Origin of the sequence: Amycolatopsis sp. cmx-11-12, from assembly GCF_046269425.1 — a bacterium.
In the GTDB taxonomy this organism is placed as follows: Bacteria; Actinomycetota; Actinomycetes; order Mycobacteriales; family Pseudonocardiaceae; genus Amycolatopsis.
Window position 1 is genome coordinate 1 of the sequence record NZ_JADNQM010000016.1, and the last position, 55990, is coordinate 55990.

54 protein-coding genes (1 of these 54 cut by a window edge) are annotated in these 55990 nt (G+C 68.0%); 29 read left to right on the forward strand and 25 right to left on the reverse strand.

The genetic code is table 11. The annotated features are described in order from the left end of the window. The first annotated feature begins 307 nt into the window (after positions 1-307). Genes ACLARN_RS22040 through ACLARN_RS22060 form a run of 5 tightly spaced genes read left to right on the forward strand, consistent with a single transcriptional unit; the run spans position 308 to position 6278 of the window. Positions 308-1915, forward strand: coding sequence for an ABC transporter substrate-binding protein (locus ACLARN_RS22040; RefSeq protein ID WP_409493336.1), 1608 nt, complete (start codon positions 308-310; stop codon positions 1913-1915). Continuing rightward, positions 1912-2862, forward strand: a complete 951-nt coding sequence (locus ACLARN_RS22045; RefSeq protein ID WP_409493337.1) for an ABC transporter permease — start codon at positions 1912-1914, stop codon at positions 2860-2862. The genes ACLARN_RS22040 and ACLARN_RS22045 overlap by 4 nt, the downstream gene beginning before the upstream one ends. After that, entirely contained in the window at positions 2855-3670 is an 816-nt protein-coding gene (locus ACLARN_RS22050) for an ABC transporter permease (protein ID WP_409493338.1), read from the forward strand. Before ACLARN_RS22045 ends, ACLARN_RS22050 begins: the two co-directional genes overlap by 8 nt. Beyond that, a complete protein-coding gene (locus tag ACLARN_RS22055; protein ID WP_409493339.1) occupies positions 3667-5244 on the forward strand; it encodes a dipeptide ABC transporter ATP-binding protein in 1578 nt (525 codons plus the stop codon). The genes ACLARN_RS22050 and ACLARN_RS22055 overlap by 4 nt, the downstream gene beginning before the upstream one ends. Further along, positions 5241-6278 (forward strand): LLM class flavin-dependent oxidoreductase, encoded by a 1038-nt coding sequence (locus ACLARN_RS22060; RefSeq protein WP_409493340.1) that lies wholly within the window; start codon positions 5241-5243, stop codon positions 6276-6278. The genes ACLARN_RS22055 and ACLARN_RS22060 overlap by 4 nt, the downstream gene beginning before the upstream one ends. A gap of 22 nt (positions 6279-6300) precedes the next feature. On the opposite strand, the gene ACLARN_RS22065 is transcribed toward ACLARN_RS22060, so the two are convergent. Next, positions 6301-8190: an FAD/NAD(P)-binding protein gene (locus ACLARN_RS22065; RefSeq protein WP_409493341.1), complete on the reverse strand. Its 1890-nt coding sequence runs from the start codon at positions 8188-8190 to the stop codon at positions 6301-6303. Between the two features lie 122 nt (positions 8191-8312). Between ACLARN_RS22065 and ACLARN_RS22070 the strand changes: the two genes are divergently transcribed. The 3 genes from ACLARN_RS22070 to ACLARN_RS22080 all read left to right on the forward strand — a co-directional run bounded on the left by ACLARN_RS22070 (position 8313) and on the right by ACLARN_RS22080 (position 12621). Beyond that, positions 8313-9434: an LLM class flavin-dependent oxidoreductase gene (locus tag ACLARN_RS22070; protein ID WP_409493342.1), complete on the forward strand. Its 1122-nt coding sequence runs from the start codon at positions 8313-8315 to the stop codon at positions 9432-9434. 410 nt (positions 9435-9844) lie between these two features. Then, positions 9845-11098, forward strand: coding sequence for an MFS transporter (locus ACLARN_RS22075; RefSeq protein WP_409493343.1), 1254 nt, complete (start codon positions 9845-9847; stop codon positions 11096-11098). A 203-nt stretch (positions 11099-11301) separates the two neighbouring features. Beyond that, positions 11302-12621 carry a GGDEF domain-containing protein gene (locus ACLARN_RS22080; protein WP_409493344.1) on the forward strand — a complete coding sequence of 440 codons (1320 nt, stop codon included), beginning with the start codon at positions 11302-11304 and terminating at the stop codon, positions 12619-12621. Here ACLARN_RS22080 and ACLARN_RS22085 read toward each other — a convergent pair. Beyond that, a complete protein-coding gene (locus tag ACLARN_RS22085; protein ID WP_409493492.1) occupies positions 12618-13199 on the reverse strand; it encodes a TetR/AcrR family transcriptional regulator in 582 nt (193 codons plus the stop codon). The genes ACLARN_RS22080 and ACLARN_RS22085 overlap by 4 nt on opposite strands. A gap of 133 nt (positions 13200-13332) precedes the next feature. Between ACLARN_RS22085 and ACLARN_RS22090 the strand changes: the two genes are divergently transcribed. Continuing rightward, positions 13333-14559, forward strand: a complete 1227-nt coding sequence (locus tag ACLARN_RS22090; protein ID WP_409493345.1) for a lipase family protein — start codon at positions 13333-13335, stop codon at positions 14557-14559. A gap of 72 nt (positions 14560-14631) precedes the next feature. On the opposite strand, the gene ACLARN_RS22095 is transcribed toward ACLARN_RS22090, so the two are convergent. Then, positions 14632-15039: a DUF3151 domain-containing protein gene (locus ACLARN_RS22095; protein ID WP_076156306.1), complete on the reverse strand. Its 408-nt coding sequence runs from the start codon at positions 15037-15039 to the stop codon at positions 14632-14634. A 232-nt stretch (positions 15040-15271) separates the two neighbouring features. Between ACLARN_RS22095 and ACLARN_RS22100 the strand changes: the two genes are divergently transcribed. Continuing rightward, the gene (locus ACLARN_RS22100) at positions 15272-16489 is read left to right on the forward strand and encodes a hypothetical protein (protein ID WP_409493346.1); all 1218 of its coding nucleotides are present in this window, start codon (positions 15272-15274) and stop codon (positions 16487-16489) included. A gap of 3 nt (positions 16490-16492) precedes the next feature. Here ACLARN_RS22100 and ACLARN_RS22105 read toward each other — a convergent pair whose 3' ends face one another. The 3 genes from ACLARN_RS22105 to ACLARN_RS22115 all read right to left on the reverse strand — a co-directional run bounded on the left by ACLARN_RS22105 (position 16493) and on the right by ACLARN_RS22115 (position 19915). Then, positions 16493-17767 carry an ATP-binding protein gene (locus ACLARN_RS22105; RefSeq protein WP_409493347.1) on the reverse strand — a complete coding sequence of 425 codons (1275 nt, stop codon included), beginning with the start codon at positions 17765-17767 and terminating at the stop codon, positions 16493-16495. Positions 17768-17978: 211 nt separating this feature from the next. Next, on the reverse strand, positions 17979-19010 hold the full coding sequence (gene fbaA, locus ACLARN_RS22110) for a class II fructose-bisphosphate aldolase (RefSeq protein ID WP_076156309.1): 1032 nt from the start codon (positions 19008-19010) through the stop codon (positions 17979-17981). 83 nt (positions 19011-19093) lie between these two features. Beyond that, the gene (locus ACLARN_RS22115) at positions 19094-19915 is read right to left on the reverse strand and encodes an LLM class F420-dependent oxidoreductase (protein WP_409493348.1); all 822 of its coding nucleotides are present in this window, start codon (positions 19913-19915) and stop codon (positions 19094-19096) included. Between the two features lie 50 nt (positions 19916-19965). Here ACLARN_RS22115 and ACLARN_RS22120 point away from each other — a divergent pair, with 50 nt between their 5' ends. From ACLARN_RS22120 to ACLARN_RS22145, 6 genes are all read left to right on the forward strand, one after another. Next, positions 19966-20877: an aldo/keto reductase gene (locus ACLARN_RS22120; RefSeq protein ID WP_409493349.1), complete on the forward strand. Its 912-nt coding sequence runs from the start codon at positions 19966-19968 to the stop codon at positions 20875-20877. A 106-nt stretch (positions 20878-20983) separates the two neighbouring features. Beyond that, entirely contained in the window at positions 20984-21874 is an 891-nt protein-coding gene (locus ACLARN_RS22125; protein WP_409493350.1) for an SDR family oxidoreductase, read from the forward strand. Between the two features lie 4 nt (positions 21875-21878). Continuing rightward, complete coding sequence (locus ACLARN_RS22130) at positions 21879-22352, forward strand: pyridoxamine 5'-phosphate oxidase family protein (RefSeq protein ID WP_409493351.1); 474 nt, start codon at positions 21879-21881, stop codon at positions 22350-22352. Between the two features lie 79 nt (positions 22353-22431). After that, positions 22432-23904, forward strand: a complete 1473-nt coding sequence (locus ACLARN_RS22135; RefSeq protein WP_409493352.1) for a flavin-containing monooxygenase — start codon at positions 22432-22434, stop codon at positions 23902-23904. Continuing rightward, positions 23901-24767 carry a metal-dependent hydrolase gene (locus tag ACLARN_RS22140; RefSeq protein ID WP_409493353.1) on the forward strand — a complete coding sequence of 289 codons (867 nt, stop codon included), beginning with the start codon at positions 23901-23903 and terminating at the stop codon, positions 24765-24767. Before ACLARN_RS22135 ends, ACLARN_RS22140 begins: the two co-directional genes overlap by 4 nt. Beyond that, positions 24764-25759 carry an oxidoreductase gene (locus ACLARN_RS22145; protein WP_409493354.1) on the forward strand — a complete coding sequence of 332 codons (996 nt, stop codon included), beginning with the start codon at positions 24764-24766 and terminating at the stop codon, positions 25757-25759. Before ACLARN_RS22140 ends, ACLARN_RS22145 begins: the two co-directional genes overlap by 4 nt. A gap of 4 nt (positions 25760-25763) precedes the next feature. On the opposite strand, the gene ACLARN_RS22150 is transcribed toward ACLARN_RS22145, so the two are convergent. Next, positions 25764-26048, reverse strand: coding sequence for a YciI family protein (locus ACLARN_RS22150; RefSeq protein WP_409493355.1), 285 nt, complete (start codon positions 26046-26048; stop codon positions 25764-25766). A gap of 161 nt (positions 26049-26209) precedes the next feature. Between ACLARN_RS22150 and ACLARN_RS22155 the strand changes: the two genes are divergently transcribed. From ACLARN_RS22155 to ACLARN_RS22170, 4 genes are all read left to right on the forward strand, one after another. After that, positions 26210-26785 carry a SigE family RNA polymerase sigma factor gene (locus tag ACLARN_RS22155; protein WP_409493356.1) on the forward strand — a complete coding sequence of 192 codons (576 nt, stop codon included), beginning with the start codon at positions 26210-26212 and terminating at the stop codon, positions 26783-26785. Positions 26786-26876: 91 nt separating this feature from the next. Then, on the forward strand, positions 26877-28079 hold the full coding sequence (nagA, locus tag ACLARN_RS22160) for an N-acetylglucosamine-6-phosphate deacetylase (protein ID WP_409493493.1): 1203 nt from the start codon (positions 26877-26879) through the stop codon (positions 28077-28079). A 16-nt stretch (positions 28080-28095) separates the two neighbouring features. Beyond that, positions 28096-28479, forward strand: coding sequence for a hypothetical protein (locus ACLARN_RS22165; RefSeq protein ID WP_409493357.1), 384 nt, complete (start codon positions 28096-28098; stop codon positions 28477-28479). A gap of 216 nt (positions 28480-28695) precedes the next feature. Continuing rightward, positions 28696-29409, forward strand: coding sequence for a DedA family protein (locus tag ACLARN_RS22170; protein WP_409493358.1), 714 nt, complete (start codon positions 28696-28698; stop codon positions 29407-29409). Positions 29410-29476: 67 nt separating this feature from the next. On the opposite strand, the gene ACLARN_RS22175 is transcribed toward ACLARN_RS22170, so the two are convergent. Together ACLARN_RS22175 and ACLARN_RS22180 are read right to left on the reverse strand one after the other, a co-directional pair. Beyond that, a complete protein-coding gene (locus tag ACLARN_RS22175; protein ID WP_409493359.1) occupies positions 29477-30865 on the reverse strand; it encodes an FAD-binding oxidoreductase in 1389 nt (462 codons plus the stop codon). 19 nt (positions 30866-30884) lie between these two features. After that, positions 30885-32369: an MFS transporter gene (locus ACLARN_RS22180; RefSeq protein WP_409493360.1), complete on the reverse strand. Its 1485-nt coding sequence runs from the start codon at positions 32367-32369 to the stop codon at positions 30885-30887. A gap of 91 nt (positions 32370-32460) precedes the next feature. On the opposite strand from ACLARN_RS22180, the gene ACLARN_RS22185 reads away from it, so the two are divergent. Then, on the forward strand, positions 32461-32988 hold the full coding sequence (locus tag ACLARN_RS22185) for a TetR/AcrR family transcriptional regulator (RefSeq protein WP_409493361.1): 528 nt from the start codon (positions 32461-32463) through the stop codon (positions 32986-32988). A gap of 213 nt (positions 32989-33201) precedes the next feature. Here ACLARN_RS22185 and ACLARN_RS22190 read toward each other — a convergent pair whose 3' ends face one another. Beyond that, positions 33202-33627 carry a PPOX class F420-dependent oxidoreductase gene (locus ACLARN_RS22190; protein ID WP_409493362.1) on the reverse strand — a complete coding sequence of 142 codons (426 nt, stop codon included), beginning with the start codon at positions 33625-33627 and terminating at the stop codon, positions 33202-33204. A gap of 234 nt (positions 33628-33861) precedes the next feature. Between ACLARN_RS22190 and ACLARN_RS22195 the strand changes: the two genes are divergently transcribed. The 3 genes from ACLARN_RS22195 to ACLARN_RS22205 all read left to right on the forward strand — a co-directional run bounded on the left by ACLARN_RS22195 (position 33862) and on the right by ACLARN_RS22205 (position 37492). Next, complete coding sequence (locus ACLARN_RS22195; protein ID WP_409493363.1) at positions 33862-34380, forward strand: MarR family winged helix-turn-helix transcriptional regulator; 519 nt, start codon at positions 33862-33864, stop codon at positions 34378-34380. A 7-nt stretch (positions 34381-34387) separates the two neighbouring features. Further along, positions 34388-36673: an MFS transporter gene (locus ACLARN_RS22200; RefSeq protein ID WP_409493364.1), complete on the forward strand. Its 2286-nt coding sequence runs from the start codon at positions 34388-34390 to the stop codon at positions 36671-36673. Between the two features lie 150 nt (positions 36674-36823). After that, positions 36824-37492, forward strand: coding sequence for a DedA family protein (locus ACLARN_RS22205; protein ID WP_409493365.1), 669 nt, complete (start codon positions 36824-36826; stop codon positions 37490-37492). Here the strand turns inward: ACLARN_RS22205 and ACLARN_RS22210 are convergent. The 7 genes from ACLARN_RS22210 to ACLARN_RS22240 all read right to left on the reverse strand — a co-directional run bounded on the left by ACLARN_RS22210 (position 37489) and on the right by ACLARN_RS22240 (position 43145). Then, positions 37489-37896: a VOC family protein gene (locus ACLARN_RS22210; RefSeq protein WP_409493366.1), complete on the reverse strand. Its 408-nt coding sequence runs from the start codon at positions 37894-37896 to the stop codon at positions 37489-37491. The two genes, ACLARN_RS22205 and ACLARN_RS22210, sit on opposite strands and share 4 nt — an antisense overlap. Positions 37897-38080: 184 nt before the next feature. After that, positions 38081-38827, reverse strand: a complete 747-nt coding sequence (locus ACLARN_RS22215) for an SDR family oxidoreductase (protein ID WP_409493367.1) — start codon at positions 38825-38827, stop codon at positions 38081-38083. Beyond that, the gene (locus tag ACLARN_RS22220) at positions 38824-39471 is read right to left on the reverse strand and encodes a nucleoside/nucleotide kinase family protein (RefSeq protein ID WP_076156365.1); all 648 of its coding nucleotides are present in this window, start codon (positions 39469-39471) and stop codon (positions 38824-38826) included. The genes ACLARN_RS22215 and ACLARN_RS22220 overlap by 4 nt, the downstream gene beginning before the upstream one ends. After that, positions 39468-40331, reverse strand: coding sequence for a PfkB family carbohydrate kinase (locus ACLARN_RS22225; protein WP_409493494.1), 864 nt, complete (start codon positions 40329-40331; stop codon positions 39468-39470). Before ACLARN_RS22225 ends, ACLARN_RS22220 begins: the two co-directional genes overlap by 4 nt. A gap of 5 nt (positions 40332-40336) precedes the next feature. After that, positions 40337-41143, reverse strand: coding sequence for an ATP-binding cassette domain-containing protein (locus ACLARN_RS22230; protein WP_409493368.1), 807 nt, complete (start codon positions 41141-41143; stop codon positions 40337-40339). Next, a complete protein-coding gene (locus ACLARN_RS22235) occupies positions 41140-42129 on the reverse strand; it encodes an ABC transporter permease (protein ID WP_360095007.1) in 990 nt (329 codons plus the stop codon). Before ACLARN_RS22235 ends, ACLARN_RS22230 begins: the two co-directional genes overlap by 4 nt. After that, a complete protein-coding gene (locus ACLARN_RS22240; RefSeq protein ID WP_409493369.1) occupies positions 42126-43145 on the reverse strand; it encodes a substrate-binding domain-containing protein in 1020 nt (339 codons plus the stop codon). Before ACLARN_RS22240 ends, ACLARN_RS22235 begins: the two co-directional genes overlap by 4 nt. 114 nt (positions 43146-43259) lie before the next feature. Here ACLARN_RS22240 and ACLARN_RS22245 point away from each other — a divergent pair, with 114 nt between their 5' ends. The 3 genes from ACLARN_RS22245 (at position 43260) to ACLARN_RS22255 (ending at position 45833) form a co-directional block, all read left to right on the forward strand. After that, positions 43260-44294 (forward strand): LacI family DNA-binding transcriptional regulator, encoded by a 1035-nt coding sequence (locus ACLARN_RS22245; RefSeq protein ID WP_409493370.1) that lies wholly within the window; start codon positions 43260-43262, stop codon positions 44292-44294. A gap of 88 nt (positions 44295-44382) precedes the next feature. After that, the gene (locus tag ACLARN_RS22250; RefSeq protein ID WP_409493371.1) at positions 44383-45252 is read left to right on the forward strand and encodes a LacI family DNA-binding transcriptional regulator; all 870 of its coding nucleotides are present in this window, start codon (positions 44383-44385) and stop codon (positions 45250-45252) included. A gap of 47 nt (positions 45253-45299) precedes the next feature. Then, positions 45300-45833: a GNAT family N-acetyltransferase gene (locus tag ACLARN_RS22255; protein ID WP_409493372.1), complete on the forward strand. Its 534-nt coding sequence runs from the start codon at positions 45300-45302 to the stop codon at positions 45831-45833. Positions 45834-45923: 90 nt separating this feature from the next. Here ACLARN_RS22255 and ACLARN_RS22260 read toward each other — a convergent pair whose 3' ends face one another. Beyond that, positions 45924-46931: a glycoside hydrolase family 76 protein gene (locus ACLARN_RS22260; protein ID WP_409493373.1), complete on the reverse strand. Its 1008-nt coding sequence runs from the start codon at positions 46929-46931 to the stop codon at positions 45924-45926. Positions 46932-47004: 73 nt separating this feature from the next. Here ACLARN_RS22260 and ACLARN_RS22265 point away from each other — a divergent pair, with 73 nt between their 5' ends. After that, the gene (locus ACLARN_RS22265) at positions 47005-49140 is read left to right on the forward strand and encodes a molybdopterin oxidoreductase family protein (protein ID WP_409493374.1); all 2136 of its coding nucleotides are present in this window, start codon (positions 47005-47007) and stop codon (positions 49138-49140) included. A 35-nt stretch (positions 49141-49175) separates the two neighbouring features. On the opposite strand, the gene ACLARN_RS22270 is transcribed toward ACLARN_RS22265, so the two are convergent. The 7 genes from ACLARN_RS22270 to ACLARN_RS22300 all read right to left on the reverse strand — a co-directional run bounded on the left by ACLARN_RS22270 (position 49176) and on the right by ACLARN_RS22300 (position 55667). After that, a complete protein-coding gene (locus tag ACLARN_RS22270) occupies positions 49176-49829 on the reverse strand; it encodes a TrmH family RNA methyltransferase (protein WP_409493375.1) in 654 nt (217 codons plus the stop codon). Between the two features lie 14 nt (positions 49830-49843). Then, on the reverse strand, positions 49844-50236 hold the full coding sequence (locus ACLARN_RS22275; protein ID WP_409493376.1) for a DUF2784 domain-containing protein: 393 nt from the start codon (positions 50234-50236) through the stop codon (positions 49844-49846). A gap of 118 nt (positions 50237-50354) precedes the next feature. Further along, complete coding sequence (pyrE, locus tag ACLARN_RS22280; protein ID WP_076156393.1) at positions 50355-50918, reverse strand: orotate phosphoribosyltransferase; 564 nt, start codon at positions 50916-50918, stop codon at positions 50355-50357. Between the two features lie 58 nt (positions 50919-50976). Next, the gene (locus ACLARN_RS22285; protein WP_409493377.1) at positions 50977-53511 is read right to left on the reverse strand and encodes an ABC transporter permease; all 2535 of its coding nucleotides are present in this window, start codon (positions 53509-53511) and stop codon (positions 50977-50979) included. Next, a complete protein-coding gene (locus ACLARN_RS22290) occupies positions 53511-54269 on the reverse strand; it encodes an ABC transporter ATP-binding protein (protein ID WP_409493378.1) in 759 nt (252 codons plus the stop codon). Before ACLARN_RS22290 ends, ACLARN_RS22285 begins: the two co-directional genes overlap by 1 nt. An 84-nt stretch (positions 54270-54353) precedes the next feature. Continuing rightward, positions 54354-54845, reverse strand: coding sequence for a PepSY domain-containing protein (locus ACLARN_RS22295; protein ID WP_409493379.1), 492 nt, complete (start codon positions 54843-54845; stop codon positions 54354-54356). Between the two features lie 54 nt (positions 54846-54899). Next, positions 54900-55667 carry an SDR family NAD(P)-dependent oxidoreductase gene (locus ACLARN_RS22300; RefSeq protein WP_409493380.1) on the reverse strand — a complete coding sequence of 256 codons (768 nt, stop codon included), beginning with the start codon at positions 55665-55667 and terminating at the stop codon, positions 54900-54902. A 220-nt stretch (positions 55668-55887) separates the two neighbouring features. Here ACLARN_RS22300 and ACLARN_RS22305 point away from each other — a divergent pair, with 220 nt between their 5' ends. Next, on the forward strand, positions 55888-55990 hold the 5' end (the start) of the coding sequence (locus tag ACLARN_RS22305) for a hypothetical protein (RefSeq protein WP_409493381.1). Its footprint extends 104 nt past the window's final position; the window shows 103 of its 207 coding nt (coding positions 1-103); the start codon lies at positions 55888-55890; the stop codon falls past the right edge of the window.

Below are 55990 nucleotides of genomic sequence, written 5' to 3' on the forward strand. Positions count from 1 at the left end.
TCGCCGCCCAACTCAACCGCCGCCCACGCAAAACACTCGACTGGGACACCCCAGCCGAGCGCCTCGCTAAACTCCTCACCAAAACCAGTTGATCACCCGTGTTGCAACGACCCCTGAAATCCACCCCTTGCGCCTAGGTACAGGAAGGGGGCCTTCATGTACTTTCGGGGCTGTCAAGCGGAATCGTGCGAGGTTTCGTTGGCTGGGAGCCCAACTCAGTATGTGGGCGAGCCTCAAGGTCCGTGATTAGCGTGAATCGGGTCGGCGCAAGCAAAAGCGCGCCCCGTTCCCCGCTGGAGGCCACCCGGTGTCCCGTACCGCCGCCACATCCCTTCTGGCCTTGTCGGCCCTCGTGCTCACCGCGTGCTCCGCCGCGGGCGGCACGACGGACGCCGACGCCGGGCCACCCAAACCCGGGGGCACCCTGCGCCTCGGGATCTCGTCGAGCCCCGACTGTGCCGACCCGCAGCAGGTCGGCACGAACGCGTCGCTCAACGTCGGCCGTCAACTGGTCGACTCGCTGACCGACCAGGACCCGTCCACCGGTGAGATCAAGCCGTGGCTGGCCGAGAAATGGGAGAGCAACGCGGATTCGACCGCGTTCACCTTCCACCTGCGCGACGGCGCGACGTTCTCCGACGGCAGCCCCGTCGACGCCGCCGCGGTCAAGACGAGCTTCGACGGGATCAAAGCGCTCGGCACGAAATCCCAGCTCGGCTCCGGCTATCTGGCCGTCTACAAAGCAACGACGGTCGTCGACCCGAAGACGGTGAAGATCGAGTTCTCCGTTCCCAGCGCCCAATTCCTGCAAGCCAGCTCGACGATGTCGCTCGGTGTCCTCGCGCCGGCCGCGTACCAGAAGACGGCGGACCAGCGGTGCCAAGGTGACGGCTTGATCGGTTCGGGCCCGTTCGTCTTCGAGAGCCTGAAGCAGAACCAGGAAATCGTGCTCGCCAAGCGCAAGGGTTACAACTGGGGCTCGTCGCTGTTCAAGCACCAGGGCGAGGCGTACCTCGACAAGATCGCGTACAAGATCGTGCCGGAGCCCGGTGTCCGCACCGGAAGTCTCGCTTCCGGGCAGCTCGACGCCATCACCGACGTCCAGCCCGTCGACGAGCCGCAGTTCACCGGAAACGGTTTCACCGAACCGGTCCGCCCGAACCCCGGCATCGTGTTCAACCTGCACGCCAACGTCGCCAAGGGCGTGCTCACCGACGAGAAGGTCCGCCAGGCGGTGGTCAAGGGCATCAACCGGCCCGAGGTCACGAACACCGTGCTGACGCCGAACTACAAGCCCGCCACCAGCATCCTCGGCTCGGCAACGCCGTTCTACACCGACCTTTCCCCGCTCCTCGCCTACGATCCGGCCGGGGCGACGTCCTTGCTGGAGAGCTCCGGCTGGCTGCCCGGCCCGGACGGGATCCGCGTCAAGAACGGTCAGCGACTGACCGCGAAGGTCGTCTTTTCCCTGGTGTTCAACCAGAACAAGAGCGTCCTCGAACTCGTGCAGCAGCAGCTGCGCAAGATCGGCTTCGATCTCCAGATCGAGCAACGCACCATCGCCGACACCGTGCAGGTCACGCAAAGCGGTAACTACGAATACCTCTGGTACAACACCACGCGCGCGGATCCGGACATCCTGCGGAACCTGTTCTCCACCAAGGCGAACAACCGCAGTAAGCTTTCCGCCGGAAACCCGGTCGACGGGCCGCTGGACGCACAGTCGTCCACTGTGGACCCGGTGAAGCGGAAGCCCGCGGCCGAGCAGGCGCAGCGCGCGATCATCGAAAACGGTTACTCGGCACCGGTGTTCGAGCTGACCCAGGTGCTGGCGTACGGGCCGAACGCGCACGGCGTCGGCTTCGAGGCATCGTCCCGGTTGCAGCTGTTCGACGCCTGGGTGTCCGGCTCGTGACGCGGTATCTGCTCCGGCGGATCCTCCAGGCGGTCTTCGTCCTGTGGGCCGCGTTCACCCTGTCCTTCGTGATCCTCTACCTCCTGCCGGGCGACGCGATCAGCGCGAAGCTCGGCGGGGGCGAGGCCGGGATTTCGGTGACACCCGAGCAACTGGCCGCGGCGAAGGCGGAGTACGGGCTCGACGATGCGTTGCCGGTGCAGTACGGGAAACGGCTGCTCGCCGCGCTACAGGGCGACTTCGGCCGCTCGATCGCCACCGGGGACGACGCGACGGACATGGTCGTCTCGGCGCTGCCACCGACGCTCGCGGTCACCGGATTCGCACTGGTGCTCGCGATCCTGTTCGGCGGCGGGGTCGCGATCGCCGGGACCTGCACCCGGCATCGCTGGCTGGGCAACGCCTTGCTCGCGCTGCCGCCGCTGGGGATCTCGCTACCGCCGTTCTGGGTCGGGTTGCTGCTCATCCAGTTCTTCTCGTTCCAGCTCAGGTTGTTGCCCGCGCTGGGGTCGAACGGCTTCGAGTCGCTGATCCTGCCCGCGATCACTCTCGCCATCCCGACCGGCGCGATCATCGGGCAGGTGCTGGCGAAGAGCCTCCGCACCCAACTGGCCGAGCCCTACGCCGAGATCGCGCTGGCGAAAGGAGCGAGCCGCTTGAGAGTCCACTTCGGACACCTCCTGCGCAACGCGGCGGTCCCCACGCTGACCATCGCCGGGGTGGTCGCGGGAAACCTGATCGCGGGTTCGGTGATCACCGAGACGGTGTTCTCCCGCGACGGCCTCGGACGGGTGACGTCGTCGGCGGTCACCGCGCAGGACATCCCGGTGGTACAGGCGGTGATCGTGCTGGCGGCGCTGGTGTTCGTCGTCATCAACCTCGCCGTCGACCTCGTTTATCCGCTGCTGGACCCGCGGATCCGACACCGGGAGACGGCCGATGCCTGACGTTCTCACCCGCACCCGGCGGCAGCCAGGGCTGGTGGTCGCGGTCGCGATCCTCGCCTTCGCCCTGCTCGCCGCGCTCGTCCCGGACCTGTTCACCGGACAGGACCCGCTTGCAGGCGTCCCCGCCGAGAAGATGCAGGGTCCGTCACTCGCGCATCTCTTCGGCACCGACGAGACCGGGCGTGACATCTTCGCGCGGGTAGTACACGGCGCCGCGCTTTCGTTGCAGGCGACCGTGATCGCCGTCCTCGTCGCGCTCGTGGCCGGTTCCGCGCTCGGCCTGCTCGCCGGGTTCCGGGGCGGTGCCCTCGATTCGGCGATCATGCGCTGCGTCGACGTCCTGCTGGCGATCCCGTCCATCCTGCTGTCCCTCGCGCTGGTCACCGCGCTCGGCTTCGGTACGACCAACATCGCGGTCGCGGTCGGTGTCGCGAACCTCGCGCAGTTCGCCCGGTTGATGCGCGCCGAGGTGCTGCGTGTCCGCAGCGGCGTGTTCGTCGAGGCCGCCCGCGCGGGCGGCGTGCGCTGGACCGGGGTGCTCGGACGGCACGTGCTGCCCAACGCACTCGGGCCCGTCCTCGCGCTGGCGACGCTCACCTTCGGCACTGCTGTGCTGGAGGTGTCCGCGCTGAGCTTCCTCGGTTACGGCGCCACTCCGCCGACACCGGAGTGGGGCTCGCTCGTGGCGGGCGGCCGCGGCTTCCTGGCCACCGCGTGGTGGATGACGACCTTCCCCGGGCTGACCGTGGCGGCCGTGGTGCTGTCCGCGAACCGGCTGTCCAGAGCGATCGAAGGAGACGTGCGGTGAGCGAACTGCTGACCATCCGTGATCTCGCGGTTTCCTACCGGAACGTACCCGCTGTCGACGGTGTTGACCTGGAAGTCCACAAAGGACAGATTGTCGCGGTGGTCGGCGAGTCCGGCTCCGGCAAGAGCACGACGGCGCACGCGGCGATCGGGCTGCTGCCGCGTGGCGGCCGGATCGAACGCGGCGAGATCACCTTCGACGGCCGGGACCTCACGAAGCTCTCCGACCGCGCTTGGCGGTCCGTGCGCGGCCGCGAGATCGCCCTGGTCCCCCAGGATCCGACGGTCTCGCTCAATCCGGTGCACCGGATCGGTGATCAGGTCGCCGAAGTCCTGCTGATCCACGGTCTGGCGGACAAGCGCGGTGCCGGCGCCGAGGCGGTGAAGCTGTTGCGCAAGGCCGGGATCAGCGATCCGGAGGCGCGAGCACGGCAGTACCCGCACGAGCTGTCCGGCGGGCTCCGCCAGCGGGCGCTGATCGCCGCCGCGCTGGCCGGACGGCCGAAGCTCATCATCGCCGACGAGCCGACCAGCGCGCTCGACGTCACCGTGCAGCGGCAGATCCTCGACCACCTCGAAGAACTCGCCGCGGAAGCGGGCACCGCCGTCCTGCTGATCACCCACGATCTCGGGGTCGCCTCCGATCGGGCGTCGCGGATCGTCGTGCTGTCGCAGGGAACGGTGGTCGAGGAAGGCACGGCCGGCGAGATTCTTTCGGCCCCGGCGGAGAAGTACACCCGTGACCTGCTCGCCGCCGCGCCCAGCCTGTCCGATACTCCCTTGCGGGAGCCGAAGCCGCCGTCGTCCGACGTCCTGGTTTCGGTCCGCGACCTCGGCAAGACCTTCGGCGCGGTCCGGGCCGTCGACGGCGTTTCGTTCGACATCGCCCGTGGCCGGACGCTCGCGCTGGTGGGCGAATCCGGCTCGGGCAAATCGACGACGGCGCGGATGATCCTGCGCCTGGAGACCCCGACCGACGGTGTCGTGGAGTTCGACGGGCAGGACATAACGTCCCTACGCGGTGAGGAACTGCGTCTGCTGCGACGCCGGTTCCAACTGGTGTACCAGAACCCGTACGCCTCGCTGAACCCGAAGTTCAGCATCGAGGACGTCATCTCCGAGCCACTGCGGGCTTTCGGCGTCGGCACCAAGGCGGAACGCCGGGCGCGAGCGGCGGAGCTGGTCGATCAGGTCGCGCTGCCGTCCTCGGTGCTGAAACGCAAACCCGCCGAACTGTCCGGCGGGCAGCGGCAACGGGCGGCCATCGCACGGGCGCTGGCGCTGCGCCCGGACCTGATCGTCGCCGACGAACCCGTGTCCGCACTGGACGTTTCGGTGCAGGCGCAGATCCTGCGGCTGCTCGCCGACCTCCAGGAAGAACTCGGGCTGACCTACCTGTTCATCTCGCACGACCTCGCCGTGGTCCGTCAGATCGCGGACACCGTCGGCGTGCTGCGCGGCGGCGAACTCGTCGAGCTGGGCCCCGCGCAAGACGTCCTGGAGCGGCCGAGCGCGGAATACACCGGGGAACTGCTCGCCGCCATCCCCGGCCGGAAACCCTTGGAGACACGGTGAAATTCGGACTCTTCTCGCTCGTCGCGAACCATCCCGACCCGGTGACCGGGGTGACGCCGAGCCAGCACGAACGTCTGCGTCGAGTTGTCGACGAAGCGATTTTCGCCGAAGAACTCGGATTCGACGCGTACGGTGTCGGCGAACGGCACGGCGAGCCGTTCCTTTCCTCGGCACCGCCGGTGATCCTGGCCGCGGTCGCCGAACGCACCGAACGCGTCCGGCTGCTGACCACGCTGACCGTGATCAGCGTGCTGGACCCGGTCCGGGTCGCCGAGGACTACGCGACGCTGGACCAGCTTTCCGGCGGACGGCTGGACCTCATGATCGGGAAGGGCAACGATCCCCGGCATTTCCCGCTGTTCGGGCTCGAAGAGGAGCGGCAGTGGGAGTACCAGGCCGAGAAGTTCGCCCTGCTGCGCCGCCTTTTCCTGGAGGAGGGAGTGACCTGGGAGGGTGAGTTCCGCGCGCCGCTGACGGACGTCACAACGCAGCCCCGGCCGTTCCATCCGCGGCCGAGGATCTGGCATGGGAGCGCGTCGAGCACCGAGTCGACCGAACTGGCGGCGAAGTTCGGCGACCCGCTGTTCACCGCGAACGGCTTCCACCCCAAGAAGAAGTACGCCGACCTCATCGACCACTACCGGCGGCGATGGGTGGACCACGGCCACGATCCGGCGGACGCGCTCGTCGGCTCGGGCGCGGGTGGGCTGTATGTCGCCAAGACGTCACAGGCGGCGCTGGACGGCTACCGGCCGTACTTCGAGGCGCTGATGCGGACACCCGCGTACCAGCACAACAACTCGGAGTTCACCACGCTGGAGGACAAGATCGCCAATGGTTCCGCGCTGGTCGGGAGCCCGGAACAGGTGATCGACAAGATCGGCGACTACCACGCGTCCTTCGGGCACGAGGTCCAGGCTGTCTCGGTCGACGGGCTGACGTCCGAAGAGGCACGGGACGTCCTGGAACTTTTCGCCGCCGACGTCATCCCGATCGTGCGGAAAGAGCTGCCCTCCCGGGTGTGGGAAAGCTAGTAATCCCGCGGACGGTGGCGTGTCACGTCGACCTCAAGATCTCGCGCGCGACGATGTCGTTCTGCCGGAACGGAAGCGCGTTGGTCCGCGGCCGGGTGAACGCCCCGGCGGACCGCGCGGACGTATGCGGGCCGAGCGCGAACCGGCGCGGATGCGGGCGGCCGTCGCCGTCGAGCATCCGGCCGTCGGAGACGCGGGTGTGGATACGGCCGGCGAGCAGCCTGTCACCGGTGACCGTGTCGAGTACCGCTTCCTCGCCGAGCGCGCCGCTGTCACGCAACTGTCGCAAAAGGACGTCAGAGGCGCGGGCGATGCTCGGCTCGGGCAACCGTGCCTCGACGAGCGTTCGCGCCTCGGTCTCGCCAGGGAAGCTCGCACCGGACGCGACGAATACCCGGCGTTCCTCATCTGCTGAAACGCGCATTTCGGCGCCGAGGAAGGAAACGAGTCCGGCTTCCTGGAGCGCGAGCAGTTCTTCGAGCCGTCGCGGTGGCGGCCCGCTGGCGAAGTAAGAGAAGAATCCGAGGAACCATCCGTCCACATCGGACAGTTGAGACTCCGCGTCGAGCCGACCGGTCTGCACCAGCGCGGGAAGCTGGCCCATCACGGACAGCAGCGCCATGAACGCGCCCAGATCCGCGCTGTACTCGGCATCCGCACGGCGGCTCAAGTCCGCTTCGACGTACTCGCGCAGTTCCTTGCCGTACTCCTCGGCGGTGCCGAACACCGTGCCCGCCATCGGCCGGTCGAGCCGGTCCAGGTCGAGCCGATCGTCGGGGGCCGGTACCGCCCGCGCCACCAGCGCGCCGATTTCGCCGGGTGCCGCGTCCGCGAAGGCGTCGGCGAAGACGGCGAAGTCCATGCGCACCCGTTCAGGATGGGCGGTGAACAGTTCGCTGTAGTAGGCCCAGGCGAGCTCCTTCGAGATCAGCGGCCACACGTCACGACAGAAGTCGATCCGCCCCGGCACGGCACAGAGCTTTTCGATGGCGTACGCGTCGAAGAACCTGGGCAGTCGCAACGGCTTCCCGCGCAACCGGTAGCCGATCTTCGCGTGATACGGCACTCCGCGACGCGAACCGATGTGCAGAACGGGTTCGGCGCCGCTGGGGTGGTACTTCAACCCGCCGCACGCCTGTTCTTCGAAGCGGCCGCCGCGACCTTCGGTCAGCAGCAGCATCAAATCGACGAACGCGAGCCCGAATCCCCGCACCAGCACGGTTTCCCCGGGCGCGATCGCCGAATAGTCGACGTCGGCGGTGTACCCGGCGGGGTAGTAGGCGAGATCGTGGCGGGCGGCGAAGTCCGCGAGGCGCGCTTCCCGCTCGTCCGGTTCCGCGTCGAGATGGCCGACGGTGAACAGGACCGCGTCCACCTTCAGCGGTTCCGCGCGGTCCTCCAGCCAGAGCGACTGCGGCTCGCCGTCCTCCAGCCGCACCGCACGGGTCCGGTGCTCGACGACCTCGATCCCCGCCGGGAGTCCGGCCAGCACCTCGCGGTGGAACCACGCGAGGTACGCGCTCTGCAACCGTCGAGTGGGGAAGTGATCGCTTTGCAGGGCCTCGAGTTCGGCACGCAGACTGTCGTCGACCTCGGCATCGAGCGTGCCCGCGCGGACCAGCCTCGCCCACTCGATCAGCGAAGGACCGGGGCGGATCGGACCGTCGATCTTCACCGTGTCGTCGGTGAAGACCGTGACGTCCTCGGGCATGGAGTTCATCCGCAGCAACGGCGATTGTTCGTACCGCCAGACGCGCCCGGCACCGGCGGGAAAGGGATCGATGAGGTGCACGACGAGCCGCCGCTCGCCGAGCAGTTCGCCGGCGTTCGCACCGAGCCGTTCGAGCACGCCCACCCCGCGCGGGCCGGCGCCCACCACCGCCAGCACGTAGGGAAGGTCCGCGGTACTCACGAAGCCGAAGCTACGCCGCGATTCCGGGACGCGTGCGGGTTCTCACGGAGCGGAACTCGTTGCCACACCAAGGAATCACGCGTACTCGTCGTATCGGGGGACACGGACGAGAGGGACGGACGATGCCGGTCGAATTCCTGGGTATCGGAGGCACCAACGACGGTTCGGAGACGCGAACGAGGTCGGGCGGCGTCTTCGACAAGGACTACACGCTACGCCTCGCGCGGGCGCACGAGGAGTTCGGCTGGGATCGGGTGCTGTTCGCGTACGGTTCCAGCGGTCCGGACCCGGCGCAGGCGGCGGCCTACGTCGCGGCGAAGCTCGACAAGCTCCAAATCCTGCTGGCGCACCGGCCGAACGTCTCGTATCCGACCTTCGCGGCGAAGACGTTCGCCACGCTGGACCAACTTTCGGACGGAAAACTCACCGTTCACTTCATCACCGGCGGCAGCGACCACGAGCAGCAGCGCGAAGGCGACTACCTCACCAAGGACGAGCGCTACTCACGCACCCGCGAGTACATCCAGATCGTGAAGCAGGCCTGGACGTCCGAGGAGCCCTTCGACCACGAAGGCGAGCACTACCGCTTCGCCGACTTCGTCCTCGACGTCCGCCCTGTGCAGCAGCCACGTCCTGGCGTCTCCTTCGGCGGCTCGTCTCCGGCGGCGTACACGGCGGGTGGGGCCGAAGCGGACATCTTCTGCCTGTGGGGTGAGCCTCTCGCGCAGACCGCCGAGCAGATCGAGTCCGTCAAGGCCGCGGCGAAGGCCGCCGGACGGACCGACGTCCCGCGGATCCAGGTCGCGTTCCGCCCGATCATCGCGCCGACCGAGGAACTCGCCTGGGAGAAGGCGTACCGGACGGTCGACGCCATCAAGGCCCGCACCACCGGAGGCAAGCAGCTGACCCGGCGGCATTCGCTCACGAACCCGGAGAACACCGGCTCGCGGCGGCTCCTCGCGGTCGCCGCCGAGGGCGAGCGGTTCGACCGGGCACTGTGGACGCCCACCGCGGCCGCGACCGGCGGCGCCGGAAACTCCACCGCGCTGGTCGGCACGCCCGAAACCGTCGCGCAGGCTCTGCTCGACTACTACGACCTCGGCGTCGACATCCTCTCGGCGCGCGGGTACGACATGCTCGGCGACACGATCGACTTCGGCCGTCACGTCATCCCGATCGTGCGCGAAGAGGTCGCCAAGCGCGACGCGGCTTCGACCCGGGAAGTGCTCGCGGTCGACGGCTGATCATCCATTCGGCCTACTGTGTCAACGCGCTACGACGGTCGCACAGCGGAGTCGAAGCGCGTTCGGACACGGCCCCGCACACCGGCCGCGCGGCGCTCGCGCGACTCGTCGTCGCGCAGCCGGAATCCGAAGCCGAGCGATACGGCCACACCCTAATTCTTCCGGCGACAGGACCGAAAAAGCCGGAACCCGCTGGTCTGGACCTCGATACCGGCCACCGGGGCATCGGCGACTTCCGGCTGCTCTTCCGGGAAAAAGATCTCTGCCCCAGAAACCCGGCGAAAGAACCTAGCCAATCACCAACAGTCAGGAGACACTTACGTGAACGAATGACGCTTCGTGACGAGCTCGTGACCGCGTTACTCTCGGTCACGAGTTTGTCGCGTAATAAGGACCCTATTGGGGGCAACATGGCTTCGGCCGGACGGGTCACCTACCGCGAGGTGTTCGGTGTAGCCGAGTTCCGTTCGCTCTGGTTCGCCGAGCTGTTCTCGATCTTCGGCGACCAGCTCGCCAGAGTCGCTCTCTCGGTCCTCGTCTTCTCCGAAACCCGCTCCGCGACCCTGACCGGTCTCACCTACGCGCTGACCTACGCTCCTTCACTGCTCGGCGGCATCTTCCTCACCGGCTTCGCGGATCGCTTCCCTCGCCGGGCCGTGATGGTGACCGTGGACCTGCTGCGGGCCGCGCTGATCGCGCTGGTCGCCGTCCCGGTACTGCCGTTCTGGGTCCTGTGCGTCCTCGTCGGCGCCGTCTCGCTGCTGAACCCGCCGTTCAAGGCCGCCCAGCTCGCCCTGCTGCCGCAGATCCTCGAAGGCGACCGGTTCGTCGTCGGCATGGCGATCCGCAGCATGACCGTCCAATCGGCGCAGCTGGCCGGATTCGCCGGCGGCGGTCTCCTGCTGACCGCGCTCGAACCCCATCTCGCCCTCGCGCTGGACGCGGTCACGTTCCTGATCTCGGCGCTGTTCGTCCGGCTGGGTCTGGCCGCCCGCCCGGCCGCGGCGACGGGAGAGAAGCGCAAATCGTTCTTCGCGTCGATCGGCTCGGGCGGGAAAATCGTCTTCGCCAGCTCGGGGCTGCGCGCGTTGCTGCTGTTCACCTGGCTGATGGGCCTGCTGCCGGTGTACGAGGGCATCGCGGCGCCCTACGTCGCCTCGTCGGGCGGCGGCCCCGAAGTCATCGGCCTGTTGCTGGCCGCCGACCCGATCGGCAGCGTGATCGGCGCGTTCATCTACTCGCGCTGGGTGCCGGCGCACGTCAGACCGAAGCTGATCGGGCCGCTTTCGGCGCTGACGGCGGTCCCGCTGCTGTTCTGCTTCCTGCAACCGGGTCCGTTGTCGTCGATCGTGTTGTTCGTGGTCTGCGGCGGCTTCGGCACGGTGGCACTGATGCAGGCGACGGCGTCACTGACGCTGGCCGTGCCGGACGAGAACCGGGCGCAGGTGATGGGGCTGTCGAACACCGGCCTGACCACGACGATGGGCGTGAGTCCGCTGATCGGCGGCATCCTGGCGGATCAGGTTGGCCCTCAGACGACGGTCGGCATCTTCGGGCTCGTGGGGTTGGTGCTGACGATCCCGCTCGCGCTGAGCTGGTGGCGGAACCTCAACGGTGATCCGGAACGGTGGCAGGAAAAAGACGCCGCACGCGCGGAACATTGAGGTGTTCCACGCGCCGGCCCGATCGCGCGGCCAACTGGCGCACGCCTCAGTTTCACTGATCCCTACCGGCCATCGCTGGCACCTTTCCCTCGACCTCTCAGAGAAAAGTACACACCTAGGGAGCTTGTCGACAGCCCGCAAGTCGGTAGAAGCTGTCCGTAAGTAGGGGGTTTCGGAGAATGACGCAAGAGTCAGGGGGAAAGATGATCACATCGGAGGAACGCGCTGGACATCGTTCGGCTCTCACGGTAGCGACGTGGGAGCTGTGGAAGAGGCCTAAGCACTGGATCGCCTACACCGGGCTGTCCGTGGCGTCGATGCTGGCACTGACGGGGGTCTTCGCCACATCCATCGCCATCACGTTTTCGCAGGTCTTGCTGTGTTTCCTGCTCGCGGGGCTCGCCATCGCGCATACCGAGGCGACCCGCCGGATCGAGCGGCAGAGGCGCAGTATGAGCGTCACCCCGCATATCAACATGACCTCGGTCTGGGTGCTGCCCGGTGCGATTCTGCTGCCGCCGCAGTTGACCGCGCTTCTCGTCACCGTGATTTATCTTCACCTCGGATACCGCAGTTGGGCAGGTCTTCGCACGGTCAACCCCCATCGAACTGTGGCGAACGCCACATCGATGACGCTGACCGCGTTCGCCGCCTGGGCGGCCGTTCAGGTCGTCGGCGCCGAAGTGGAGTCGGTGACTTCGATCTGCGCCGCGAGCCTCGCCTTCTTCTTGATGAACGCCGTCTTCACCGGCACCGGTCTGTACTTCGCGGCGCCGAAGAAGGCGACGATCCAGACTCTCCTCGGCTCGTGGGACGACAACATCCTCGAAGCGTCGACGGTCTGCATCGGCGCGCTGGTGCTCGCCGTGCTGCCCCACCAGCCGGTGCTCGTGCTGCTCGTCTTCCTGCCGCTGTACCTGTTGCAGCGTTCGGTGCTGATCAAGCAGCTCGAAGAACTCGCCACCACCGACCAGAAGACCCAGCTGCTCAACGCCACCACCTGGCAGCAGGGCGCCGTCCGTGAGGTCGCCCGCGCCGAGCGCGACAACGGCCAGTTCGGCGCGCTGATGATCGACCTCGACCACTTCAAGAGCATCAACGACACGTTCGGCCACCTGGCGGGCGACGACGTGCTCAAGGGGGTCGCGGCGCTGGTCAAGGCCGAAACCCGGGCGCAGGACCTCGCCGGCCGCTTCGGCGGCGAGGAGTTCGTCGTACTCCTGACCTCGTCTTCGAAGCAGGAGTCCGTCGCGGTCGCCGAGCGCATCCGGCAGCGGATCAGCGAGATGGTCATCAGGACGCAGGACAACGCGGGCAACAACGTCGTCATCGAGCAGCGGACGGCGTCGGTCGGCGTCGCGACGTTCCCGCTCGACGGCCGGACGATCGACGAGGTCATGGCCTCGGCCGACGCGTCCGTCTACGCGGCCAAACGCAACGGGCGCAACCGCGTCGTGTCCTCGCCGGACCTGGCGGCGGTCGCCGAAGAGGCTGGAAAGTCTCTGGAGGCCGTCGCGGCTTAACGCAACCGTTCCATCACGTCGGCGGCCTCGGTCCGAAGCCGGACCACGCCGCCGACGGTGAATTCGGTGAGCAGGTCGATGAGCGCGTCCGCGTCGGGCGGCTCGCCGTCCCAGCTCGCCTGGACGAGTGCTTCGGTCATCGCGAAGAACAAGGTGACCAGCGCCTTGTCCGCGCGGCCCGAGTCGACGCCGTGGCGTGCCCAGCGCTGACGGCTCGCCTCGGTGTAGACCTCCGCGAGCCGCTCCCGCAGCCGGGTGAGGGCCGGATCGCCCATGCGCTCCGCCTCGCGCAGCACCGGGAACGCGTCGGGGTTCGCCGCGACGAAGGCGAACATGTTGGCGTAGTTGCCGCGCGCCCAAGACCGGAGTTCGGGCTGCGAAAGGTCGAGGGCGGGCGCGCCGATCGCCTCGAAGGCGCGCTCCTCGATATCCGCCACGACCTGGGCGAACAGTGTCACGCGGTCGCCGAACTGTTCGTAGACGGCTTGGCGGGACACTCCCGCGCGCCGGGCGATCTGCTCGATCGTCGCGGCCTGCGCGCCGTGCGCGGCGAAGACACCGGCCGCCGAAGCCAGCACCCGAGCGCGTTGCTCATCGAGGGGGAGTTTGCGCGGTCTCCCTCTCGGCGCCGGACTTGACATTGTGCGCCACCTCACCGACTCTTTTTCGACATCCCTGTCGGAAAATGTTTCTGCTCAACGAGGAGCAAGCATGCGTCCAGGATCCCGGCGCGGTGTGTCCGCCGCCGTCTCAGCGGCCACCATCGCGGCCCTGCTGACCTTCGGGGCACAGCAGGCCGTCGCCGCCCCGTCCTTCTACGACCCCCCGTCGCCACTGCCCGCGGGTGCTCCCGGCGACATCATCCGGCACGAACCGTCCACGTTCTACGTCGATCCCGTGAAACTCATCAAGGCCGACGCGGACGTCCAGCGGATCATGTACCGCAGCACCGACACCCACGGCAGGCCGAACGCCGTGACCGGCACCGTCCTCACCCCGAAGAAGGCGTGGAACGGGCCCGGCGAGCGGCCGGTCATCGGCTACGCGGCCGGGACACAGGGCGTCGGCGACCAGTGCGCGCCGTCGAAGGCCCTCTCCGCAGGCATGGAGTACGAAGGGCCCTTCATCGCCGGGTTGCTGCTTCGCGGCTACGGCATCGTCGTCACCGACTACGAAGGCCTCGGCACTCCCGGCGTCCACACGTACGTCAACCGCGTCGCCGAGGGCAACGCCGTCCTCGACTCGATCCGCGCGGCGCAGCGCCTGCCCGAAGCGAACCTGCCGGACAGCGGCCCGGTCGCGACCGCCGGCTACTCCCAGGGCGGCGGGGCATCGGCGTCGGCCGCCGAACTCCAGCCGTCGTACGCGCCCGAACTCAGGCTGAAAGGCTCGTACGCGGGCGCCGTCCCGGCGAACCTGGCCGAGGTCGGCAAGAACATCGACGGGCACTACGCCTTCGGTTTCCTCGGATTCACGCTGGTCAGCATGGACGCGGCGTATCCGGAACTGAAGATCCCGGCCCTGCTCAACGCGAAGGGCGTCGAGGCGTTCGAGAAGGTCAAGCAGGAGTGCACAGTGGACGCGATCTTCGCGCACGCGTTCACCCAGTCGAAGAACCTGACCAAGGACGGCAGGCCGCTGACCGCGTACCTCGGCGAAGAGCCGTTCAAGACGCGTGTCGACCAGCAGCTCATCGGGGCGCGGAAGCCGGGAGCGCCGACGCTGGTCGTCCACAGTGCGCTCGACGACATCGTGCCCTACGCGCAGGGACGGACCATGGCGCGCTCGTGGTGCGCGAAGGGCGCGAAGGTGCAGTTCTCGACTTCGCTGGTTCCGACGCACGTCGGCGGGGCGATCCGGGCTTTCCCGGAGGCGTTCGCCTGGCTTGAGGGTCGCTTCGCGGGGCTGCCCGCCTTCGGCAACTGCGGCCTCTTCTAGGGGGTCACGATTGTTATAAACGGTCCGTTCATAACAAATCCTGTTATGAACGGACCGTTCATAACACCTGGCTCACTTGAGGCCGGTCGCCTCCGCGGCGGCGGGGTCCGAGTCGCTGAGGAAGGTCCGGCAGCGGTCGTACTCCTCGGTCTCGCCGATCTTGCCGGCGGCCTTGCCGAGGACGGCGAGGGAACGCAGGAAGCCCTGGTTCGGACGGTGCGCCCACGGCACCGGCCCGTGTCCCTTCCAGCCCGCGCGGCGGAGCTGGTCGAGGCCGCGGTGGTAACCGGTGCGGGCGTACGCGTAGGCGGCGACGGTCTCGCCGGCGTCGAACGCCTTCTCGGCGAGCGAAGCCCAGGCCTCGCTGTAGTCGGGGTGCTCGGCGGCGACGGCGGCCGGGTCGCTCCCGGCGTCCAGCGCCGCCTGCGCGGCGGTGTGCTCGGGAAGGTGCGTCGGCTGGGGGCCGAGGAGGTTCGTCATGCGGCCCATTGTCCCCGTGCCCTGTGACTAGAAGAACAGGCTCCCGAGAATGCCCCCACCGGCCAGCACCAGAGCGGCGACGAGGATCGCCGCGACAAGTCGTTTCGGCATCATGGCGGCACACCTTGCCCTGCTTCGCACGCCGACCGCAAATCCGCCACCCCTACGGGTGAACCCCGATTTTCCACCCCAAATGCCCATCCCGTGATCTGGAGCAGGGAAGATGTCCGGCATGACAAAGGCGACAGAAGTGACCGGGGACCTCTCGCCGGGTGTCATTCCCCGCAGTCCGATCGCGAAGACGAAGCTGTTCTTCAAGCTGCACTGGCATCGCGGCGCGCCAGGACAGGCGACGCCGGGTTGGGTGCTGAACTTCTGCTACGGCATGTGGCTCGCCGCGTTCGCCTTCAAACTGGTGGGCTCGTCCTGGGACATGTCGTGGCATTTCATGTGGCTCCGGGACGATCTGGCCCCGCCGCACCTGATCAACACCGTCGGCACGGTGATCATCATGGTGCTCGTCGCGATCCACAGCTACACCGGGATGGGCGCCGACCGACGCTCGCTGCGGCTGATGCAGATCGGGCTCGTGGTGTTCCTGATCGCGGCGCCGCTGGACGTCATCAACCACCGCGTCAACGGTCTCGACCTGACCGCGTGGAGCCCGTCGCACATGATGCTCTACATCGGCACGGGCATCATGCAGGCCGGCGTGATCATGGGCTGGCTGAAGTACGCCAAGCCCGGCCGGATGCGCACCGGTGTCCTGATCGGACTGTGGACGTTCTTCCTGGAGAACACCTTCTTCCCGAACGGTCAGCAGGAGTACGGCATCCTCGGCCTGCGCGCCTGGGAGCGCGGCACGCCCGAGGCGGAGCCCGAACTGCTGAACTTCGCCGCGAACCAGATCGGGCATCCGGTCGACCGGGTGGCGGTCGAGTACTTCACGATGCCGATCGACGACTGGGTCTACCCGCTGTGGGGCATCGGCGTGATGGCGCTGATCTTCGCGCTGGCGCGGCACACGACCGGCTTCCGCTGGGCTGGCACCACGGTCGCGGCGGCCTACCTCGGCTACCGGCTGGTGATGTGGCCGCTGCTGCTCGGGATGGGCTTCCCGATCTCGGTCGTGCCGTTCTACCTGCTCGCCGTCGGGCTCGCGGTCGACCTGGCGTTCCGCATCGGCCGGGGGCATCCGCTGCTGACCGCGGGCGTCGGCGCGCTGCTGGTGACGGCGTTCGGCTACGGGATGCTGTGGGTGCAGTCGCAGTTCCGGCCGTGGCTCCTCGGCGACGCGCATACGGAGTCGGCGCCGCCGGTGGCCTACTGGACGGCCGCGGTCTGCCTGGTCGGGGTCGGCGCGCTGTGGGCCGCCGCCGGACCGGGGACGCGGGCGGTGAACTCGCTGCTTGAGAAGCGCCGGAGCCGCACGGAGCTTCCGGCTAGCTGAGCCTCAAGCCGATTCGTGCCCGGCCTGCCACAACGAAGCGAGCGGGAGCGCCATCAGCCGATCACCGAAGCTGATGGCGCCCTGGCTCCCGGTGTGCAGAACGAACCCTTGTGTGAACTGATCGCCGAGAAGGTCCCGTAACTGGGCGAGCCCTCGGAAGTCCGCCGCGGTCACCGTGTCCCGCGCCTTCGATTCGACACCGACGATCTGTCCGTCGTCCCGCTCCAAGACCACATCGACCTCCGCACCGCCGCTCACTCGCCAGTGATGCAGCCGGACCTCGGCTTCGCTCCACGTCGCCTGCTTCGCGAGTTCGTTGACGATGAAGGTCTCGACAAGGGGGCCACGAGTCGGCGCCACCGGCTTCGCCAGCGATTCCGGGGAGACGCCCAGCAAAGAAGCGGCGAGTCCCGTGTCGGTGAGGTGGAGCTTGGCGTGCTTCACCGCCCGGGAAGTCAGGTTTCGTGACCACGCCGGGAGCCGATGGACCAGGAACACCGCTTCGAGCAATTCGACGTACTTGTTCACCGTGGTGCGGTGAAGGCCGGTCCTGGTCGATGTGTTCACGCTGTTGTGCTCTTGCGCTGTGATGGAGGCCAGGTAGGACAACAAGGCCGTCATGGCGCTGGGTTCGTTGATCCTGGCCATTTCCCGGATGTCCCGCTCCGAGATGGCCCGCACATAGGCACGGAACCAGGCTTTACGCGCCCGCACGCCACCGAGAAGCGCGGGCTCGGGGAACCCACCACGGCAGATGCGCGCGAAGTAGTCCGTGCGATCGACGCCCGAAGGGCCGAGGTCCAGCAGACGGCTGGGTTCGTCGAAAGCGACATCGATGAACCGCTCGAAGCTCCCCTCGAACTCACCCTGCGAAAACGGCCAAACGTCGACGACGACGCCCCTGCCTGCCAAGGATTCGGACAGGCTCGGCGTAGCCAGGAATCGTGTGGAACCCGCCAGGACGTAGCGCCCCGCCCCGCTTTCCGCATCGACTTTCGCTTTGATGGCCCTGATCAGCGGGTCGCCTGCCCGCTGCACCTCGTCGATGAGCCTGGGTTCCGGACCGGTACCCGCGAACCCGACGGGATCGGCGATGGCTGCCTGCAGAAGCTGCTCGTCGTCCAGATTGAAAGAGCTCCCACCGTGACGCCGGTGAAGGTGCCCGAGCATGGTCGTCTTGCCGGCCTGGCGAGGGCCGTTGAGGATCACGACTCGGAAGTTCGACAGGTACTCCTCAGCGACGGCGCAACTGGCCCGCACCAGGTCCGATTCGGCCATAGCTCCTCAGAGATACCGGGGTCGTGTACATCTCACAGTACCTCTGAGCGACATTTCACGGTCGAGTGAACCGACATTCCACAGTGCAAGTGATCGACATTTTGCTGATCTTGAAGCTGCTAGTCCCAGGCCCATCCCCAGTGCTATGAACGGCCCGTTACTTGCAAATTTTGCAAGTAACGGGCCGTTCATGGCACGCGGGTCAGTCGGATCAGGAGAGCTTGTTGCCCGCCGAACCCAGCGACTGAGCGGCCTCGACGATGCGAGCGGCCATGCCGGCCTCGGCGGCCTTGAGGTAGCTACGCGGGTCGTAGACCTTCTTGTTGCCGACCTCGCCGTCGATCTTCAGGACGCCGTCGTAGTTCTTGAAGAAGTGCTCCGCGATCGGACGCGTGAAGGCGTACTGCGTGTCGGTGTCGACGTTCATCTTCACGACGCCGTAGGACACCGCCTCGCGGATCTCCTCCGGCAGCGAGCCGGAACCGCCGTGGAAGACCAGCTCGAACGGCTTCGAACCGGCGGGGAGGCCGAGCTTCTTCGACGCCGCCTCCTGGCCGCCCTTGAGCACGTCCGGGCGCAGCTTCACGTTGCCGGGCTTGTAGACGCCGTGCACGTTGCCGAAGGTCGCGGCCAGCAGGTAGCGGCCGTTCTCGCCGGAGCCGAGCGCGTCGATCGTCTTCAGGAAGTCGCCCTCGGCGGTGTACAGCTTCTCGTTGATCTCGGCTTCGACGCCGTCTTCCTCGCCGCCGACGACGCCGATCTCGACCTCGAGGATGATGTTCGCGGCCGCGGCCTTGGCGAGCAGCTCCTGCGCGATCTCGAGGTTCTCGTCGAGGTCGATCGCGGAGCCGTCCCACATGTGGCTCTGGAACAGCGGGTTCTGGCCGTTCTTGACCCGCTCGGCCGAGATCTCGATCAGCGGGCGGACGAAGCCGTCGAGCTTGTCCTTAGGGCAGTGGTCGGTGTGCAGCGCGACGTTCACGTCGTACTTGGCGGCGACGACCTGGGCGAACTCGGCGAGCGCGACCGAACCGGTCACCATGTCCTTGACCTTCTGGCCGGACGCGAACTCCGCGCCGCCGGTGGAGAACTGGATGATCCCGTCGCTCTCCGCCTCGGCGAACCCGCGGATCGCGGCGTTCAGGGTCTCCGACGAGGTCACGTTGATGGCCGGGTAGGCGAATTCGTTCGCCTTCGCCCGGTCGAGCATCTCCGCGTAGACCTCGGGGGTGGCGATGGGCATCGTTTACTCCTCCTCGAAGCAGGCTGGTGCACCTCTCGGCCGCATCGTACGAGGTGGGCCGGGAGGTGCCTACAGCCGTCGTATCAGAGAAGGACGCCGGCGAGCGCCCGGTAGACCGGAAGCGGGTCGGGGTTCAGTACCTGGATGTTCACGTGGTCCGCCCCGGCTTCGAGGTGCGCGGTGACGCCGCGGGCGACCGTCTCGGCGTCCCCGTGGACGGCCAGCGCGTCGACCAGCCTGTCGCTGCCTTCGCCTGCCAGGTCCTCGTCGGTGAAACCGAGGTTGCGCAGGGAGTTCGTGTAGTTGACCAGGCCGAGGTAGAACCCGACACCCGTTCGGCCGATGGCACGGGCCTTCGCGGGATCGGTCTCGAGGACGACTTTCTGCTCGGGCGCGAGCAGCGGTCCTTCGCCGAGGATCTCGCGCGCCTGACGCGTGTGTTCGGGCGTCATCAGGTACGGGTGGGCTCCCGCCGTGCGGTCTCCTGCGAGTTTGATCACCTTCGGGCCGAGAGCGGCCAGCGCGCGGCCGTCGACGGGTACTCCGGCGGCATCGAGGGCGTCGAGGTACTCGACCAGCGCGGTGTACGGCTTCTTGAACTCCGCGGTGTGCTCGCGGTGCCCGGCGCCGACGCCGAGCAGGAAGCGGCCCGGGTGCTTCGCCTCGATACGCTTGTACGACTCCGCGACCGTGGCCGCGTCGTCCTTCCAGATGTTGACGATGCCGGTGGCCACCTTGATCGACTTCGTGGAGTCGAGGAGTTCCTCCGCCTTCGCGAGGTCACCCGACGGTGAGCCGCCGAGCCAGATGGCGCCGTAGCCGAGTTCTTCCAGCTCACGAGCCAGCTCGGGGGTGAACACGCTTTCGTGCTGCCAGATGCCGATCCTGCCGAGTTCGATTCCCATGTACCTGGCCAACACCGCGGGCGGGCGATGTCTTCCCTTAAGTTCGGGGTATGGCGAAACTCGGCAACACCGACCTCGACGTCCGGGGGATCAACCTCGGCGGGAACGTCTTCGGCTGGACCGCGGACGAGCAGCAGTCCTTCGCCGTCCTCGACGCCTACACAGCGGCGGGCGGCAACTTCATCGACAGCGCCGACCTGTACTCCAAGGGTGGCTCCGAGACGATCATCGGCAACTGGCTGACCAAGCGCGGCCGCCGCGACGACGTCGTCATCGCGACCAAGACCGGGATGTGGGACGAGCGGAAAGGCCTGTCGGCGGCCAACATCGCGGCGGCGGCCGAAGACTCGCTGCGGCGGCTCCAGACCGACCACATCGACCTCTACTACGCGCACATCGACGATCCGGAGACCCCGATCGAAGAGACGCTGCGGGCCTTCGACGCACTCGTGCGCGCGGGCAAGGTCCGCTACATCGCGGCGTCGAACTACTCCGCGGAACGCCTGTCCGAAGCACTGTCCATTTCGGACCGCGAAGGCTTGGCGAAGTACGCCGTCCTGCAGCCGCACTACAACCTCGTCGAGCGGGACTACGAAACCGAACTGGCGCCGACGGTCGAGCGCGAAGGCCTGACCATCCTGCCGTATTTCGCGCTGGCCAAGGGTTTCCTCGCCGGGAAGTACCGCTCGAAGGACGCCATCGGCGACAGCCCGCGCGCCGCCCGCGCTTCGTCCTATTTGGACGAACGCGGAGAGCGTGTCCTCGCCACACTGGACGCGATCGCGGCCGACCGCGGCGTCACGGTCGCGGCGGTCTCGCTGGCGTGGCTGTTCGCGCGGCCGACCGTCACCGCGCCCATCGCGAGCGCGCGCTCGGTCGAGCAACTGAACGACCTCCTGCCCGCGGCCGACCTCACCCTCACCGCCGAGGAGATCGACGCCCTCACCACCGCGTCGCGCTGAAACCCCCCGCAATTCGGCACCTACTTGCGGACTTACTTGCGGGTAGCTTACTCCGGGTAGGTTGGGGTACCGTCCGAAAGCCGTAGGGCTCGGACGAGGAGGCAACGTGGCCAAGAACAGCGTGAACGGCAAGGTCGTCCTGATCACCGGCGCCGCGAGGGGCATCGGCGCGGGGCTCGCCGAACGCCTGGCCGCGCAGGGCGCGAAGGTCGCCTTGGTCGGCATCGAAGCCAAAGAACAGCAGGTGGTCGCCGACAAGATCGGCCCCGCCGCCCACGCCTGGGAAGCCGACGTCACCAGCTGGGACGACCTCGAACGGGCCACCGCGGGCGTCGTCGAGCACTTCGGCGGGATCGACATCGTCATCGCGAACGCCGGCATCGCGACGTCCGGTTTCGTCCGGTCGGTGGATCCGGCCGCCTTCGAGAAGGTCATCGAGGTCGACCTCCTCGGCGTCTGGCGCACCTTCCGCGTCACGATCCCGCACGTCATCGAGCGCAAGGGCTACCTGCTCGCGATCTCCTCGCTGGCCGCGATCACCCACGCCCCCGGCATGGCCAACTACGCCGCCGCGAAGGCGGGCGTCGAGGCGTTCTCCAACAGCCTCCGCGCCGAAGTCGCCCACCTCGGCGTGAAGGTCGGCGTCGCGCACCCCACCTGGATCCGCACCGACCTCGTCGAGAGCGCCGACAAGCACCCGGTCTTCGGCAAGCTCCGCACCGGGATGCCCGGCCTGCTCGGCAAGACCTACCCGCTGTCCGTCGCCCTCGACCTCCTCCAGGCCGGGGTCAACAAACGCGCCCGCACCATCCACGTCCCGCGCTGGGTCGGCGGGCTCAAGCTGATCCGCGCGTTCCTGCCGCCGATCATCGAGATCGGCGCGAAGAGCCGGATCAAGAAGGCGGACGCGGCCGCCCTCGTGGACATCGAGCAGCGTGGCGCGTACGAATCTTCAATAACCGGTCAGGCAGGCCGGGCCGCCACGAAGAAGGGCTGACCGCATGTCGCGTCGCGACCAGATCCGCATGACACCCGACGAGCTCACCGCGTATCTCGACGAGCAGAAGGTCATCAACGTCGCGACGATCGGGCCCAACGGCCGTCCCCATCTCGCCCCGCTCTGGTACTACCCGCACGAGTCGGGCATCGCGACCTGGACCTACGGCTCGTCCCAGAAGGCGAAGAACCTGGAGCGCGACCCGCGCGCCACCGTGCTCATCGAGGACGGCGACGCCTACGACAAGCTCCGCGGGATCTCCCTCGAAGCCGACGTCGAGGTCATCACCGATACGGCCGTGGTCACCCAGATGGGTATCAAGCTGACCCAGCGGTACGCGGGCGCGAAGCCCGGCGATCCGGTGCCAGACGAGCTGGCGGGGTTCATCGGCAAGCAGGCCCCGAAGCGAATCGGCCTGATTTTCCGGCCGACCAAGATCGTGAGCTGGGATCACTCGAAGCTCGGCGGAACATACTGACCGGTAAGTCGTACTAGAAAGTAACTGTTACTTCCGGTAACGTCATCTGCGCAAGAACGCCTCGACGTGGAGGGCACAGATGACCGAGCGATTCAAGGTCGTGATCGTGGGCACCGGATTCTCCGGGCTCGGCCAGGCCATCCAGCTCGAAAAGGCCGGGATCTCCGACTACGTGATCCTGGAGAAGGCGGACGAAGTCGGCGGTACGTGGCGTGACAACTCGTACCCCGGCTGCGCCTGCGACGTGCAGTCCCACATGTACTCGTTCTCGTACGAGCAGAACCCGGACTGGTCGCGGTCGTTCTCGCCCGCCCCGGAGATCTTCCAGTACCTCAAGGACGTCACCGACAAGTACCGGCTGCGGGACAAGATCCGGTTCGGCGTCGAACTCACCGGCGCCGACTGGGACGAGACCACGCGCCGCTGGCACGTCCACACCAAGGCTGGCCGGACGATCGAGGCCCAGTTCGTCGTCTCCGGCGTCGGCGGCCTGCACATCCCGCAGGTCCCCAAGCTGCCCGGGATCGAGAAGTTCAAGGGTCAGACCTGGCATTCCGCGCAGTGGAACCACGAGTACGACCTGCGTGGCAAGAAGGTCGCCGTGGTCGGCACCGGCGCCAGCGCGATCCAGTTCGTGCCGGAGATCGCCCCCGAGGTCACCGAACTGACGCTGTTCCAGCGCACGCCGCCGTGGATCATGCCGAAGCCAGACCACGCCATGCCCGGCTGGGCCAAGACCGCGTTCCGCCGGATCCCCGGCATGCAACGGCTCTACCGCAACGCGCTCTACTGGTTCCTCGAAGCGCGAGCGATCGGCTTCAACGGCCACCCCGCGATGATGAAGGCGGGCGAGGTGATCGCGAAACGCCACATCGGCAAGGGTGTCAAGGATCCCGCGCTGCGCAAGAAGGTCACCCCTGACTACACCATGGGCTGCAAACGGGTGCTGATCTCCAACGACTACTACCCGGCGATCAATCGGTCCAATGTGGACGTCAACACCGACGGTGTCCGCGAGGTCAAGGCGCACAGCGTCGTCGACGGGAACGGCGTCGAGCACGAGGTCGACGCGATCATCTACGGCACCGGTTTCAAGGTCACGGATGCCTTGGAATACCTGGACATCACCGGGATCGACGGCCGCGACCTCGCCAAGGAATGGGCCACCGAGGGGATGCGCACGCACAAGGGGATCAACGTCGCCGGCTTCCCCAACCTGTTCTTCCTCCTCGGCCCGAACACCGCGCTGGGCCACAACTCCGTGGTGTTCATGATCGAATCGCAGTCGCGCTACGTCGTCGACGCGATCAAGCTCGCCGACTCGCGCGGCGCCGCGGCGCTCGACGTGCGGCCCGGCGTGCAGGAGAAGTTCCAGCGCGAGATCCAGGAAAAGCTCGTCAAGGGCGTGTGGACCCAGGGCGGTTGCAAGAGCTGGTATCTCGACGCGAAGGGCGTCAACCGCACGATCTGGCCCGGCTTCACCTGGCGTTACTGGCTCCAGACCCGCAAGGTCGACGCGACCGACTACGAGCTCAGCGGGAGGTCGTCGTGACGGAGCACGAGCAGATCGTCCTGCACGCGCGTGACGTCGAGTTCGACTGGGCGTCGCTGCCGATGCACTGGATCCCCGGCGAACCGCAGGCGACGCACACGATCAACGTGCTGCACCTGGCGCTGCCGGAGGGCGAACGCTGGTTCGTCGAGGTGTTCAAACAGGCAGTGCCGCTGATCCGCGACGAACGGCTCAAGGAGGACGTCCTCGGTTTCATTGGCCAGGAGGCCATGCACGCCGAGGCGCACGACGGCGCGGCCGAACACCTCGAAGCGGCGGGCGTCCACGTCCGGCCGTACATCGCGCAGATGGAGTGGATGTTCCGCCGTCTGCTCGGCGATCGTCCGCTGTCCGCCAAACGGCGGGAAGAATGGCTGATCGAACGGCTCGCCATCATCGCCGCGATCGAGCACTACACCGCCTTCCTCGGCCAATGGATCCTCGACGCCAAGGAACTCGACGCCGCGAACGCGCATCCGACGATGCTGGATCTCCTGCGCTGGCACGGCGCCGAAGAGGTCGAGCACCGTTCTGTCGCTTTCGACCTGTTCATGCATCTCGACGGGCGCTACGGCCGCCGCGTGCGCAGCATGCTCGTGGTGACGCCGGTGCTCGCGTGGGTCTTCTTGCGCGGCACCAGGTTCCTCATGAAGAACGACCCGACCCGGCCGGGCAAGACAAGTTTCAAGACATATCTGCGAGTGGCGAAACTCGGGCTTCTGCCGTCCGGCAGGCAGTTGCGGCGCGAGATCCGGCCGTATTTCCGGAAGTCCTACCATCCCACCGAAACCGGAAATACCGACCAAGCCGTCGCGTACCTCGCGAGTTCCCCGGCCGCGCTGGCGGCCGACGAACCACGATGACGCGCCCGCTGCGGCTCGACGGCAGCGGGCGGACCGACCGCGTGATGGCGTCGCTGACCGCTGTCGTCGCGGTGTACCGCAGGCTCAGCGGGGTGAGCGGACGTCGTCGTCCCCCGGTGCTCGCCGTCGATCGCGATCTCCCGCTGGTCGTCGACGACGTCCGCGTCGAGGCCGAAGGCGTGGTCAGCGTGCGCCTGGTGCACGAAAACGGCGAACCGTTGCCCCGGTGGCGTCCTGGCGCGCACGTCGACCTCTCACCGCGGCCGGGGCTGGTCCGGCAGTACTCCCTGTGCGGCGACCCGGACGACCGCTCGGCCTACCGCGTCGGCGTCCGGCTGCTCGGCGAGGGATCGACTGCGGTGCACGCCTTGAAGAAGGGCGCGCGGATCACGGTGCGCGGCCCGCGCAACGCGTTCCCGTTCGTCGCGAGCCCGGCTTACCTGTTCGTCGCGGGCGGTATCGGGATCACGCCGATCCTGCCGATGGTGCGGCAGGCGGCCGCGTCCGGCGCGGACTGGCGGCTGGTCTACACCGGCCGCGACCGGGCTTCGATGCCGTTCCTGGAGGAATTGTCCGAATTCGAAGACCGAGTCTGGATCCGGCCGGACACCGAGTACGGGATCCCCGCCTCGGGCGCGGAACTGCTCGAAGGGGCAGAAAAGAGTGCCCCGATTTACTGCTGCGGCCCGATTCCGATGATCGTCGGCGTCCGGACTGACGCGGCGCTGCGGACTTCCGGGCCCGTGTTCTTCGAGCGGTTCTCGACGCCACCGATCGTCGGTGGCAAGCCGTTCCGCGTCGAACTGGCCCGCAGCAGTGTGACGCTGGACGTGCCCGCCGACCGGACGACACTCGACGTCCTGCGCGAAACCGTGCCCGGTATCGCCTACTCGTGCCGCCAAGGGTTCTGCGGGACCTGCGAACTGCCGACGGTGACCGGCGACCGCGTCCGGATCTGCGTCGAACGCGAGCCGGTCACCCTCGATCTCTGACGGGTCAGGATTCCTTCGGCAGCCAGGCGCCGATCACCGGCTTGAACTCGCGGACGGTGCGCTCCGCGACGACGCCTTCCAGGTGGTACGGGTCCTGGTCGATGATCTCGGTCAGCGCGGTCTCGTCGGCCGCCTGGTAGAGCGAGATGCCGCCGGAGCCGTCGCCCAGCGGGCCGCCGAGCGCGACAACGCCCTGGTCGGCGAGGTCGGAGAGGAATTTCCGGTGCCGCGGCCGCACCTCCTCCAGCTTCTCCTGCACGTACCGGATCTCCACCAGGAACCAGGCCATCGACGTCTCCAAGATCGCTTCAACAGTGCCGTCGCAGACGCTATCCGACTCCGGAACGGGTTCTCAGGATCCGATCAGGCAGAGGTCCCGCCCCACCCGATACGCTGATCGCGCCACGCACAGGTTGTGCTTCAAAGGGGTAAATGAACAGGTAGGGGTACATGCTCGAGGGCAACGCGGAACGCAGTGTCGAGGCGACCCTCGGCCATCTGCGCACCATGGACGGACCGGTCACGCCACCGCCGCCTGCGGCGCCGCTGACCCTTGAGGATCTCTATCGCCAGCATCGGATGCGGCTGGTCCGGCTGGCCATCCTGCTCGTGGACGAACCGGCCACGGCCGAGGACGTCGTCCAGGAGGCGTTCACCGGGCTCCACCGCAACTGGGGAAAGCTGCGGGACGCCGCCGCGGCCGTCGGCTACCTGCGCACCGCGGTGGTCAACGGATCACGCAGTGTGCTGCGCCGCCGCAAGACCGCTCGCGAGTACGTCGCGCCGCACGCCGTCAACGCGCGTTCGGCCGAAAGCCTCGCCATGCTGTCGAGTGAACATCAGGCCGTTGTGAGCGCTTTGTCCAAACTGCCGCCCCGTCAGCGCGAAGTTCTGGTGCTCCGTTACTACGGTGGGCTGAGTGAGGCCGAGATTTCCGAGGCCGCCGGTATTTCGAAAGGTACCGTGAAGTCAACCGCCAGCCGGGCGCTGGAGGCACTGCAGAAAGCGATGCAGTCGCCGAACTGACACCCGGCCTTAATCTCGACCGCTGGGTTGTGCCGCCATGCTTGGTCCAGACCAATATATGCTGGGGGGCGTGAGAGGCGCCGGAGATTTCGTGATCGTGGGCGGCCGGGTCGTCGCCCCGGACCGTGTCCTAGACGACGGCTGGCTGGCTATCGCCGGCGGCAAGATCGTCCAAGTCGGTTCCGGGACACCCCCGGACATCGACCGCGTCCCTGTGGACGGGTGCCTGGTGGTGCCCGGCTTCATCGACACCCACTGCCACGGCGGTGGGGGCGGGTCGTTCTCCAGCGGGAATCCCGAGGAGCTGCTCCGCGCGGTGCGCGCGCATCGGCGACACGGGACCACGACCATGCTCGGCAGCCTCGTCTCGGACCCCGTTCCGGTGCTCAGGGACCAGATCGCGGCCCTGCGAGAGCTGGTCCAAGAGGGTGAACTTGCCGGAATTCACCTTGAAGGACCCTTCATCTCGAAGGCGCGCTGCGGGGCGCACGACCCGGCGACCCTGATCGAGCCGGATACGGCGACCGTCAACGCGCTGCTCGGCGCGGGCCGCGGCGACATCCGGATGGTCACCCTCGCCCCCGAACTGCACGGCGGGATCAAGGCGGTACGGCAACTGGCCGAATCGGGCGTCATCGCCGCGATCGGGCACACCGACGGCGTCGAGGACCAGATCATCCCCGCGATCGACGCGGGCGCCTCCGTCGCGACGCACCTCTTCAACGCCATGCGGCCCCTCCACCACCGCGAGCCGGGCCCGATCGGCGCCCTCCTCGACGACGAGCGTGTCACCGTCGAACTGATCTGCGACCTCGTCCACGTGCACCCGACGGTGCTGCGGCTGGCCGCGCACCACGCCGGCAAGGGCCGGACGGTGCTCATCACCGACGCCATGTCGGCCACCGACGCCGCCGACGGCAGCTACATCCTCGGCCGCCTCGAGGTCGACGTCCGCGACGGTGTCGCCACGCTGGCCGGGAACGGCTCGCTGGCGGGCAGCACGCTGACCATGGACGCGGCCTTCCGCAACCTGGTCCGCGGCGCGGGTATCGACCTGCTCGACGCCGTCCGCGCGACCTCCGGACGACCGGCCGAACTGCTTGGCATCGCCGACCGGACCGGTTCGCTGCGAGCCGGGCTCGCGGCCGACGTCGTCGTGCTCGACCGCGACCTGCGACCGGCCAAGGTGCTGCGCCAGGGCGAGTGGGTCAAGGACGAGGCTGCGGCTACATTGAGCGCCACGGCCCCACTGAGCGGTGCGGTCGAAGGCGGTGTTTCGGTCAGCGACGGGTAACGGCGAAGGGAGTCGGATGAGCGAGCCCAAGGACCCGGAGAAGCTCCTAGCCGACGCCTTGCGCGCTCAAGCCGTCTTCGCCCCTTCGGCGGAGCGGATCACCGAGGCTTCCGCCGAGAACCCGGTCAAATCGGACACCGAGAGTGATCCTGAGCCGTCCACGGGAGAACACGAGCTGCCGCTGCAGTACGGGCTGCTTTCCGGTGCCGGTGCCAACTCGCTCGAACGGGAGCGCGTCGCACTGGAGGACGCCGAAACGGCCAGGCTGGCGGAGCGTCCGACGCCACCTCCGGCGCCTTCGCCCAGCAGCGCGCCGCTGCCCGCGTACTGGGTGTTGCTGCTGGCTGTGCTGCTGGGACTGGCCGCCGGTTCGGTGGTCGGGCTGCTCACGCTGATCTGAGCCGCCCTCTCCCGCCGGGTCAGGCGCTGTCCTGTGAGTCTGTTCGATGGGCTTCGTGATCCAGGCGGTTCCTGACGGTGCGGGCGGTTCGGCCTCGTACCGGGTCGTACTCGGCTGGACCGCCCGTGCCGTCAGGAACCGCCTGGGCGCGAAGACCGCGAACAGACTCACAGGACAGTGCCTAAGGCACTCAGCGTCACCCTGTACCGTTTTGGTGTGATCCTGGCGCAGAACAACGTGACGACGATGGGCCTCCTGCCGGAGTGGCTGGACCCGATGCACCTGCTGAGCGGGCTGACCGTCCCGGTCATCACCGTGCTCTGCCTGATCATCTTCATCGAGAGCAGCATCTTCCCGGTGCTGCCCGGTGACTCGCTGCTCTTCACCGCGGGCCTGCTCATCGCGAGCGGCTCGATCGAAGCGCCGCTGTGGCTGGTGTGTGTCCTGGTCACCGTCGCGGCGCTGCTCGGCAACCTGCTCGGCTACGGCCTCGGCTGGAAGGTCGGGCCCTGGCTGTTCCGCAAGCCCGACTCGAAGTTCTTCAACAAGAAGTACGTCGATCAGACACACGCCTTCCTGGAGAAGCACGGGCCGAAGGCGGTCGTGCTGGCGCGGTTCGTGCCGTTCGTGCGGACGTTCATCACCTGGATCGCGGGCATCGGCAAGATGGACCCGAAGAAGTACTTCACCTACACCGTCATCGGCGGCATCCTGTGGGCCGCCGGGATCACCGCGCTCGGCCACCTGCTCGGCGACATCCCGTTCATCCGCGACAACATCGACGCGATCTTCATCCTGATCGTGCTGATCTCCGTGGTGCCGATCGTGCTCGAGTACCTGAAGTCCCGCCGCGAGAAGAAGCACGCGGCCGCCGCCGCTCCGGCCGCGGACATGGACGCGACGCAGCAGATCCCGCGCGTGCGCGACTGACCTCTCCTACGTGCCATGAACGGCCCGTTACTTGCGAAATTTGCAAGCAACGGGCCGTTCATGGCGTTCAGAGGGAGAACATCGAACCCGGGTTGAACAGGTTCCCCGGGTCGAGAGCCTGCTTGATCTGGCGGTGGACGCGAAGGCCCACTTCGCCGATCTCCCTGGCGAGCCACTCGCGCTTGATCCGGCCGATGCCGTGCTCGCCGGTGACCGTCCCGCCCAGCGACAGGGCGACCTCCAGAATCGCGTCGAAAGCCTTCCGCGCGCGGGCGAACTCCTCTTCGGAGTCCGGTGAGTAGACGATCGTCGGGTGCATGTTGCCGTCACCGGCGTGGCCGACGACGGCGATCCGCAGCCCCACCTCTTCGCTGATCCGCTCGCAACCGGCGATCAGTTCGGCGATGCGGGTGCGCGGCACGCAGACGTCGTCGGTCAGCCAGACGCCGTACAGTTCCAGCGCGGTGAGCACGACCCGCCGTGCCTGCAGCAGCATCTTGCCCTCTTCGAGATCCTCGGTGGCGTAGGCCAGATCCGCGCCACAGTCGATGCAGATCTGTTCCAGCGCCGCGAGTTCCCGCCGCGCGACCTCGCCGCCGGCGTCGGATTGCCCTAGCAGCAAGGCTTTGCAGTCCGCGCTGGTGCCGAGGTCGGTCTTGAGATAAGCCTCGGCGGCCTTGATGGACGTCGCGTCCATGATCTCCAGCAGCGACGGCACCAGCCCCTCGCGCACGACTCGCGCGACGGCCTCACCGGCGGCCTCCGTGCTGTTGAAGGCCGCGACGAGCGTGGAAGGCAGCTGTGGCAACGGTTTCAGCGCGACGGTCGCCTGCGTGATCACGCCGAGCGTGCCCTCACTGCCGACGAAGAGCCGCGCGAGGTCGTAGCCCGCGACACCCTTCACCGTGCGGCGCCCGGTCTTCAGCAGCGACCCATCGGCGAGTACGACTTCCAGTCCCAGCACGGAATCCGTGGTGACGCCGTACTTCACGCAGCACAGTCCACCGGCGTTGGTGGACAGGTTGCCGCCGAGGGTGCACCAGTCGTAGCTGGACGGGTCGGGCGGATAGAAGAGGCCGTGCTTCTCCACCGCGTTGCGGAAATCGAGGTTCACCACGCCGGGCTGCACGACGGCGAGGCGGTTGCCCTCGTCGATCTCGACGATCTGGTCGAGTTTGGTCAGCACCAGCACGACACAGCCGTCGATCGCGTTCGCGGCGCCGGACAGACCACTGCCGGCGCCGCGGGGCACGATCGGCACCTCGAACTCCGCGCAGGCCTTGACCACGGCCCGCACACCCTCGACGTCGGACGGCAGCACCACCGCGAGGGGCTTGCCCGCCTCGGCGAGCGGCATCATGTCGCGCGAGTAGGCGTCCGTGACATCGGAGTCGGTGAGCACCGCGGCCTTGCCGAGATGCTCGCGGAGACGGGTGACCAAGGCGTCGTTGCTCATGCCCTCATCGTAGGCTCGATTAGATCCGCACTGCGGAACTTTTCTTCCGATCGAGCAGAATGTAGGCCTGAGCACCTGTATAGACGAGCACGGCCACGCCCGCCCATGCGGTGACGTGCATGCCCTGCGTGAAGGCCTCGCGAGCCGACTCCAGCAGCGCCTGCCCTTCGGCGGGGGCGAGCTGCTGCGCGGTGGCGACGGCGCCGCCGAGCGTGTCCCGCGCGGACTCGGCCGTGCCCTCCGGCAGGCCGGACCGGTAGACCGCGGTCGCCACACTGCCCAGGATGGCGGTGCCGAGGGCGCCACCCAGCTCGAACCCGGTCTCGGAAATCGCCGACGCGGCCCCGGCCCGCTCGGCCGGAGCGGCCGAGATGACCAGGTCGTTCGTGAGCGTCTCCGACAGGGCGACACCGCCCCCGAGCAGCGTGAACGACACCACGACGTACGCGAGCCCGCCGCCGGACGAGACCTGCGTCAACGCCAGGAACCCGACCGCGGCGACCAGGAGACCGCCACTGACCAGCACGGACACTCGGATCCGCTTCGCGAGCCATGCCGCGAGCAGCGCGCCGGTGATACCGGCGGCCGTCGCCGGGAGCATCCACAGCGCGGCGACGACAGGGGTCAGCCCGAGCACCAGCTGCAAGTACTGCGGCACCAGGAACAGCAGGCCGACCATGGCGAACACGCCGAGCATGTTCGTCACGACGGAGCCGCTGAAGGCCCGGTTCGAAAACAGCTTCAGGTCGAGCATCGGCTCGTCGAGGCGGTTCTGCCTGCGGACGAACGCCGCGCCGAGCGCGAGACCGATCAGGATGCTGACTGCGGCCTTCCACGTGAAGCCGTGTTCGGCGATCAGCTTGATGCCGTAGACCACCGGCAGCATCGCGGCCAGCGACAGCAGCGCCGACAACGGATCGAAGCGGCCCGGCTTCGGGTCACGCGCCTCCGGCAGCAGGAACGGTCCGACGACCAGCAGGATCAGCATCACCGGGACGTTGATGAGGAACACCGAACCCCACCAGAAGTGCTCCAGCAGCCAGCCGCCGAGCACCGGCCCGAGCGCCATTCCGCCGGAGAACCCGGCACTCCACACCGCGATCGCGGTCCGGCGTTGCTTGGGGTCGAGGAAGATGCTGCGGATCAGCGACAACGTCGACGGCATGAGCGTCGCGCCACCGACCCCGAGCAGGGCCCGGGCGATGATCAGCATGAACGCGCTGGTCGAGAAGGCCGCGAGCACCGACGCGGCACCGAACGCCGCGGCACCCATGAGCAGCAGCTTGCGGCGGCCGATGCGGTCGCCGAGCGTGCCCATCAGGACCAGCAGGCCCGCCAGCATGAACGAGTAGATGTCGACGATCCACAACTGCTCCGCACCGGTCGGCGCCAGATCCTCGGACAGGAACGGCAGCGCGAACCCGAGCACCGTCATGTCCACGCTGATCAGCAGCACCGGAAGCACCAGTACCGCCAACGCCCACCACTGCTTGCGCCCCGCCATGGCGCACTCTCCTCAATTAGGTAAACCGTCTGGACGGTACAGTTACCGCCCTGGTCGAAGGTAAACCGTCCAGACGGTATAGTCAACTGATATGGCGAAGCCCTCAGCGAAGGAACGGATCCTCGACTCGTACGAAGAGATCCTCATCGAACAGGGGCCCGGCGGCATCACCCTGGAAGCCGTCGCCGCGCACGCGGGGGTGTCGAAGGGTGGCCTGCTCTACCACTTCGGCTCGAAGGAAGCCCTGGTCGACGGCCTGATGGAGCGCCTCGCCACCTTGTCGGACGAGGACATCGAGCGCGCGCGAAAGGCACCCGAAGGTGTCGTTTCGTGGTACCTACGCACCGCGATCACCGACGTCACCCAGCGCAAGCCGCTGCATCGCACGACCATGGCGACGCTCCGGATCATGCTCAACGAGCCGCGGGTCTCCGAGGTGGTGCAGGTCTACAACCAGCGGGTCCACGACCTGATCAGTGAGCACGTCGACGACCCGCTGACCGCAGAACTGGTCATCCTGGTCGGCGACGGCCTCTACTTGCGGGCGGCACTCGGCCGGGACGACCCGAGCCCCCTCCTCGACCGGATCGACGAGATCAAGGCCCGCATCCAGCGCTGACCCACTTCGCGTTTAGCCCGCTAAACGCGATCGAGGCCGTAGACGCGCCCGAGGGTCGTCCGGCACGTTTCGGCACCTACTTGCGCAAGCCCCCACCGCGTTTCGTCCTCTAGTTGCGGTAGTTGCGCGCGCAACTACCGCATCTCCCGCAATTAGTCACCTACTTGCGTCAAGGCGAACGCGCGCACCCCGCTCTCCGTCGCAAGTAGGTGACTAATTGCGGGAGAGGCCGTAGACGCGCTCGATCGGGATGGTCAGCAGTACGCGCTGGTCGGCGACCATGGCGTCCCGGAACTCGTCCCAGTCCGGATGCTCGCCCCGCGCCCGGCGGTAGTGGTCCACCAGCGCGTCGACCGTGGCGTCGTCCCGCGAGGCCGCCGTCGGCGTCAGGACGGCCGGGCCCTCGACGACGACATAGCCGTTGCCGCTTTCGGTCGACACGTGGAAGGTCGCCCGCGGGTCGCGCTGGAGGTTCTTCGTCTTGGCGCGCGGCGCGGTGATCGAGATCAGGATCGTGCCGGCGTCCGCGTCGTAGAGGTAGTTGACGGTCGACAGCTGAGGCCTCCCGTCACGCTTGATGGTGGCGAGGGTGCCGAAGTTGCGGTCGGCGAGGATCGCGTAGAGCGCGGAGTCGGTCATGACTCCATCAAAGCGCGACCGGCCCGGCTTGTTCCACGGCGAGCAAAAGCCCTGCTCAGCGCCCCAAGACGGGCGAACCGGACAAACATGCACGAATAAATGTGCTTGCATGCGGCAACTAAAGTGTTGTCCGACACACAAGGTCACTTTCTCCTTGCGAGACTCCCGTGAGAGGAACATCCTTGCTCTAGGCAACTAGTTGCAGTGACCAAGCAACCGTCGAGAGAGACCACCATGACACCCACGACACCCGGCACCAGGTCGAAGTCCGACCTCGATCTGGCCGACACGCTCGGGCATGAGCTCGTGCGGCTCGTCCGCCTGGTCAACCGGGCGAAGTCCCAGGTGTCCAAGCAGGGGCCGGACGGCATCGAGCGGGCCGCGTACGCGATCCTCTTCTGCCTCATCCACGTCGGGCCCCAGCGGACCAGCAAACTCGCCGAGTTCCTGCACTCCGAGATCTCGACCATCAGCAGGCAGTCGAGTTCCCTCGTCCAGCACGGGCTGGTCGAGCGCCTGGCCGACCCCGAAGACGGCCGCGCCTGCCTGCTCGCACCGACCGCCGAAGGACATCGGGTCTTCGAGGAGAACCGCAAGCAGCGGAACCAGTGGCTCGCCGAGGTGCTCGGTGACTGGTCCGACGACGACCGGAAAGCCCTCAACTCGCTGTTCCACCGGCTGAACGACGACCTCGAAAAAACATCTCCACAGTTCGCCGACCCCGCGTCGGCGTCGAAGGCCAAGGGGGCCTGAAGCAAAAATGAGTACCACCGTAGAAAGTCCGCCAGCCAGAAACCAGCCACAGATGGACACAGATGGTCCCCGGCTCAGTCACCGTCAGATCGTCACGATCCTGATCGGCCTGATGTCGGGCATGTTCCTGGCGGCGCTCGACCAGACGATCGTGGGCACCTCGATCGTCCGTATCGCGAATGACCTCAACGGGTTCGACCTCCAGGCCTGGATCACCACGGCCTACCTGATCACCTCGACGATCGTCACGCCGATCTACGGCAAGCTGTCCGACATCTACGGGCGCAAGCCGTTCTACATCGCGGCGATCTCGATCTTCCTGATCGGCTCGGTCGCCTCGGCGTTCGCGACGTCGATGTACGAGCTGGCCGCGTTCCGCGCGATCCAGGGCCTCGGCGCCGGTGGTCTGATGTCGCTGGCGATGACGATCATGGGCGACATCGTGCCGCCGCGGGAACGTGCCCGCTACCAGGGCTACTTCCTCGCCGTGTTCGGTATCTCCACCGTGCTCGGCCCGGTGCTCGGCGGGTTCTTCGCCGACTTCGACAAGCTCGGCAGCGTCTTCGGCTACGACATCGCCGGCTGGCGCTGGGTGTTCCTGATCAACGTGCCGATCGCGATCGTCGCGCTGTTCGTCGTCGCCCGCGTGCTCAACGTGCCGCACCAGCGCCACGACCACAAGATCGACTGGTGGGGCGGGCTCGCGCTCGTCGTCGCCGTGGTGCCGTTCCTGATCGTCGCCGAGCAGGGCAACAAATGGGGCTGGGGCTCGCAGAACGCGATCATCTGCTACGTCATCGGCGCCATCGGCGTGGTGGCCTTCATCTTCATCGAGAAGCTGATGAAGGACGCGGCACTGATCCCGCTGCGGCTCTTCAAGAACTCGACCTTCACGGTCGCGATCGTCGGCGGCGTCATCGTCGGCGTGGCGATGTTCGGCGCGATCATGATGATCCCGCAGTACATGCAGGTGGTGCTGGAGTTCTCGCCCACCGAGTCGGGTCTGCTGATGATCCCGCTGATGGCGGGCATCATGAGCGGTTCGATCATCTCGGGCCAGATCACCAGCAAGACCGGTCGCTACAAGGTGTTCCCGGTGGTCGGCACGCTGCTGATCGCGGCGGGCTCGTTCTTCTTCGCGCAGGTCGAGTACAACAGCGCGCTGTGGCACCCGCTGGTCGCGGCCGCGATCATCGGTCTCGGTCTCGGTGCCTGCATGCAGACGCTGATCATCGCGGTGCAGAACGCGGGCCCGCGCAGCGACATGGGCGTCTCGACCGCTTCGGCGACGTTCTTCCGGCAGATCGGTGGTACCGCGGGTGTCGCGGTGTTCCTGACGATCCTGTTCAACGTCCTGCCGGGCAACATCACCAAGGCGTTCGGCGGCAACGCGCCCACCGGTGAAGGTGCGGCGGCGCTGGGCGACATCCAGTCGAACACGAGCGGTATCGCGAGCCTGCCCGAGGCCATCAAGACCCCGGTGCTGATCGGCTTCACCGAGTCGATCACGACGGTGTTCTACGTGGCGGGCGCGGTCGCGCTGCTGGCGACGCTGGTGCTGATGTTCATGAAGGAGATCCCGCTGCTCGGCGGGTCGGCTCCTTCGGCGGCGTCGGCTCTCGAAGGTGGCGAGGCTCTCCTCGAAGAAGAGGAGCCCGCGCCTGTCGAAACGGCCTCCGAGAAGACGGTCGTGACCGCGCCCGTCGAGCCCGGCAAGCACGCGCTGACCAACGGGAACGGCAACGGCGTCTATCGGGCGGGATCCGCGCAGATCAGCGGGCACGTCCGCCGGGACGACGCGACGAACGTGGCGGGGGCGGCGCTGACCCTGATCGACCACAACGGCAATCAGGTGGCCAGGACGCACACGAGCGAGAACGGCGTCTACTCGTTCGCCGGGATCGTGGGCGGCCGGTACACGATCGTCGCCAGCGGTCGCTGGTTCCGGCCGGTCGCGGCGACGCTGACCGCCACCGGCGCCGGGGTGCTGCGCCACGACGTCGAACTGGTCAGCACGATCCTGCTGAGCGGGGTCGCCCGCACCGACGGGGACCGGATCGTGCCGGACGCGCGGATCACCGTGCTCGACTCCTCGGGCGGCGTCGCCGCCGTGACGAGGACCGACGCGGAGGGCAACTACACGGTCAGCGACCTGCCCGCCGGGACGTACACGGTGATCGCCAGCGGCTACCCGCCCGCCACCAGCCGGGTGGAGCTACTGGGCGGTGACCAGGCCGAACACGACGTCCGGCTGAGCTACGACCAGGCGCTCGACGAACTCGTCGAGCACTAGGGGCACGTGTTATGAACGGACCTTTCATAACAAATCCTGTTATGAAAGGTCCGTTCATTTCAGGTGCCGGGTGCGTGACCGGGACTTTCGGACACCCCGATTCCATGGTTCGGCCGCGTGCGGTTCGCCGAGTACACGTAGGCTCACGTCGTGAGTGAGGTGTACACCGAAGCCGCGGGCATCGGCGTGAGCTGGCTCGACACCGCCGGGCCGGTGCTCGTCTGGGTGATCGTGCTCAGCTTCATCTTCGTGGAGTGCGCGCTGATCATCGGGCTGTTCCTGCCCGGCGACTCCCTGCTGTTCGCGGCCGGGGTCGTCCTCGCGCAGCACGGCTCCGACCTGAACGCGTGGCTGCTCTCAGCCGCCGCATTGCTCGTCGCGATCCTCGGCAACCAGGTTGGCTATTACATCGGCCGGACGACGGGCACGAAACTGATCGCCCGGCGCGGCGGCAAGGTGCTGAACCGGCACAACCTCGAACGGGCGAGGGCGTTCCTGGACCGGCGGGGCTTCTTCGCCATCGTCGCCGCGCGCTGGATCCCGTGGATCCGCACGCTGGCGCCGCTCATCGCGGGGACCGCGCGGATGGATCCGCGCCGGTTCGCCCTCGCGACCGCGCTCGGCGGGCTGCTCTGGGTGCCGACACTGGTGTTGCTCGGCTACTACGGCGCCGGTCTGCTGGACCAGCTTCCGTGGGTGAAGACGGCCGCGCTCTGGGTCAGCATCGCGTTCTTCGTGGTGGGCACGGCCTACGGCGTGATCCGCTACCGCCAGGAAATGCGGCGCCCCGCCGAAGAGACCGAAGAGAGCAAGGCCTAGGCGTCCGCCCAGATCTCCAGCTGGATGCCATCCGGGTCACGGAACACGATGACCGAGGAGCCCTCCAGCGTGCGCGATCCCGTCGACGGCGTGTAGACGACGCCGTACTCCGAGAGCCGCGCTTCCCATTCGGCGAGTTCCGACCGCGAAGAGACCTTGAACGCCACGTGGTCCAGACCGGTCCGCCGTTCGTCGAACCGCGGCCGTTCGGTGTCCTGATGTTCGACGAGCACCACCGCGAAACCCTCGCTCGGCGAGCGCAACACGACCTTCCGCAGCCCCGTTTCGGGGTCTTCGCGACGCGTGAACTCCTCGAGTTCGAGCACTCGGGCGTACCAGGGCACGCTCCGGTCCACGTCGGTCACGGTGAGTGCCAGGTGGTGCACAGACATGAGCTTGGACATCGGGGATGACCGTCCTGATCAAGAACTTGGGGGCGCCACCAGGGTGACACAGGGGTCTCCGGCGGCGAGGTGATCCGCCGACTTCCCACATGAATCGTGATATCTGCCGGGAAACAGTGTTAAAAAGTGGCTGAACCGCACGCGGACCCGATATCCGCTCGTAACCGGTCCGTGGCCCCGGGCGTCAACGCCCTCCGCCGACGGTCAGCACCGTCCCGGTGGTGTACGACGCGGCCGGGGAAAGCAGCCACAGCACGGCTTCCGCGACTTCGCCGGGTTCTCCCGCCCGTCCCATCGGAATGGTCGGGGCGATCCGGTCGAGGCGATCGGGCATTCCCGCCGCCGCGTGCAGTCCGGTATGGATCATGCCCGGCGCGACCGCGTTGACCCGAATGGATTCTTTCGCGACTTCTTGCGCGACACCGTAAGTCATCGTTTCGACCGCGGCCTTGGTTCCCGCGTAATGCACCCATTCACCGGGTGATCCGGTGCGCACGGCGGTGGAGGACACCGTCACGATCGCGCCGCCCGCGCCGCCGTACCGGGTGGACATCCGGCGGATGCCCTCGCGGACGCACAGGAAGACACCCGTGATGTTGACGTCCACCACGCGGCGGACGACGTCCACCTCGTACTCGTCCAAGCGGCCCGGGGTGTTGCCGGTGATGGCCGCGTTGGCGACCACCCCGGCGAGTGGACCAAGTTCGACAGCCGCGTCGAACAGCGCCACCACATCGTCTTCCGACGCGACGTCCCCGCGATGGGTGATCGACTGGACGCCGTGTTTCCGAACGCGCGAAGCGACGTCTTCGGCCGCTTCGGTGTCACCCGCGTAGTTGACGACGACGTCATGACCGCGCGCGGCGGCCAGTTCGCAGACCGCCGCGCCGATGCCCTTGCTGCCGCCGGTGACGATGAGAACGCCTGTCATATAGCGAAGTTAACCAGCGGAAGGTTCTCGAGGACCAGGTCGGCCCGGCCGCTGGTGGACGCGATCAGATCGGCGTTGCGCTGGTCGGAACCGAGCGCGCGGCGGCGGGCGTCGACCAACGAACGGCCGTAGCGGCGGTGCCGCGAAACGAGCCGCTCGATGCGCTCGGGTTCGTCCGGCGCGAGGAACCACGACTCGGCGAGGATCGGCTTCACACCGCTCCAAGGGTCGTCCTGCATGAGCAGGTAGTTACCTTCCGTGATGACCAGCGGGACGTCCGGCGTGACCGCGACGGCACCGGCGATCGGCTCTTCGATCTCCCGGCGGAACTCCGGCGCGTAGACCGTCTCGCGGCCTTCGGCGAGCCTCCGCAGCAGGTGCACGTACCCGGCGGCGTCGAAGGTGTCCGGCGCGCCCTTGCGCTCCGCGCGGCCGAGGCGCTGCAACTCCACCTGCGCGAGGTGGAAACCGTCCATCCCGACCACGGCCGCCCTCGTGCCCAGCGCCTTCGCCAGACCCCAGGCCAGCGTCGTCTTGCCGGACGCGGGGGCGCCGACGATGCCGAGCACACTGCGCTGTCCCGGCTTCGCCAGCGTCTGAGCCCTGCTCAACAGGTCCTCGAACACCGGAGGCATGGCTGTCATGGCAGTCCTTTCTTCGCGACCGCGGCCGTCCACGACCTCGGTCCTTCATGCCGCACCCGTTCGGCGGCCACCTCGTTGGCGAACTCGATCCAGCCGGGGACATCCCCTGTGCCCCTGGCGACCGCGTACGCGAAAGCTCCGTGCCAGACGTCGCCCGCCCCTAGCGTGTCACGCGCCTGGGTGACGGGGACGGGAATCTCACCGGAGCCATCCGCCGTCGACCAGCGGACCGGCTCGGGGCCCGCCGTCGTGATCACGACCGGGACGCCGTGTTCACGCGGATCGTCCCCGCGGTACAGCGACGAGCACGCGGCGACGTCGACCAGCGGCAGGAGTTCTTCGAAGACCGGCTTCCAGCTCCCGGCGTCGAGCACCACCGGCACCTTCCGCTCCCGCGCCCAGCGCGCGACCTCCAGGGCGACCTCCGGATGGTGCCCGTCGAGGAGCACACACCCGGGCAATTCGTCCTCTGGTTGCGGTAGTTGCGCGTGCAAGGACCGCAACGAGAGGACGAATTGCGAAGAGGCGTGGGCGTTGCGCGAGACGACGGTGCGCTCGCCGTCGGAGTCGCGCACGACGATGGCGCTGATCGCGGGCGGATCGGGCAGTTCGGGATCGAGATCGACGAGGTCGACGCCGTGCGCCTCGAGGTCGGCGCGGGCGAGTGCCGCCAGCGGATGCGCACCGGCGACCGTCAGGAGCGTCGCCCCGGCGCCGAGCGAGGCCACGGTCACGGCCGCGTTCGTCGCCGGCCCCCCGGCGGCGACGTCCATCGACAGCGAACGCACCTTCTCGCCCGGCGCCGGGAACTCGGCGACGCGCTGAACCTGGTCGACGGTGCACAAGCCCGCCAGCAGCACCCTCACTACAAGCCCGTGTGGACGGCTGAAGCGACCTCTTCGACTTCGCCGTTCTCGCCGAGCTTCAGCGCACCCGTGAGCAGGCCGACGACCTGGTTCATCGTGTGCGTCTTCGGCGAGACCACCGCGACGCGTTTGCCGAGGCGGTGCACGTGGATGCGGTCGGCGATGTCGAACACATGCGGCATGTTGTGGCTGATCAGCACCACCGGCAGGCCGCGTTCACGGATCCGGTTGATCAGATCGAGTACCTTGCCGGATTCGGCGACACCGAGCGCGGCGGTGGGCTCGTCCATGATCACCGCCTTGGTGCCGAACGCGGCCGCCCGCGCGACCGCGACACCCTGGCGCTGCCCGCCGGAGAGTGTCTCCACCGGCTGCGTGATGGACTTGATGTTGATGCCGAGTTCGTCCAGGATCCGCTGCGCGTCGGCTCGCATGGTCGCGGTGTCCAGCTTCCTGAACAGCTGTCCGAAGAGGTCCTTCCGCCGCTTTTCCCGGCCGAGGAACATGTTCGACGCGATGTCGAGCGCGGGTGCGACGGCGAGATCCTGGTACACCGTCTCGATCCCGTAGTGGCGAGCGTCCAAAGGGGACTTGAAGTGGACGACCTGACCGTCCACTTTGATCTCCCCGGCGTCCGGGATCACCGCTCCCGAAAGGGCTTTGATGAGGCTCGACTTCCCGGCACCGTTGTCACCGACGACGGCGAGCACCTCACCGGGGAACAGTTCGAAGTCGGCGCCGTCGATGGCGGTGACCCGGCCGTAGCGTTTGACCAGTCCCTGCGCGGACAACGTGGGTGTCGTCATGACTGCTGCCTCCTCGCGAAACGGTCGACGCAGACAGCGCCGATCAGCAGGGCACCGGTGGCGACGTCCTGGTAGAGCGCGTCCACCCCGAGCTGGGTCAACCCGGACCGCAGGACCGCGACGACCAGCGCGCCCATCATCGTGCCGAGCACCGAACCCCGGCCGCCGAACAGGCTCGCGCCGCCGAGCACCACCGCGGTGATGGAGTCGAGGTTGCCGAGCTGGAAGGCGTTCGGGTCGGCGTTCGGCACGCGGCCGAGCGCCTGCCAGGCGGCGATCCCGACGATCACCCCCGCGACGATGTACACCGAAAGGATCGTGCGGTTGACCTTGATCCCGGATAGCCGCGCGGATTCCGGCGCGTTGCCGACCGCGTAGACGTGTTTGCCCCACGGTGTCCGCGTGAGCGCGTACCAAAGTCCCAGGTACATCAGCAAAGCCAGCGTCATGCCGTAGGTGATCGGGATGCCGCCGAACAGGTAGCGGCGGGTGCCGAGCCATTTGAGCAGTTCGTCGGCGACCGGGACGGCCTGGCCGCTCGCGAACAGTTTCGCGGCCGCGGTGAGCACCGTCAGCAGGCCGAGCGTGACGATGAACGGCGGCAGTTTGATCCGGGTGACCAGCGAACCGGTGACCATCCCGATCACCACCGTCGCCACGATTCCCAGCAGCAGCGCCCAAATCCCGGAGACGCCGCCGACCACGAGTTTCGCCATGATCAGCGTCGCGAGCACCATCGCGGCCGCGTTGGCCAGGTCGATGCCCGCGGTCAGGATGATCAGCGTCTGCCCGAGGGCGAGCGTGCCGACCACCAGGGACTGTTGCACCACAAGGGAAAGGTTGTCGAGATCGAGGAAGGTGTCCGTCGACAGGGAGAACACCACGATCGCGACGAGCAGGGCCAGCGTCGGCCCGACTGCCGGTGCGCGCAGGAAGAACTCACCGATACTGGGCCGTTCGTTGCCCTTGAGGGTCGCCGTAGTCATTTCGTCCCCCAGCAGTTCTCGAGGCCCCACTTGGTGTCCTGGCTTTCCACGCCGGGGATCGGCTTGTCCGTGATCACCGCGGATCCGGTGTTGACGAATCCACTCGGCTTCTTGCCGGTCTTGGCGTACTCGATGGCGGCGAGGACGCCCTGCTCGGCCATCTTCTTGGGGAACTGCATGACCGTGGCGGCGTACTGGCCGTCGCGCACGTTCTTGACGCCTTCGCAGCCGCCGTCGATCGAGCCCATCACGATCTGGTTCACCAGGCCGCGGGCCTGGAGCGCGGCGTAGGTGCCGCGGCCCATCGGCTCGTTCATCGTGTAGACGGCGTTGATGTCGGTGGTGCGCTGCAACAGGTTCTCCACGCCCTGCTGAGCGAGGCTCTGGTCGCCGTTGGCAGGCGTCTTGCCCTTGATCTCCGGCGAGGCGTCGGTCAGCCCGATGCCCTTGAGGAACCCGGTGTGCCGCTGAGTGTCCACTGTGGATCCCGCGGTGCCGTCCACCATGAACAACTTCGGCTGCTTGCCCGCGAGCACGGCCTTCACGTACGCGCCTTGCTGACGTCCGGCCTCGAAGTTGTCCGTGGCGAAGGTGGCGTCGACGGCGGTGTCGGGCTCGGTCGCGGTGTCGAGCGCGATGACCAGCACCCCGGCCTTGCGGGCGCGGTCGATGGCGTCGAGGACGCCGGTCGAGGAACTCGGCGTGATCAGGATGGTGTTCGCACCCTGCTGCATGAGGTTCTCGATGGCCCGGACCTGGCCGTCGTTGTCACCGTCGAACTGGCCGGCGAGCGCGCTGAACTCCGCGCCGTTCGCTTCGGCGGCGGCCTTGGCCGCCGCTCTCAGTTCGACGAAGTAGGGATTGGTGTCGGTCTTGGTGACCAGGCCGACCTTGGCCTTGCCACCACCGCCGGCGTTCGATCCGCCACCCCAGTGGCGTTCGACCGTGCACGCGCCGACCGAGGTCGCGGTGACCACCGCGGCCAAGGCGAGCGCGACGAGACTGCGCTGTCTCATGGGGGATGCCCTCCGATTCAAGGCTGTCCTAATGGACGGGAAGGTAGACAGGGTTATGCTCACTCGCAAGCGTTTGCGCAAACGCTTGCTCGCAGACCTGATCGAGGATTGGTAATGCCGCCGTCACGCTCCTCCCGCCCCACCCAACGCGACATCGCCGAGCTGGCGGGAGTCTCGATCACCACGGTCTCGCACGTGGTCAACGGCACGAGGGCGGTGGCCGAGGAGACCAAACTGGCCGTCCTCCGCGCGATCGAGCAGACCGGCTATACCGGCGACGCCATCGCCCGCTCGCTCGTGACCGGCGGGACGAGGTCGATCGGCGTCGCGATCTCCCTGATCGCGAACCCGTACTTCGCCGTCTTGATCCAGGCGATCGAACGCGAGGCCGCGCTGGCGGGATACACGGTCTTGCTCGCGGACACGCACGACACCGTCGACACCGAACGTGAGACCGTGCGGACCCTGCGTTCCCGCCGGGTCGACGGGCTGCTGATCACGCCGTCGCCGGGTGACGGTTCGGTGATCGGCGAACTCGTCTCGCTCGACGTCCCGACCGTGCTCATCGACCGGCTCTCCACCCGCACCGACGTCGACCAGGTCGGCGCCGAGAACATCCAATCGACGTCCGCGCTGACGGCGCATCTGGCGTCGCTCGGGCATCAGCGGATCGGGATGATCAGCGGCACGGCCGGGCTGAGCACCAGCGAAGAGCGGATCCTCGGCTACCGGCTGGGGCTCGGCCGTTCGGGTTTGACCTGGTCGGAGGACCTGGTCGCCTGCGGGCAGTCCTCGCAGGCGGGCGGGGCCCTCGCGCTGAGCACGCTGCTCGCGCTGCCCGAGCCGCCGACGGCGCTGGTGGTCGCCAACGACACCATGATGGTCGGGGTGCTGCACGAGTTGCGGCGCCGGGGCCTGCGGGCCGGGATCGACCTGCCGGTGGTGGTCTACGACGACGTCGAGTGGGCCGATCTGGTCGATCCGCCGCTGACCACGATGGCGCAGCCGATCGAGGAGATAGGCACACAGGCGGTACGCCTCCTGCTGGCCCGGATCAACGATCCCGCGCGCAAGGCCCAGACGATTCGGATTCCGCCTACGCTCCGCCATCGGGCGTCCTGCGGATGCGCGCTCGTTCACTCACATTGATGATTGTTGGCAGACTTTCCGCTCTCGCGACCGAGCGATGCTCCGTCAGCCGTTACCTTCATTCAAGCTCGGATGAAGGCGTGGACCGATGACCGCATTGTCCCCGGCGTTACCCCTGTGGGAGGACACCCCTGTCACCCACCGGTTCGGGGTGGCCATGGCGATGCACGCGAACCCCTATTCGGGTGAACTTATCCGCGCCATCCGCCGCGCCGGGCGCCGTCACGGCTGCGAAATCACCCTCGCCGACACCGGGGACAGCGTCGCCGAAGAGGCCGCGGTCATCCGCGCGCTGCGAGCGGACCGCGTCGACGGCGTCCTGCTCGTGCCCGCGGCAGGCGACGACGCGGTGATCAACGGACTGGTCCGGATGGGCGTGCCGACCGTGCTCGTCGACCGGATGGCCGGCCGCAACGACGTCGACCAGGTCGGCTCCGAGAACATCCAGGCCGTGTGCGCGCTCGTGCGGCACCTCGCCGGGCTGCGGCACCGCAAGATCGGCTTCATCGCCGGCGAAGAGGACATGACCATCTACGAGGAGCGGGCGCTGGGTTACCGGCTCGGCCTCGGGCGGAGCGGCATCCGGTGGACGTCGCAGCTGGTCGCGTGCGGGCAGTCGACCCCGGGTGGAGCGGCCGCCGCGACCGCGAAGCTGCTCGACAGCTGGCCTTCGCCGACCGCGCTCGTGGTGGCGAGCGAGGCGATGATGATCGGCGTCCAGTACGAGGCGCACCGGCTCGGCATCCGGATCGGCCGCGACCTCGCGATCGTCGGATACGGCGACATGGAGTGGGCGGGGCAGGTGACCCCGGCGGTGACCACGATGGCGCAGCCGATCGAGGAGATCGGGCGCAAAGCCGTCGAACTCCTGCTGGCCCGGATCACCGACCCAGAGCGACGACCCGAATCCGTACGGCTCGCGCCGCGCTTCATACACCGTCAGTCGTGCGGCTGCTAGCTCACAACCCGCTGGTCAGAAGCCCGCCGCCGGGTGATGATGGCGGAATGACCGAGCTGTGGACCGTGCATACCGCCGACCTCGACGCCGCCGTGCTGGCAGCGGCACGCGCCCTGCTCGAAGACGCCTTCGACGGCGATTTCAGCGAAGACGACTGGGAAAACGCCCTCGGCGGGATGCATACGCTGATCTGGGAGGGCGGCGAGCTGATCGGGCACGCGTCACTGGTCCAGCGGCGGCTCGTGCACGACGGGCGGGCCCTCCGGACGGGTTACGTCGAGGCGGTCGCCGTCCGGTCGGATCACCGGCGGCGTGGTCACGGCGCCGCGATGATGGACGCGCTGGAGCGGGTCCTGCGGAAGGCGTACGACCTCGGGGCGCTTTCGGCGTCTGAAGAGGCCCTGGAGTTCTACGCGTCGCGCGGCTGGCTGCTGTGGCGTGGTCCTTCGTCGGCCATGACGCCTTCGGGTATCGAGGCGACGAAGGAGGACGACGGGTCGATCCATGTGCTGCCGGTGGGGGTCACTCTCGACCTGGACGGGGAGATCACCGCGGATTGGCGCTCCGGCGACGTCTGGTGACCCGCAAGTAGTCCTCTACTTGCGGCTTTACCTCCTCGCGCTCGGTCACCCCACACGAAGCGCCGCAAGTAGACGACTACTTGCGTGCGGTCAGGTCAGGGTGGCGGCGGCCTCCAGGAGCATCCACGCGCTGATCTGGACGGACAGGTCGCGCTCAGGCGCGTCGGGAGCCAGAGGCAGCGAAGGCGCCGGAGTCGCCCAGTCGGCGCTGAAGAGCGGCCCGTGCGGTGTCTCGGTGGCGCCGGTCCAGCAGGCGTCGGCCGACCGGATGACCAGATCGCGCGCCACCCCGCTCGGCAACAGCGGCGCCGCGAGCGCCAGATACCGCGCCAGGATCCCGGCGAACAGGCCGCCGTCACCGTCGCCCTGCCCCCGGATCACGCCGTGCGGCGCGACGTGTTCCGCGACCGCGTGGATCGTGTTCTCCACTCTGTCCACTTCGGACAGTTCGAGGCAGGCGCCGAGGTAAACTCCTTGGCAATAGGTGAAAATATGCTTGACCAGCTCACCGGAGTCGACACGCAGGCCGTCCCACACCAGGCCGGTCTCCGGATCGACGAGCCGTTCGGTCATCCACTCGGTCAGGCCCTCCGCGTGCTGCGCCGAGCCTTCGCGGGCGTGGAAGATCGCGGCCGGGCCGTTCGCGGGCGCGTTCTTGAACTTGTCGCCGACGCGCCACCAGATCCCGCCACCCGCGTCGTCGGTCCAGCCTTCGCGCAGCCGCGAACTGATCGCTTCGAGGCCGCCGCGGACGTCCAGGCCGAGGTGCCCCACGCGTTGCAGCGCGAGGCCGAGCCAGGCGATGTCGTCGTAGTAGTCGTTGATCCACTTGCCGAAGTTGCGCAGCCGGAGAGACGCCACGAACCGGTCGATCAGCTTCAGTCGATCCGGTGAGGGATCCCGCAGTTGCGCGTCGACGAGGGTGTCCAGCAGATGCGCCTGCCACCAGTAGTTCCAGTGCCAGTGGACACGCTGACCCACCGAGGGCGGCCAGCCGCCGCGGCCGAGCACGGTCCCGGGCAGTCCCCATACCCGGCGCAAATGCCGGTCGCGGACCGCGCGTTCGGCGGCCGCGGCCCGGTCGGCGAGAGCGGTCATCGCGCCATCATCCCTTGCCCGCTGACATACCGCTCAGTATGTTGAGCTGGTCCCCGAACCCGCGAGGTGCTTCATGACCACGGCGCACGTGACCTGCCCACTCTGCGAAGCGACCTGCGGCCTGGAGGTGACGATCGACGAGAAGAGCCTGGTCACCCGAGTGCAGGGGGACCGCGAGGACGTCTTCTCGCAGGGGTACATCTGCCCGAAAGGCGCGTCTCTCGGCGCGCTGCACCACGACCCGGACAGGCTCACCGCGCCGCTGGTGAAGCGCGACGGCGAGTTCGTCGAGGTCGGCTGGGACGAGGCGTTCGCGGAGATCGACAAGCGACTGCGGCCGATCATCGACGAGTACGGCAAGGACGCCGTCGCGGTGTACTCGGGCAATCCGACGGTGCACAACGCGGCGTTGGTGCTCTACGGCCGCGTGTTCTTCAAAGCTTTGGGCACCAAGAACTTCTACACCGCGACCACGGTCGACCAGATGCCGAAACACTTCTCGTCCGGCTACCTGTTCGGCGACCCGCAGACCATCCCCGTCGCCGACCTCGACCGCACTGAGCATCTGCTCATCCTGGGCGCGAACCCGTTGGTGTCCAACGGAAGCCTGATGACCGCGGCCGACGTCCGCGGCAGGCTGCGCGGGATCCAGAAGCGCGGCGGCAAGATCGTCGTCCTCGATCCGCGCCGCACCCGGACCGCGCAGCTCGCCGACGAGCACCACGCGATCCGGCCCGGCACCGACGCGTTGTTCCTGTTCGCGCTGGTCAACGTCCTGTTCGCGGAGAACCGGGTCAGTCCCGGTGAGCATGTGAACGGCGTCGAAGAGGTCCGTGCGCTCGCGGAGCCGTTCACCCCGGAGGCGGTCGCGCCCGCGACCGGGATCGACGCGGCCGAGATCCGCCGCATCGCGCTCGACCTGGCGGACGCCGGACGCGCCGCGGTCTACGGCCGGATGGGGACCACGACCCAGTCGTACGGCACCATCGCCAGCTGGCTGGTCGACGTCGTCAACACGCTCACCGGCAACCTCGACCGCGAGGGCGGCGTGATGTTCCCCCTGCCCGCCGCGTGGAAGCCGCGACGGTCCTCGCCGTTCACCAGCGGCCGCTGGACGAGCCGGGTGCGCGGATATCCCGAGGTGCTCGGCGAACTGCCGGTGGCCACGCTCGCGGATGAGATCGAGACGCCCGGCAGGGGTCAGGTCCGGGCGCTGGTGACCATCAGCGGCAACCCGGCGCTGAGCACGCCCAACTCCGCGCGGCTCACGGAAGCGTTGCGGCAGCTGGACTTCATGGTCTCGCTCGACGTCTACCTCAACGAGACCACCCGGCACGCCGACGTCGTCCTGCCCGGACCGTCACCGCTGGAGCGGCCGCACTACGACGTCGCGCTGTACACCCTCGCCGTACGCAACGTCGCGAACTGGACGCCGCCGACGCTCGATACGGACATGCCGCAGGAGTGGGTGACCCTGCTGCGGATGGCCGGGATCGCCGCGGGCCAGGGCCCGGACGTCGACGTCGCCGCCTTCGACACGATGGTCGCGGGCGAGACCGCGCGGCGCACCGGCGTCGAACTGTCACTCGCCGAAGGCCGCACGGGCCCGGCGCGGATGATCGACCTGATGCTGCGCGGCGGACCGTACGGGCTGAAACTCGCCGACCTCGAAGCCGCGCCGCACGGCATCGACCTCGGCGCGCTGAAGCCACGGCTGCCGGAGGTTCTCACCACCGCGAGCGGGAAGGTAGAACTGGCGCCGGACGCGATCACGAAGGACGTCCCGCGGCTGCGCGCGGAACTCGACAAGGCACCCGACGGCGGTCTGCTGCTGATCGGACGGCGGCATCTGAGCTCGAACAACTCCTGGATGCACAACCTGACGCCGCTCGTACGCGGTGGGAACCGGTGCACCGTCCAGGTTCACCCGGACGACGCTTCCCGGCTCGGGCTGACCGACGGCGGGCTCGCTTCGGTGACGTCGCGGGCGGGGAAGCTCGAAGCGCCGGTCGAGGTCACGGACGACGTCCGGCCCGGCGTGGTGAGCATGCCGCACGGCTGGGGGCACGACGTCGACGGCATGCGCACGAAGGTCGCGACGGCGCACGCCGGGGTCAACTCGAATCTGGTCGCCGACGAGACCCTGCTCGACGTCCCGTCCGGCACCGCCGTCCTGAACGGGATCCCCGTCGAGGTCGCCCCGGTCTAACGCAAGGACCGCAACTAGAGGGCGAAACGCGGGAGTCACCAGGCGGTGGTGAGGTCGGCGTGCTGCCGGACCCAGGCGTGCATGACGATCCCGGCGGCGACGCCGGCGTTGATCGAGCGCGTGGTGCCGAACTGGGCGATCGAGACGACCAGCGACGCGGTCTTCTGCGCCTCGCCCGAAAGACCGGGTCCTTCCTGGCCGAACAGCAGGACGCACTCGCGCGGCAGCTCCGCGGTCTCGACGGGCTGTGAGCCGGGGGTGTTGTCGACGGCGACCACGGCCAGTCCCTCCGCGGCGGCGAAGGTCAGCAACCCGTTGACGTCTTCGTGGTGGAGAAGGTGCTGGTAGCGGTCGGTCACCATGGCGCCGCGCCGGTTCCAGCGCCGCCGCCCGACGATGTGCACGGCGGCCGCGGCGAACGCGTTCGCCGTCCGGACGACGGTGCCGATGTTGTGGTCGTGCTGGAAGTTCTCGATCGCGACGTGGAACGGGTGCCGACGGCCGTCCACATCGGACACGATGGCCTCACGCCGCCAGTAGCGGTACGGGTCGACGACGTTGCGGCGGTCGCCTCCTGCCAGCAGTTCGGGGTCGTACCGCTCGTCCGAGGGCCACTCGCCCTCCCACGGACCGACGCCGACCTCTTCCCGCGCCACCCATTCGGTGGGGCCGACTTCTTCCGAGTTCACTGAGTGATTGTCACTCAGCCCATGCTGACGCGGTGCGCCGGTGCTTCCCCGTCGTGGTGGCGGTGCCGCCAGCGCTGGACCGTGCCGACGTAGGAGATGATCACCGTCGCCATCGCGATCACGACGACGACCGGCAGCATCGAGCGCGGGAACACCGTGTCGTAGAGGTAGTAGGCGTTGAAGCCGCCGGGCAGGTCGCCGAGGCCCTGCTGATGGCGGAAGTAGTTCTCGGCCGCTGTCAGCGGGCAGGGCCAGGGGAAGACGTTGACGAGGACACCCCATGCGGCGAAGAACACATGCGCGAAGATCACCTTCGGCCACCGCCACGCGAGAAAACCCCCGAATCCGATGAACAGCAGCGCCAAAATGTGGACCGCAACTGTCACGTTCGCCAGGAAACCCGCCACGTCAAACCCCCTTTCACACCCCTACCAGGGACGTTACCCCTCTCGTATTGAGAAACGCTCACGAAAAAACGGGGCATCCTCCGTTCGCACGGAGGATGCCCCGTTCGGGACGCTTTACTCAGGACAGACCGAGATCGTCCTTGTTCAGAATGTAACGGTATTCGAGGCCTTCCTTCTCGATGGCCTCGCGCGCTCCGGTGTCCCTGTCGACGACGGTCGCGACGCCGACCACGTTCGCCCCGGCGTCGCGCAGCGCCTTGACGGCGGTGAGCACGCTGCCCCCGGTGGTCGAGGTGTCCTCGACGGCGAGCACGCGCTGCCCCAGCACCTCGACGCCTTCGATCTGCCGCTGCATGCCGTGCGCCTTGGCACCCTTGCGGACCACGAACGCGTCGAGCACGACACCGTCGGTGGCCGCGGAGTGCAGCATCGACAGCGCCACCGGGTCCGCGCCGAGGGTCAGGCCGCCCGCGGCGACGTAGTCCCAGTCGTGCGTGAGCTGCCGGAGCAGCTTCCCGATGAGCGGTGCGGCCGCGTGATGCAGCGTCGCCCGCCGAAGATCGATGTAGTAGTCGGCTTCCTTGCCCGAAGACAACGTCACCTTGCCGTGCACGACGGCCAGTTCGCCGACCAACCTGGCCAGTTCGAGTTTTGCCGCTTGATCAACCCCGGGGTACGCCACGGCCGAGAGTCTTACACACGGCTCGCGGCGCACGACCGGGGTGTTTCCCGCACTGCGCTCAGTCACTGCCCGACGTCACGGCGTCCACGGCCTGACCGCGCGTGGCCACCCAGGCCGGGACCACGGTGGCCGCCAGCGCGAGCGCCGCGGCGATCCCGATGATGGTCAGGTAGATCAGCGGGGAGCCCATCGGCAGCAGCGAATCGGTCGCCACCAGGCAGAACGGGACGATCGAGCCCGCCGCGACGACGGTGCCGAGCACGATCCCGATCAGCGCGACGAGCCCGCCTTCGAAGCCCGCCATCCGCAACACCTGCGCCCTGGTGGAGCCGGTGAGCCGCTGGAGGCCGAACTCGCGGCGCCGCCGCACGGTCGCCATCACCAGCGTGTTGGCCACCGAGATCACCGTGTAGGCGATGATCATCCCGACCAGCAGGTAGTTCACCCACGCGCCGATGGCCTGGTCCGCGGCGTGCGCCGCGACGAGCGCGTCCCGGTCGCCGACGGACACCGGCTGCCCGGCCGTCGCCTCGCGGAGCCGTTCGGTCAGCGTGGCCGGATCGACGCCCGGAGCGGCGCGGACCAGCATCTGCCCGGCGAGCCCGGCGGTGGTGTGCGGCGCAAGGAGATCGGCCGGGAGCAGCAGGCTCTCGAAACCGGGGCGCTGACTGGTCACCGCGACGACCTTGACGTCGACAGCGGCGCCGTCACCGAGCTTCAGGCTCAGCGTGTCGCCGATGCCGCGATCGAAGTCCTTCGCGAAGACTTCGGGCAGTGCGACGCTCCTGCCGGTCAGCGCCTTGAGGTCCCCCTGGGTCACCTTGGTGTCGGTGGTCGCTCCGGCACCCGACGCGGTGAGGCCGATCGCCGGCCGTCCCTCGTCGGAGTCGTCGTACGGCGCCTCGAGGAACACGGTGCTGGTGACGTACTCGGACGCTCCCGCGACCCCTGGCACGTTCTGGATCCGCTGGACCAGATCCGGTGACAGCCCACCGGCCGCCGAGCCGATCACGGCGTCGGCGCGGACGTCCTCGGTGAACGCCTGGTTCGCCAGCTCCTGCTGGGTGGTCTGGAGGTAGATGTTCGCGGTCGCGATCCCGACGGCGAGCATGATCGGGGTGACCGCGCCGGCCGCCCGGACGATCCCGGCGCGGGTGTTGAGCACGGCGAGACGGCCGTCGATACCGCCGAGCAGGCGCATCGGCCACTGCAGGATCGCCGTCATCACCTTCGCGGCGCCGGGCGTGATCATCGCGACGCCGAGCGCCCAGAGGATCACCGCGGGCCCGGCGGTGCTGGCCGCGATCGGGCCGGTCATCACCGCGACGGTCACGATGGCGAGCGCGGTGCCACCACCGAAGCAGAGCGCGGCGAACACGACGCGCGTCGGCGTCAGCCAGCGGCGGGTGACCGCGGCCTCGGCGAGCGCCTCGGTCGGCCGGATCTTCCCGGCGCGACGGCCCGCGAAGAAGGCGGCGATGAACACCGCGAGCATCGCGGCTCCCGCGCCGACCACGGCGGGCAGCCAGCCCTGGTAGAACCGCAGAACCCCGGGCACCACACCGTTTTCGACCAGTTGGCCGAACAGCCATTCACCGAGGAACGGGCCGAGGACAGCGGCGAGCGCGGTGGCGAGAAGACCGACGGCCAGCGCCTCGCCGAGAACCATCCGGCGGAGCTGGCGAGGGGTCGTGCCGATCGCCCGCATCAACGCGAGTTCCCGCGAACGCTGCTGGGTGGACAGGCTCAGGGTGCTAGCGACGACGAACATCGCGACCATGACCGAAAGCCCGCCGGACACCGCGGCGATGACGATCAGGTTGGCGCCACTCGAATCGGCCTCGGGGAACTCCGCGACACCGCGGTCGATGCCACTCAGGACGGTCGTCCCGGCCGCGGCCTCGGCGACGCTCGCCTGCACCGCTTCGACGTCGGCACCCGGTTTGGTGAAGACGCCGATCACGTCGGCCTTGCCCGGGTAGCCGGAAAGCCTGGCGGCGTCGGCGGTGGAGAAGAACACGGCCGCCTGCGTGATCGAACGCGGCGCACCGGCCACACCCGAAACACGGAAGCTTTCGGTCTTGCCGCGCGCGGCGATCTCGACACTGTCGCCGGGCTTCATCCCCGACGTCGACTCGACGACGACCTCGCCCGCGGCGGGCGCGGTACCCGCGGCCAGCGCGTACGGGGTCAGCGCGGCGGAATCCCAAGCGTGGCCTAGGGCGGGCTTCCCACTCGTCGCGAGCGGGAAGCTCACTTCACCGACGACGTCCGAGACACCGGGGACGGAACGGATCCGGGAGACCAGGCTGTTGTCGAGCCGGACCCGCTCGGGGAGCCGCACACCCTCGGACTTGTGCTTGTCGTCGGGGTCGAGGGAGGCAGGGTCGTTTTTGGGCATCTCGAAGGTCTGAGCGCCGGTGACGAGGATCGGCGCGGCCGCGAGACGCTGCGGTTCCGCGTTGCCGCGGATACCGGTCTCCATGAGGCCGCCGCAGGAGGCGACGATCAGCGCGCCGAAGAAGACGGCGATGAACGTGCCGATGAATCCGCCCTTGCGCAGGCGCAGGGTCCGGAAGGCGAGTCGCAGCATCACGCACCCGCCCCGACCGAGCTGCCCCAGGCGCCCAGGTGGATCATCCGGTCGGCGACGACATCCGCGGTCGGCGCGTGCAGTTCGTCCGCGATGCGGCCGTCGGCGAGGAAGATGACGCGGTCGGCGTACGAGGCGGCCATCGGGTCGTGGGTCACCATGATCACCGTCTGACCGGTGGTGCGGACCGAATCGCGCAGCAGCCCCAGGACTTCGGCGGCGGTGCGGGTGTCGAGCGCGCCGGTCGGCTCGTCGGCGAAGACCACCGCCGGCCGGGTGACCAGCGCCCGCGCGATCGCGACGCGCTGCGCCTGCCCGCCGGAAAGTTCGCCGGGAAGATGCTTACGGCGCCCCGAAAGCCCGACGCGGGTGAGCATCTCCTCGACGACTCGGCGGTCCGGCTTGGCACCGGCGAGCTGCTGCGGGAGCGTGACGTTCTGCTCGACGGTCAGCGCCGGAAGGAGGTTGAAAGCCTGGAAGATGAAGCCGACCCGGTCGCGGCGCAGCTTCGTCAGCTTCGTCTCGCTCATCCCGGCCAGCTCTTGCCCGTCGAGCACGACGGACCCCGACGTCGGCCGGTCCAGCCCGGCCGCGCAGTACAGGAAGGTGCTCTTGCCCGAGCCCGAAGGGCCCATCACGGCGGTGAAGCCGCCGCGCGGGAACGCCAGCGTCACCCCGTCCAGGGCGATGACGCCCTTGCCGTACTCCTTGCGGACGCCGTCGAGCCGGACCGCGTCACCGTTCCACCCAGTGTTCATAGGGAAAACCCTAGGAATCCCAGGTCGGATGCACCCTGGGGTGAACGTGCGTTTCCGGGGTAGGGCGCGCCCTACCTCACCGGCTCAGCGAGCCTCACCGGTCTTGGCGTCCACGGTGACTTCGTGCTCGACTCCCTTGCCGTCGCGGAGCGCGACCTCCCAGACAAGGGCACCGTCAGTGGCGCGGTCGATCTCCATCTCGTCCAGCTCACCGGGCTGACGCTGCTGCGCGGTCCGCAGTGCCTTGACCGCGTCGACACTCGCCTGTTCGACCTTCGCCAAGTCGTCGCTCGGTTTGGCCGTTTGCTGCTTGCCGAGGATCTGACCACCGTCCCGGCTCACGCGCACCTTGTGTTCCTGCCCGTGTGACGCGACCTTGATCTCCCACCCGTCGTTCGCGGGTTCCACGTCGAAGACCCGCCCGTCGGGCACGGCGCCTGCCGCCGCTTCGATCGCCTTCACCGGCTGTGTGCTTTCCCTGCCCGGCGCCGGTGCCGTCGGGCCAGCCGGCTCGGTGGAACAAGCGGCCAAGGCCAGCGTCAGCACTCCGGCCGCGACAAGACGTGATGACCTCATGATCCACGGATACCCGCCCGGCACGGCCCCGAACCGCCATCCTCCCCGCTCGCCTCAGGTGCGGCCCTTGCCGCCGAACCCGCCGCCGAGCTTGCGCAGCACCGCCCTCGGCAGCAGGCCGCCGACCGCCACGATCGCCTTGTACTGCAAGCTCGGCACCGAGATCACCTTGCCACGGCGCAGATCCGCGAGCGCCTCGTCCACCACCTGCTCGACGCGGAGCCAGAAAGCCTTGGGACCGGGCTTGTCCAGCCCGGCCCGCTCGTGGAACTCGGTGACGGTGAAGCCGGGGCAGAGCGCCATCATGCGGATGTTCTCCGGCAGCGAGGCCGCGATGCCCTCGGTGAACGACGTGACCCAGTTCTTGCTGGCCGTGTAGGTGGAACCGCGCCCACTGAAGAAACCGGCGACCGAGCTGACGTTGATGATCGCGCCCTCCCCGCGTTCGATCATCCCCGGCAGCGCGGCGCGGGTCAGCCGCAGGACCGCGGTGACGTTGACGTCGAGCTGACGCTGCAACGCGTCCGGCGGAATGGTCCAGAAATCGCCGTTGAGCCCGAAACCCGCGTTGTTCACCAGGAGATCCACCGGCTCGCCGGTCAGCCGGGCCTCGACCAGCTCGCGTCCGTCCACTTCGGACAGATCGGCGGGGAGGACGACGACGTCGACGCCATGCGCCTCGACCAGCTCCGCGGCGAAGCTCTCCAGCCTGTCGACGTCGCGGGCGACGAGCACGAGGTCGTACGCCTCGGCGGCGAGCCTGCGCGCGAACTGCGCGCCGATGCCTGCGGTGGCGCCGGTGATCAGGGCGGTTTGAGTCATATCGGGAACCTACTCGCCGGTCGGCCCGAGAGGACTGCCTCACCGAGCCATTTCCCGGTAGAATTCGCGCCAGGTGGGAGGGAGTCGCGTTCGGCGCGATGCGTAGAGGGCGCATGGCGGTCTGGAGCCCGAATGCGATACAACGAGGGCCAACCGCTCGGCGTGTCGAACCTAGCCAGCGGCCAGCCGCTCCGGAGTGGCCGCCGGATAGGTGCGCGCCATGTCCTGGCTGTTGGGCTCCTGGATCTCCGTCGGGCTTCTCCTCGTCACTGTTTTGGGCACGCTCGCCCTCCTTCGCACCTTGCTGGCGAAACTTCCGGAAA

Excerpts from the sequence above, each read along its gene's own strand:
- ACLARN_RS22050 (WP_409493338.1), top strand. The coding sequence starts at position 2,855 with ATGCCTGACGTTCTCACCCGCACCCGGCGGCAGCCAGGGCTGGTGGTC.
- ACLARN_RS22070 (WP_409493342.1), top strand. The coding sequence starts at position 8,313 with ATGCCGGTCGAATTCCTGGGTATCGGAGGCACCAACGACGGTTCGGAG.
- ACLARN_RS22075 (WP_409493343.1), top strand. The coding sequence starts at position 9,845 with ATGGCTTCGGCCGGACGGGTCACCTACCGCGAGGTGTTCGGTGTAGCC.
- ACLARN_RS22080 (WP_409493344.1), top strand. The coding sequence starts at position 11,302 with ATGATCACATCGGAGGAACGCGCTGGACATCGTTCGGCTCTCACGGTA.
- ACLARN_RS22090 (WP_409493345.1), top strand. The coding sequence starts at position 13,333 with ATGCGTCCAGGATCCCGGCGCGGTGTGTCCGCCGCCGTCTCAGCGGCC.
- ACLARN_RS22095 (WP_076156306.1), bottom strand. The coding sequence starts at position 15,039 with ATGACGAACCTCCTCGGCCCCCAGCCGACGCACCTTCCCGAGCACACC.
- ACLARN_RS22100 (WP_409493346.1), top strand. The coding sequence starts at position 15,272 with ATGACAAAGGCGACAGAAGTGACCGGGGACCTCTCGCCGGGTGTCATT.
- ACLARN_RS22105 (WP_409493347.1), bottom strand. The coding sequence starts at position 17,767 with ATGGCCGAATCGGACCTGGTGCGGGCCAGTTGCGCCGTCGCTGAGGAG.
- fbaA (WP_076156309.1), bottom strand. The coding sequence starts at position 19,010 with ATGCCCATCGCCACCCCCGAGGTCTACGCGGAGATGCTCGACCGGGCG.
- ACLARN_RS22115 (WP_409493348.1), bottom strand. The coding sequence starts at position 19,915 with ATGGGAATCGAACTCGGCAGGATCGGCATCTGGCAGCACGAAAGCGTG.
- ACLARN_RS22120 (WP_409493349.1), top strand. The coding sequence starts at position 19,966 with ATGGCGAAACTCGGCAACACCGACCTCGACGTCCGGGGGATCAACCTC.
- ACLARN_RS22130 (WP_409493351.1), top strand. The coding sequence starts at position 21,879 with ATGTCGCGTCGCGACCAGATCCGCATGACACCCGACGAGCTCACCGCG.
- ACLARN_RS22135 (WP_409493352.1), top strand. The coding sequence starts at position 22,432 with ATGACCGAGCGATTCAAGGTCGTGATCGTGGGCACCGGATTCTCCGGG.
- ACLARN_RS22145 (WP_409493354.1), top strand. The coding sequence starts at position 24,764 with ATGACGCGCCCGCTGCGGCTCGACGGCAGCGGGCGGACCGACCGCGTG.
- ACLARN_RS22150 (WP_409493355.1), bottom strand. The coding sequence starts at position 26,048 with ATGGCCTGGTTCCTGGTGGAGATCCGGTACGTGCAGGAGAAGCTGGAG.
- ACLARN_RS22155 (WP_409493356.1), top strand. The coding sequence starts at position 26,210 with ATGCTCGAGGGCAACGCGGAACGCAGTGTCGAGGCGACCCTCGGCCAT.
- ACLARN_RS22165 (WP_409493357.1), top strand. The coding sequence starts at position 28,096 with ATGAGCGAGCCCAAGGACCCGGAGAAGCTCCTAGCCGACGCCTTGCGC.
- ACLARN_RS22175 (WP_409493359.1), bottom strand. The coding sequence starts at position 30,865 with ATGAGCAACGACGCCTTGGTCACCCGTCTCCGCGAGCATCTCGGCAAG.
- ACLARN_RS22180 (WP_409493360.1), bottom strand. The coding sequence starts at position 32,369 with ATGGCGGGGCGCAAGCAGTGGTGGGCGTTGGCGGTACTGGTGCTTCCG.
- ACLARN_RS22185 (WP_409493361.1), top strand. The coding sequence starts at position 32,461 with ATGGCGAAGCCCTCAGCGAAGGAACGGATCCTCGACTCGTACGAAGAG.
- ACLARN_RS22190 (WP_409493362.1), bottom strand. The coding sequence starts at position 33,627 with ATGACCGACTCCGCGCTCTACGCGATCCTCGCCGACCGCAACTTCGGC.
- ACLARN_RS22195 (WP_409493363.1), top strand. The coding sequence starts at position 33,862 with ATGACACCCACGACACCCGGCACCAGGTCGAAGTCCGACCTCGATCTG.
- ACLARN_RS22200 (WP_409493364.1), top strand. The coding sequence starts at position 34,388 with ATGAGTACCACCGTAGAAAGTCCGCCAGCCAGAAACCAGCCACAGATG.
- ACLARN_RS22210 (WP_409493366.1), bottom strand. The coding sequence starts at position 37,896 with ATGTCCAAGCTCATGTCTGTGCACCACCTGGCACTCACCGTGACCGAC.
- ACLARN_RS22215 (WP_409493367.1), bottom strand. The coding sequence starts at position 38,827 with ATGACAGGCGTTCTCATCGTCACCGGCGGCAGCAAGGGCATCGGCGCG.
- ACLARN_RS22220 (WP_076156365.1), bottom strand. The coding sequence starts at position 39,471 with ATGACAGCCATGCCTCCGGTGTTCGAGGACCTGTTGAGCAGGGCTCAG.
- ACLARN_RS22230 (WP_409493368.1), bottom strand. The coding sequence starts at position 41,143 with ATGACGACACCCACGTTGTCCGCGCAGGGACTGGTCAAACGCTACGGC.
- ACLARN_RS22235 (WP_360095007.1), bottom strand. The coding sequence starts at position 42,129 with ATGACTACGGCGACCCTCAAGGGCAACGAACGGCCCAGTATCGGTGAG.
- ACLARN_RS22240 (WP_409493369.1), bottom strand. The coding sequence starts at position 43,145 with ATGAGACAGCGCAGTCTCGTCGCGCTCGCCTTGGCCGCGGTGGTCACC.
- ACLARN_RS22245 (WP_409493370.1), top strand. The coding sequence starts at position 43,260 with ATGCCGCCGTCACGCTCCTCCCGCCCCACCCAACGCGACATCGCCGAG.
- ACLARN_RS22250 (WP_409493371.1), top strand. The coding sequence starts at position 44,383 with ATGACCGCATTGTCCCCGGCGTTACCCCTGTGGGAGGACACCCCTGTC.
- ACLARN_RS22255 (WP_409493372.1), top strand. The coding sequence starts at position 45,300 with ATGACCGAGCTGTGGACCGTGCATACCGCCGACCTCGACGCCGCCGTG.
- ACLARN_RS22260 (WP_409493373.1), bottom strand. The coding sequence starts at position 46,931 with ATGACCGCTCTCGCCGACCGGGCCGCGGCCGCCGAACGCGCGGTCCGC.
- ACLARN_RS22265 (WP_409493374.1), top strand. The coding sequence starts at position 47,005 with ATGACCACGGCGCACGTGACCTGCCCACTCTGCGAAGCGACCTGCGGC.
- ACLARN_RS22285 (WP_409493377.1), bottom strand. The coding sequence starts at position 53,511 with ATGCTGCGACTCGCCTTCCGGACCCTGCGCCTGCGCAAGGGCGGATTC.
- ACLARN_RS22290 (WP_409493378.1), bottom strand. The coding sequence starts at position 54,269 with ATGAACACTGGGTGGAACGGTGACGCGGTCCGGCTCGACGGCGTCCGC.
- ACLARN_RS22295 (WP_409493379.1), bottom strand. The coding sequence starts at position 54,845 with ATGAGGTCATCACGTCTTGTCGCGGCCGGAGTGCTGACGCTGGCCTTG.
- ACLARN_RS22300 (WP_409493380.1), bottom strand. The coding sequence starts at position 55,667 with ATGACTCAAACCGCCCTGATCACCGGCGCCACCGCAGGCATCGGCGCG.